Raw genomic sequence first — 57,671 nt, forward strand, 5'->3', positions numbered from 1 at the left:
AAATCCGAGTTGATCTCGCTGAAGTTTTCGCAAAGGGAAAGATAAACTTTATCCATAGTGCCGCCAAAAAAGTAAACCCTGAAAATAATCAGGTTGAATTGGATAACGGCGACACGCTTGATTATGACTACCTGGTCATCGCCACAGGTCCTGCACTGGCGTTTGATGCCGTTAAAGGCCTAGGTCCTGAGCATTTCACTCATTCAATCTGTAAGACCGACCATGCAGACAGCACGCGCGAACATTGGGACAAGTTTGTTGAAAACCCAGGTCCGATAGTGGTTGGTGCGGTGCAAGGTGCATCCTGTTTTGGCCCTGCGTATGAATACGCACTGATTCTCGATACTGACTTGCGTAAACGTAAAATCCGCGATCAGGTACCGATCACTTTTGTGACTTCTGAACCCTATATTGGACATCTAGGATTAGATGGCGTTGGCGATACCAAAAGTCTTTTAGAGTCAAAATTACGTGATGCCAATATTAACTGGATAACCAATGCCAATGTTGATGAAGTCACTGAAGATGAAATTCACGTCACCGAACACTTACGTGACGGGCAAACTATCAAGCATGATCCGTTAAAATTCAAACACTCAATGTTGCTACCCTCCTTCCGTGGCATTGATGCCGTGTTTGGTATTGAGGGTTTAACCAATCCGAAAGGTTTTATCCTGACCGATAAGTATCAACGTAACCCAACCTTCAAAAATGTCTTTGCGGTTGGTGTTTGCGTTGCTATTCCACCTATCGGTAAAACTCCAGTTCCCGTTGGCGTGCCAAAAACTGGCTATATGATTGAATCCATGGTTACCGCAACCGTTCACAACATTAAAGCACTGATTGAAGACAAAGAGCCGAGTACCGAACCAAGCTTAAATGCCATGTGCCTGGCAGACTTTGGTGATGGTGGTGTAGCATTTATCGCTAAACCACAAATACCGCCGCGCAACCTGAATTGGTCTGGTAGTGGTAAATGGGTACATTACGCCAAGGTAGTATTTGAGAAATACTTCTTACACAAAGTACGCCGAGGAACTTCCGAGCCTTTCTGGGAAAAGTTTATTATGGATATGATTGGTGTTAAGAAGTTGAAGAAGAAATAAATACAACAAAGGGCGACTAAACAGTCGCCCTTCTTTTATCAAGCAATAGTAAACTAAGCCGCTTTAATCTGTTTCGCTTTTAGCGCCTGCTCAAGATCGCCAATAATGTCATCCACATGCTCAAGCCCAACCGAGATACGAATTAGCGTTTCACTGATTCCTGCAGCTGCTCGCTCTTCTGGTGTATAAGGCGAATGCGTCATTGATGCTGGATGCTGAATCAAAGTTTCAGCGTCACCTAAGCTCACTGCTATACGACACATTTTAAGGCTGTTCATGAAGCGAACGGCATCATCGAATCCACCTTTCACTTCAAAGGCAATCACACCACCAGCACGCTTCATCTGCTTACCAATTAAATGGTGCGCCGGATGACTTTTAAGACCTGGGTAATACACTTGCTCAATCTGATCATTAGCTTCTAAAAATTCAGCTACTTTCTCTGCATTATCACAATGACGTTCAACTCGAACTGAAAGTGTTTTAAGACCACGAATAATTAGCCAGGCATCATTTGGACTCATCACCGCGCCCATATCTTTCAGCGTGGTCATTTTGATATTTTCAATCTGCTCGGCACTGCCGCAAGTAATACCGGCTACGACGTCACCATGACCATTTAAGTACTTGGTCGCACTGTGAATGATCAAGTCCATACCAAAATCGCTCGGCTGCTGTAGCACTGGCGACATAAAAGTATTATCAAGAATAGTTAACATGTCGTGTCTTTTTGCGATATCAGAAATGGCCTGCATATCAGCACAAACCAGATTGGGGTTAATCGGTGTTTCAAAATAAATCAGCTTGGTGTTTTCTTTGATGGCAGCTTCGACTTCAATAGGCTTTGTAATATCAACAAAGGTTGCTTCGATGCCTAAATCTTTAAACTTATGATTGATTAGAGCAAAAGTACAACCGTACAAAGCAGCAGATGCGACCAGGTGATCACCAGTTTTTAAGTTCGCCAATAAAGTTGCTGAAACCGCACCCATTCCCGAACCAAAAGCTGCTGCTTCTTCGGTGTTTTCCAAAGCCGCCATTTTTTGCTCTAGTTCACGTACTGTTGGATTACCTAATCGGCTGTAAATATAACCCTGCTCTTCTCCCGCGAAGCGGCTTGCGCCCTGCTCGACGTTATCAAAGACAAAGGTTGATGTTTGGTGGATAGGGGTTGATAGTGATCCAAAACTGGGATCGCCGATGCGACCGGAATGGATCGCTTTGGTTTCGATATTGCTGAACTTACCTGAACTCATACGACTCTCGCTCTTGATTCTCGCCAAAATTAATCATCAAGAATATTGATAGCCGTCGTGGCCTTCACCTCCTTCAATACCAGCGTGGTATGAACTTTGGCGACTCCTTCCAGTGGAATCATCTTCTTTGATATAAAGTGCTCCAAAGACTGAGTGTTTTTCACTGCGACTTTAAGCACATAATCATATTCGCCAGTGACATTGTGGCACTCTAAAACTTCTGGCCAGGACGTCACCCTATCTAAAATATTCTGAATCTGTTCAAAACGATGTAACTGCAAACTAAATTCAACAAAACATAAATTGTCGTAACCAATTTTCTGTCTATCAACCAAAGCAACGTAACGGGCAATAACACCCTTTTGCTCCAATCGCTTTACTCGGGCATGAACCGCCGGAGGCGACAGGTGAACCTGCTTAGCAAGTTCAGCATTGGTCAATCGACCATCTTTTTGCAAAATCTGCAGAATCTTCTGATCCACAGAATCCAGTTCTATTTCGTGTGAATATGTTACCATTATGACGACTCTCAACTGAATGATATTAAGAATATTATCAGAAATGACGAATATTTACAGATATAAAGATTTAATAACAAGGAATTATTCGTAAGGCTATGCTTTAAGCAAAGACAATATGAAGAATCTTCGGTCAAAAACTTCTGGTCAGACAAGAAACCAGCTACACTGGAGTCATTCACTCCATAAAACTGATAATAATGAAGCAGTTAGTTATCTTACTTCACGGCATGGGCCGCACCCGCTTTTCCATGTGGTCTTTAGAGAAGCACTTTAAGCAGCAAGGATATAAGGTACTCAATGAGTCCTATGACTCGCGGACAAAGCCGATTGAGGTTATTGCCGAAGAACACATTGGCAAGCTTCTACAGTCCGCCAATAGCGATGACTTTGAAGCGATTCACTTTGTCACCCACTCCCTTGGCGGCATCATGCTGCGCTATTACTTAAGTCATCATGCCATTGATAAGTTAGGTCGTATCGTCATGATCGCGCCCCCCAACCAAGGCAGCGAGGTGGCAGAACTCTACCGAGATAAGCTGTGGTATAAACTCGCTACCGGCAAACCCGGGCAGCAACTGTATATTCATAACAATCCGCTACTTGAGCAGCTGAAGCCAATACCAACCGATGTTGGAATCATGATCGGCACCAAATCCTCTGATCCCTGGTTTAATCATGCCTTCGCGGGACCACACGATGGCAAAGTCTCCGTTGAAAGCGCCCGACTGCCTGAAATGAAAGACTTCATCACCGTCGACCACGGCCACACCTTCATCATGAACAACAAAAAAGTACAGCAACACATAGAACGCTTTTTGCAACATGGAATTTTTGAGCATTAGCCTTCAAATAGATAAAAAAAGAAGATTAAATTAGTTTCAATGATATTTAATATTGAGCACTAAGCATCGGCTAGCACCAAATACCCCATTAAAAGTTAGCCTCAATGTTCAAAATCATAGTGTAAATTGGGCAGGACAGCCCAATTTAGCAAATTCGAAACATGGATGTTTCGTTTTGCGGCACGTTAAGTGATTTTTAATGTTGAGGGTAGCGCGAAGCGACTAACTTTTAGGGCGAGTTTTTTGGTTCGTTTTTTGCTCGTTCAAAAAATGAACATTAGAATTAAATATCTATCAATATATTTATCCCGACGCAGCTGATGCTTAACTTTGAATACTGAGATAAAGACACAAAAAAGCCCGCAAACTGCGGGCTTCTTCTTAGTTCAATTTCGAAATTCTGATATTAACTGTCAGAACTATCAGAACCATTTTCAAGTTTCTCTTCATGTTGAAGATCATAAGGAGGAGGATTACCGCCCTTACCTTTCAGGTAATGATCCATCCAACGCATTAAACGCATAGAGTAATCCAGCTGTGCAGCCGCTTTGCGATTACCATGACCTTCACCAGGATAGAGAACCAAACGAACAGGCGCATTACCTAATGTTTTCAGGTAACGGTACATCTCCATTGATTGCGATGGATGTACGCGAGTATCGGCTTCACCGTGCATAATCAACAAAGGCGTTTTACCTTTTGGTGCATGATAAATCGGGCTGGTTTCCAGCATCCACTGATAATCATCCCAAGGCCACGCACGAGCATGAACTGCCTGCATTTCGTTAGGAATATCAGTCGTACCAAACTTGGAAAGCTGGTTTGAAATGCCTACAAACATAACGCCTGCCGCATAGTGCTCTGACAATGCAGTTGAAGACCAGGCCGTTGCATAACCGCCATAAGATCCACCAGTAATACCTGCTTTATCGGTATCAACCATGCCATCTTTTACTAGTGCCAGCTTACCGTCAAGAATATCAGTAAACTCAGGGTCAGCGTATGCATGCTGATCCAAACGAGCGAATTCATCACCACGACCGGTACTGCCTCGGTAGTTAGGGAAAAGTGAGAAATAGCCTTGCGCAGAAGCATATTGTGCAGGGTCACCATAATTGGTATTCCAACCATTAGAATCGTGCGCTTCTGGGCCACCATGAACAAAAGCAATCATCGGGTAACGCTTGCCTTTTTTATAGTTCAATGGATATACCAGAACGCCTTGAATTTTTAGCCCATCGCGCGCTTCATATTCATAAGCGACCTGCTTACCAAGCGCTTTATCCGCTAACCAAGAGTTACTGTTGGTCAGGCGCTCAAAGCCTTCTGCATTAAAGGCATAGACTTCACGAGGATGCGAAGCTGTATCAGTCATGGCATAGATGTCACCATTGTTAGATACGCTCAAACGACGCTGAATGCCGTTACCATAATCAACCACTGGACGGTCAGCAATTTTGCGCTTGATAGCAGCTCTAACGATGCGGCTTTCTACACCCTGATGCTCGATGTAAATGACATCGTCACCCTGCCATGCAATATCCATCACATGGCTGCTCAAATTAGCAACACGCTTATAAACCGTCTCATCATCAACGTTAGCAATATATAAAGCGCCATTGGTTGGATCGTTGTAATCATTTGCGCCCAGGAAAGCAATCTGCTGGCCATCAGTTGACCACACTGCTTTGCCCTGCTTGCCTTCAGTTTTAAAGCTGGCAACAATATCGCCATCCAGATCAACAACCTTTAAAGACTTCTTCATATAGATGTCATCAATCAAAGATGTTGGTGACGTTTGAATCATTAACTGATCATTTACTGGAGAGAAAGCGACTGAGAGGACGTGGTCTTTAATATCCAGTTTTTCTGGTTTTTGAGAATCTTCCTGCGAAGCTAATTCATAAAGCCACGCATGAGTCATTTTAATATCTTCTTCATAAACCTTGGCTTTAAAACCTTTTTTATCAAGCTTCTCTAAATGCTTCGGATCCTTCTCTTTGGCAAGAAAAACCAGCTTAGAACCATCATGACTGATAGTGTATCCACCGATATCGGTTTCAAAGCTTAAAACTTGCTGAGACTCACCACCATCAACTGGGATTTTGTAAAGCGAATTATGCTTGTCTTCACCGCGCTTGGAGGTGTAATAGATTGCTGAGCTATCATGTGCCCACTGTACACCACCGATGCTAACCTTGCCGGTAATGAAAGGACGGGCTTCGCCACCTTTCTTCATTACAAACAATTGATTCCAGGCAGTGCCATCTTCATCGACATACGGCGTGCGTGGTTTAGATTGTGTAAATGCAATGTAGTCACCATTCGGTGAAACATCTAAAGAAGTAACAGACTGTAACTTCGAAATATCTTCCAAAGTCATGCCTGTATTTGCCATCAAGCCTGTAGAGGCAAGAAGCAAACTCATAGAAATCAATAACTTTTTCATTGGTCCCCTTACGAACGTATCAATTAAGCCAAAAAATAATGAAATCAAAATTAACAAAGTGGACAGCATATAAAAAATCCAACCTCAGTGCCAGCCCATAAACTTATTGGCTTTGTAAAGATAATCTATGCAGAAATGCTTTGTTACATTTGGAAAATTGCCAGAACTGGCGGCTTTGTTAAAGTGGGGGTGTGGAATTAGTATTAACTACCCCTTAGTGCTAAATCCCGCATCTCAAAATACCTCCTTCTCATTTTGAGACGCAACTTTTGCCCGCCTACTTTAGGCGGGCTTTTTTTTGTCCATCTGAATGCGCAAACTCGCTTTAAAGATCGGTTTGAAAATAACTTCGATTTCAGACTGACTAAATGTCGGTTTAAACTCCTGATATAAACTCTCAATAATGGCCTGCTCTCTTGTTGGGTCATAATCAGTCATACCCAGTTGTTTTTTCTCTTCACTGAGCCTTAGAACCAGTTGTGCCCGCTTTTCCACCAGCACCATCAACTCCCTATCCAGTTCATCAATGTCTGAGCGTAAGTTCTGTATAATCTCTGAGTTCACCGTGGATCCACCGTATTCATTAAAAACCATGGTTTAAGTATGGGTAAGTGCCGTCTATTATAGTAGAATTGCGACCAAAGTTGTTAAAAGCCTTTATCGGCTTGTTTAAACCATTATGACAGAGCGCAAAGACACCATTTTCGCAGAGCCGCAGGATATCAAGAAATTCGAATTTGACCAAAAGGTGGTCGAAGTCTTTCCGGACATGATTAAACGATCAGTGCCAGGCTATACCACAATCATTCAAGGTATTGCTGAAATAGCCCAACGCTTTGTTCAGCCGAATAGCACCATTTACGATTTGGGCTGCTCGCTTGGTGCTGCCTCTTTGGCGATTCGGCAAACTGTCGATCGCTCTGATTGCAAGATTATTGCCATTGATAACTCACCGGCCATGATTGAACGTTGCCAGATGATTCAGTCGAGCTATAACTTTGCCATGCCGATTGAAGTCATGGAAGCCGATATCAATGAGCTTGAAATGTCATCAGCCAGCATGGTTATTCTGAACTTCACGCTGCAGTTTCTACCTCGCGGTCATAGGCAGGAACTGGTTGACCGTATCTATGATGCCCTCCTTCCTGGTGGCTGTCTGGTGTTATCAGAGAAGATAACACTTCAACATAAAGCTCTCGATGAACACATTATCGATCTGCATCATGACTTCAAAAAGCAGAACGGCTACAGCGATATGGAAATAGCGCAAAAACGTGCAGCGCTAGAAAATGTGCTACTGCCAGATACTCGAGAAAAACATTACAAGCGCTTTGCCAATGCGGGCTTTAGCGAATACGACAGTTGGTTCCAGCAGTATAATTTCGCTTCTTTTATCGCCGTTAAATAAAATAGCACTATTTCAAAAATGATTAATTTCACTAACTCTTATAAAGCCATTGCCGATACTCGACTTTATCCGTGGCTTGATCAATTCAAGCAGGCCGTCAATGACCGCATGGCCGACTATACCCATGGAAATCTAAGCGACTGGATCAAATTGCTTAAGCAACTGCCTGACATCACGCCTGATCATATTGAGCTGGCCAGCAAAGTAGAAATTGGTAGTGCTTCTCAATTATCAGAAGCTGAGCAGCAAGAGCTCAAGCAGTTGTTAATGAAGTTTCATCCATGGCGTAAAGGCCCTTTTCACTTGTTCGGGCAACATATCGATACTGAGTGGCGCTCGGATTGGAAATGGGATCGACTTAAAGACCAAATTAGCTCACTCGAAGATCGTATTGTTTTAGATGTGGGTTGCGGCAACGGTTACCACTGTTGGCGTATGGCCGCACAAAATCCAAAGCTGGTGCTCGGCATTGACCCATCGCAATTATTCTTAATGCAGTTTGCAGTGATGCAAACCTATTTGGCCGACTATCCGGTTCACTACTTGCCGGTTGGTCTTGAGTACCTACCAGAAAACTTATCGAATCAAGGTTTCGACACCATTTTTTCCATGGGAGTTCTTTATCATCGCCGTTCACCCATTGACCACATATTGCACATGAAAAACCTGCTGCGTCCAGGTGGCGAACTGGTGCTTGAAACCCTTGTCATTGACGGTGAACCTGATCAGTGCCTGATTCCCAAAAACCGTTACGCACAGATGAATAATGTCTGGTTTATACCAACCACCGGCATGCTGAAAAACTGGCTGGCAAAGCTTGATTTTCAGGATATCAAAATCGCCAATGTCGCTAAGACTGGGCTTGATGAACAACGCGCAACCGATTGGATGACCTTTCAGTCACTTGAAGACTACCTAGATCCACAGAACAAAGATCTGACCATTGAAGGCTACCCCGCTCCAAAGCGGGCTGTGATGATTGCTACTAAACCGGGTAAGCGCGGCAAAGCAAAGGCTGGCAACTAATGGCTGATTATCATATTGTCCCTTTCTGCCCTGAGCCGGTTCGCATTCTACATCCTGACAAGCATTTCTTATTCGTCAATAAACCAGCCGGCTTATTGAGTATCCCCGGACGTCACGAAGAGAATAAGGACTGCGTGGTTACCCGTTTGCAAAACCACCCGAAATCAAAAACAGCTTCAATCGTGCACCGTTTAGATATGGCAACATCTGGCGTTATGATATTGGCTCAAACCAAGTTTGCTCATCGCGAAATCAGCAAGCAGTTTGAATTGCGTCAAACCGACAAATACTACATCGCTGTTGTAGACGCCATTGTTGAAAAGGACAGTGGTGTTATCGACCTGCCGATGATTGCCGACTGGCCGAATCGACCTAAACAAAAGATAGACTTTGAAGAAGGCAAAAAAGCTGTAACCGAATGGGAAGTGCTCGAGCGCGATTTGGAGAAACAAACGACTCGCTTAAAACTTAAACCCATAACCGGCCGTAGCCATCAGCTACGTTTGCACTGTTTCGAACTAGGCCACCCCATTCTTGGCTGCCACCTGTACCACAAAAACGGCTCAGAAACTAAAGCGAAACGACTACTACTCCACGCAGCAAGCCTGACCATTACTCATCCAAAATCCTGCAAAAACATCACAGTCGAATCACCCTGCCCGTTTTAGCTTGATAAACTCATGAATAATTGTGAAAATACGCCCGCTTTAGCACCTGTAGCTGGGACTACCCCTTCTTCGAAAGAAGATAGGGTACAACTGGATTAGAGCGAAGCTCTAAAGTAATCTCAGTGCATGAGAAGTTTAAAGAAACATTTGAGTATATAAATTATGGACCTGTAGCTGGGACTGCCCCTTCTTCGAAAGAAGATAGGGTACAGCTGGATTAGAGCGAAGCTCTAAAGTAATCTCAGTGCATGAGAAGTTTAAAGAAACATTTAAGTATATAAATTATGCACCTGTAGCTGGGACTGCCCCTTCTTCGAAAGAAGATAGGGTACAGCTGGATTAGAGCGAAGCTCTAAAGTAATCTCAGTGCATGAGAAGTTTAGAGAAACATTTAAGCATATAAATTATGCACCTGTAGCTCAGCTGGATAGAGCGTTGCCCTCCGGAGGCAAAGGTCAGAGGTTCGAATCCTCTCAGGTGCGCCATTTCCTTGACTAAGAAATACTCTGCTCCGAACTCTGAAAATGTAAAACAGCCTTATCAACGGACTGTTTTATTTCTGATTCATATTCAGACTCAATCTCCATCATCAGTTTTGTATGCATCATCTTTTCTTTAGTTTTTAGATCCTTCCAGCCTTCGTGCGTTGGAATATGCGCAGTTTTATCATAAATGGTATAGAAGACTGTAAAGTTGTCTCTTAGCTGCTCATCTAATCGCAGCTGATCAATAAGAACTTTCAGCCGAATGCAGCCTTCAATTGTTGGGCACTGCTCATGCTGCATAGCTTTAGCAATAGAGATGATACTTTCAATAATTGATTTAATCTGAGCATCATGCTTTTCAACTTGAGCTGCCTCTGATTGCTCAATAGCTTCCTTCTGCTTGTTAAGCTTATAAAGAAGAAACGTTGCATAACTGGCAAGAGCCAAGGTTATAAGTCCTGCGATGATGTAAAAAGTAGTCATAAGATTTAAGCTTTTAAAAGTATGTGGGCATTGTACTGGAAGTCATGATAATACAAAAATTCATAGATTACTTACCGATCATCTGTTCAATAATCGGAAACACCCGCTCAAACTCGGTGAAGCGATGTGAGCCAGTTTGGAATCTATGTATCGGGTAAATGCCTTCCAGCTCTTTAGCGGTCTTTTCGGAATCGAGCACTTCGTCATCCATGGCTAAAACTACTTCGCATTGCCCATAAGGTTCGCTGGTAACTTTATAGTGATTAAAATCTTGCAGATCTTTTGTGGTCACTTTGATAATTTCATCAAACTCGCCATAGACTTTGAACTCACCAGTTTCCAGTGTTCTATCGGGGTGCAACGATGGATTAATCATTAATGATTTGATGGGAAGTTCGGAAGCCAGCCATCTTGCCCAAAAGCCACCCAGCGAGGTTCCAACGACGATTAAATCATCATCTTTACCAATCAGTTTTTCATATTCATTAATGAGTATTTCTTCAGCTACCACCGGTGAGTGCGGTGTATAACTGATGCCCTGAACATTACAGTTTGGGAAGGCCTTTTGCATAGCATTGACTTTGGGGCTTTTGGCGGAACTTCGAAACCCATGTAGATACCAGATATTCATTATAAACCTTATATTCGATTAAGACTTTGGGCTATACAGTTCCATCATGCCGTGCACCGTCTTTTTCATAGCATCACGGAAAGCTTTTGGCCTGATGACTTCAACCTGATCGCCAAAGCCCAGTAACCACCACTTTACTGATTGAGTAATATTGATCGTTGCGGTAACGCGTACTCTCCCGTCTTTAAGCTGAGTCAATTGTTGATCTTTTGATAATGGAGTTTCATTCAGGTGTTGTGCGGTGTGATGACTAAAAATAAGCTCAAGGCTTTGCTCATCATATAAACTTATATCAAGCCCACCCTGCTCCAGATACTGCCGGATATCGAACCCAGCAATTCGCTTGGGCAGGCTGTCGAGAATCTCTATTTCGTTTATACGGTGTATCGCAAATTGAATTAAGCCCTCTGCCTTTTGCCCTTCATAGGTAGCGATCAGGTAACTGACCTGCTCCTGTTGTACGACACCTTGTGCGCTGACAATGTAGTCTTTAGTTTCACCGCCTTTTTTAGTGTAGTTCATCTTGAACTGTTTATTGAGCAATAATGCCTTATAAATATCCAACAGATGATTAGCATTGAATGTCGCTGGCTCAAGTGGATAGACTTTTGGGTAAATGGCGACCCGCTTTTCCCAGTCAGCATATTTGTATTTTTCACTCTTCAGTGCCAGCTTTGCTTCTTTGAAATAAGGAGCAAGTGCGTCGAGGCTGGCTTCAGGTAATAAACTATGAGTGTATTTTTCCATCAATAAAAAGCCCAAAGCCAAGTCAGGCCCCATTTTCTTCAGTGATATGTGTGAACCTTGGGGAAAATAGTAATAATTTTCACGCCCCATCGTTTTGACATGCACACCAAATACACGCTCAAGCATGGCCATATCGCGCTGGATACTACGCTTGCTTAAATTGCCAAGGTTATGACTCGCTTCTAGATATTCAATCAGGTCGTTAACGGTGACTTTTTGTGGCTCGGTGGGAATACGCCTGAGAATGGCAAGTTGTCGTTCAATTTGGCTAACTTCTTTTACCGCCATGAGTTTCCTTTTTTATTATTCAGAAAGTACGACACAATATGACGCACTACAGGGCTAATATCAAGCTTGAGAAAACGGGTTGTGAGTTATTTAGGCCATGGTCAGCTTTGAGTAGTTTTGCAGCCAGTTTTCTCGCCCCTTTTGACACTTCCACTTTTCGTCACAGGGCTAAAGCCATCAGTGTTTAAGGATGAACCTGAGGGCTTTTATTTTATTGGTCGGGACAATTCATGAACTTCCCCTTTACCAAGCAAGGGTCATTCCGACTCTTTAAGCACCAAACTTACCAGTTTATGAACTAAGGGTGATACCAGGAAAATCGCAGGGAAGGCAACAACGAAGGCGAAGGCCCAAGCTTTCAGCCATATCATGACAATGTTACTCACAAAACCAACGTTAAAAACGCTGATGATAAATGACATAATGCATGACATCAGCAATGACATGAAAAATGAAAAAACGATGCGGTGATGTTTTGGGTTAATCATGTGATAATCCGGCTGTTCTTAATTAAGCGGAAGGATATAGTGCTGTAGCCGCTGCTGCAATCCGCTTATTGTATAAGACTTATATAAATTAGCTATGAATAATCCTATCACTTAATTGACGTAAGGTTACTCACAAATAACTCGCCAACACTTCTTAAAATTGTTACTTTCGTGACAGTTACAAATAATTGAACAAACTATGCCTAATAGCATTTTCCTACTTGATGAAGCACCTCTCTTTCCTGATGCTCGATTAGCTCAAGATGAACCTAATGGCTTGTTGGCAGTTGGGGGTGATTTATCAGTTCCAAGACTGATTGAAGCCTATCGACATGGGATTTTCCCATGGTTCTGTGAGGATGAACCAATTTTGTGGTGGTCACCGGACCCTCGCTGCGTATTTATGCTTGATGAGATCCACGTATCTCGCTCACTTAGACGAGAGCTCAATAAAGCTCGCTACACAATAACCATTAATCGAGCCTTTGGCCAGGTTATGCAACAGTGCGCCGCACCGAGAGCCGATCAGCCCGAAACCTGGATTTTGCCTGAAATGCAGCAAGCCTATATCAAACTCCACCAGCAAGGATTAGCGCACTCTATCGAAGTCTGGGAAAACATAGACGGTGAGGAGCTTCTAGTTGGTGGCATGTACGGTGTCAGTATCGGGCGATTTTTCTTTGGTGAGTCCATGTTCAGCCGTCGCCCCAACACTTCCAAGATTGCCTTAGTCTATTTAGCACACACCCTAAAACAGGCCGGTTTTTCGATGATTGATGCCCAGGTGGGTAATCCGCACTTGTATCGAATGGGAGCGCGGGATATGGCTCGGGAGGAGTTTTTATGGCTGTTAAAGCAAGAAATTAACTGGCAACAGCCCCCAAACTTATGGCAAAGTAAGATTCTAAGGGAGTGGAAAGACTGAATGGTCAACAGGCCCTCTCAATATGCGAGGCTCTTGTTATGAGTAACAAAGAAAAAAGCACTCAACATATTAAGCTCTATGCAGGGCCAGAGCACGCCTGTGGCTATATAGACAACCAAACAGCTGTTTCGTTATTTGCTGACCCTTCGCTCCCGATGAATAACGCCCTGTACTCGGAGCTAAGCCGCCTTGGGTTTCGTCGCAGCGGTAATCATGTCTATCGGCCAAAGTGTCCTCATTGCTCTGCCTGTCAGCCCTTTCGCGTTCTAACCGAGCAATTTAAGCCAAGTCGCAGCCAAAGACGCATTTTAAAGGCCAACCAAGATTTAAGTGTCCATTTTGAGCCTGCCAAACCCAACCATGAAGATTACGAGCTTTATGAACACTATGTCACCGAACGACATAGAGATGGGGACATGTATCCACCTTCATTTGATCAGTATGCAGATTTCCTCTTTTCTGACTGGTGCAAGTCCGCGCAGATTAGAGTTAAGGACGGTGAACAAACAGTTGCCATCATGTGTCTGGATTTACTGGATGATGGTTTATCGGCAGTCTATTCTTTTTTTGATACTGACGAACGCTATAAAAGCCTAGGCGTCTTCCTGATTATCAAAACCATCGCATTAGCTCGTAAGCTCAATCTACCTTATGCTTATTTAGGTTATTACATTCAAGACTGCCATAAAATGAGCTACAAAAGTTCATACAAACCAGCCGAGGTTTTGCATAATAATCGCTGGAAACTGCTCTCAGAAACCATCCCAAGCTCTGACATCAGCTTACCCAGCTATTAACAATCCCACTCTATTGCTGACTTACTTATCGCTCAACTTTGCAAAATTAAGCCTAATTAACCTTTAATGACACAAAATCTTTGCGATTATTGTCTAAATAGTGCATTATACGCGCGCATTTTTTGAACATTTTGTTGAAAAGTCAAAGAGGAGAAACGGGCTTAACATGGCGAAAGAAGACGTAATTGAATTAGAAGGTAAAGTGTTAGAAACCTTGCCGAACACTATGTTTCGAGTAGAGCTCGAGAATGGTCATATTGTTACTGCACACATTTCAGGTAAGATGCGTAAAAACTATATTCGTATCTTAACCGGTGACACTGTTACTGTTGAAATCAGCCCTTATGACTTATCCAAGGGTCGCATTACTTTCCGTGCCCGTTAATTGGAAGCATTAGATGAAAAAAGGCGCTCAAAGCGCCTTTTTTTGTTTTTATATATATGTCAGGAAGTTCCCTGCGGGAGTTTCTCCATATGTGGCTCTATTCGAATATCCAGCTCATCATCCTTCATGCCGACATAGACATCTCCGCCTTGCATTAACTTGCCAAATAAAATCTCGTTCGCTAGTGGACGTCGAACTTTATCACTAATCAGACGAACCATTGGGCGTGCTCCCATGTTCTCGTCATAACCGTGTTTGGCGAACCACTCTCGCGCACTATCATCCACATGCAAGTTCACTTGCTTATCATCAAGCTGACCTTGAACTTCAGTTAAGAATTTATCAACAATCGACATAATGACTTTCTGTGGTAATGAATTAAACCAGACAATCGCATCCAGACGGTTTCTAAACTCGGGTGAGAAGGTGCGGTTAATGGCTTCTTCATTGTTGCGAGATCGATCCTGCTCTTTAAAGCCGATAGTACCTTTAATAATTTCCTGCGCACCGGCATTACTGGTCATTACCAGAACGATGTTTCGGAAATCTGCCTTACGGCCATTGTTATCGGTTAATGTGCCGTGATCCATCACCTGCAATAACAGGTTAAACACATCTGGGTGGGCTTTTTCAATTTCATCCAGCAAAACAACTGCATGCGGATTCTTATTGACCGCTTCGGTCAACAAACCACCTTGGTCGTAGCCCACATAGCCAGGAGGTGCACCAATCAGGCGTGACACCGTATGGCGCTCCATATATTCAGACATATCAATACGGATAAGCTCAACCCCCATTAAACGGGCTAGCTGCTTAGTGACTTCCGTTTTACCAACACCAGTTGGACCTGCAAACAGGAATGAACCCACAGGCTTATTCTCCTGACCTAAACCTGCGCGTGATAACTTAATCGACTCGGAAAGCGTTTCAATAGCCTTGTCTTGTCCGAACACAACCATCTTGAGATTACGCTCAAGGTTTTGTAGTAGCTTTTTATCCGTTGAGGAAACTGTTTTCTCAGGAATGCGAGCAATCTTGGCAATGACCTGCTCGATTTCATGGGGTGTAATGGTTCTTTTACGTTGATCTTCCGGCAAAATTCTTTGGCGAGCACCCGCTTCATCAATCACATCAATCGCTTTATCCGGCAGTTGACGGTCATTAATATATTTAGCAGACAGCTCTGCAGCAGCTTGAATCGCCTGCTTCGAATAAGTTACCCCATGATGTTTTTCATAACGATCTTTCAAGCCTTCTAAAATACCAATCGTGTCTTGTACTGTTGGCTCGTTTATATCAATTTTCTGGAAACGGCGTGCTAAGGCGTGATCCTTCTCAAAAATACCTCTATATTCCTGGAAAGTTGTTGAGCCCATACAGCGTAGCTCACCATTTGCTAAAACAGGTTTGATCAAGTTTGAGGCATCCATGGTGCCACCTGAGGCAGCTCCAGCACCAATTATGGTGTGAATTTCATCAATGAATAGTATCGCGTGTGTTTCTTTTTTGAGTTGTGCAAGAACGGCTTTTAAGCGCTTCTCAAAATCGCCGCGGTATTTGGTACCGGCTAACAACACGCCTAAATCTAACGCATAAACTACGGCATCTTTAATAACTTCAGGGACATCACCATCAACGATGCGTTTGGCCAAGCCTTCTGCAATAGCAGTTTTGCCAACACCTGCTTCGCCAACCAGTAATGGGTTGTTTTTGCGTCGGCGGCATAATACCTGGACTACACGTTCAATTTCATTAGCGCGACCAATCAAAGGATCAATTTTGCCCTGTTCGGCTAATTTATTGAGATTAACCGCATATTGATCGAGTGGACGCGGTTCTTGTGGCTCTTGCTCACCCTCTTCATGTTCAAGCTCAGGGAAATCATCATCTTCTTCTGAGCCAATACCATGTGAAATAAAGTTCACCACATCTAGGCGAGAAATATCTTGTTTAGACAGCAAGAATACCGCTTGCGACTCTGGCTCGCTAAACATGGCTACCAGTACATTAGCACCACTGACAGCCTCACGCCCCGATGACTGAACATGAAATACTGCACGTTGCAAAACACGCTGAAAACCAATAGTAGGTGAAATTTCAAACTCATCATCCTCGTCAGAGAATTGAGGTGTGGTTTGATTGATAAACTTCTCAAGATCAGATTTAAGAATCCCAACATCTGCACCGCAAGCACGCAGGACTTCCAAGGCATCCTTATTATCAAGCAAAGCTAGCATAAGGTGTTCGATGGTAATAAATTCATGACGTTTTTCACGAGCATCGTGAAAAGCATGGTTTAATGATTGTTCAAGTGCTTTATCCAGCATAATACCACCTACCTTTTGTAACGCTTAATTGAGTTACTCACCGTCTTCCGGCTCCATAACACATAACAAAGGGTGCTGATTTGCGCGAGCGAACTCATTGACCTGAACCACCTTGGTTTCAGCAATATCAGGCGTAAAAGTACCACACACACCTTGCCCTTCGTGGTGAACCTGCAACATAACCCGGGTTGCCTGCTCTGTATCCATTGTAAAAAACTTACGCAGTACATCCACCACAAAATCCATTGGTGTGTAATCATCATTAAGAATCAACACCTTATACATAGGCGGTTGTTTGAGCTTGGGTTTAGCATCGGCTACTGCTAGGCCGTGCTCATGCTCATGATCGTGGTTCTGATTGTGATTTTGGTCGTTACTCATAGCAACTTCTTTCGCTAAATGTCTCTATCATTATGGCATAAATGGGGCCATAGGTAAGCAAGTTCAACCTTTGCATTAAGTTACGAACAGTTTATAATCTCGGGCGTTTTTTGACAATTCAATATAAAAAGGAAAGGAAGAAAATGATATTTAATAAATTTGGCTTGGTTGCACTATTATCTTCTGGCTTAGCGCTAAGCTCTGTGTCACATGCAGAGGCAGATATCTCTGGTATTCTTGGCGGTGGCCTTGCCTTTGGTGGAGAAACGCTAGTCGATGATATTCGTTTCACTGACGGCTCCAGTGGCGACGTTAAAACAGGCGAAGGCTTTTGGTTGGATTTCGGTTTTAGAGCTGGCTTTGAAGGCTGGGCACTAAAAAATACCATTGGTTATAAAAGCGGCGGTGTTTTTGCATCCAATGGCGATGCAACTTTTTCGCGTATGCCGCTAACTGTGGTTGCTTCACTTGATAATAATGGTCATCTTTTTGGCGCGGGTTTTACTTATGAGCTAAACCCTGAGCTGGAACTTGATCTACCTGGTCTATACGGCACAGCAGAATTTGAGAATGCGCTAGGCTTAGTGCTTGAGTATGAAAACAACCATGATACTTGGGCCTGGGGCGTTCGTTACACTCACATCGAATATGATTATGATGCTACTGGCGAAACCTTCGATGGCAACAACATCGGTGCTTTTTTCAACTGGTATTTTTAAAATTGAGATAGAGTTACAAAAAGCGACTTCGGTCGCTTTTTTATTGCCTGATTTTTTAATCTTTTATTTAAACAGTGTCTTCGGTGTTAATAACCAATCCAGACGACCACTGTTTACTTTGATGTCCTGCCAATGGTTTGCCCGGAATGAGAGTCTGGCAATGGATGCTGTAGGGAATTTCACATTAGCCCCCATGGCTAACTCTGTAATTAGCGATGAGCACATGGGCTCGTGGGCGACCAGCATCAACTTATCAATAGCATCATCTTGCTTGTGTATAAGCTCGATAGCTTCTTCGGCACTGGCTAAATAAAGTTCACGACAAAACTGAACTTCACATTTCCAACTCCCTTTTTCTTTTGCAAGCGATAGCGTTTGTTTAGTTCTTACCGAAGTTGAGCACATGACCCTTTGTGGTGTCTGTTTAATCATAGCTAAATGCTTACCCATTTTTTCAGCAGCTATTTTGCCACGTTCAGCCAAAGGTCTTTCATGGTCACTTGAAAACCTGCCTTCCCAGTCCGACTTTCCATGCCTAAAAATATACAGCTTCTTACTTGAGGTTTCCTCACCTTCAAAATCAGCTTGGTTATGGTTCATAATGCTACATCCAACTAATGTGTTACGAGTATTATCATAGCGCTAGATAACAGCTTAATGACAGAAATTCTACAGCTTGAAGAAAGCTGCAATTATTTATGCAGATTAGTTTCGATTCTATTAGAATAGGGCCAAGAACTATTCACACAATAACAAAAGGGGCAACAGTGAAAAAAATAGAACACGGTTTTGAAAGAGCACTTTTCAGTAGTCGTTGGGTTTTGGCGCCATTTTTTGTCGGTTTAATTCTTTCGATTTTTATATTATTGGGTAGTTTTGCAAAAGAGCTTTGGCACCTGGTTACCCACTTTGGGGAACTTGGGGAAATTGCCACGATTCTCGGTATTCTGGCGCTTGTAGACATGACCTTGCTAGCCAACCTACTCATCATCATTATTTTTAGCGGCTATGAAAGCTTTGTCTCCAAAATTGACGTTTCAAACCATGAAGACCGTCCTGGCTGGATGGGTAAAGTAGGATTCTCAACATTAAAAGTAAAGCTTATCAGTTCAATCGTAGCGATATCGGGTATCGACCTATTACGAACTTACATGCAATTGGATAAGATGCCAGAGGCAATTGAAACCGATGTGGTCATGTGGAAACTGTTGATTCATGGGACCTTTGTTATTTCTGGATTGCTGTTTGCTGTTATGGATTACCTTACGACTAAGTCTGGTAATGACCATTAACTCTTGGCAAGCAATGAATTGCAAATACTCTTAACAAAAAAGCCCTCAATACGAGGGCTTTGTTTTATATCTTAAAGTAACACTAAGCTTCAGTTTCAACCTTGGCATCTTGAGCATTTTTAGCAACCGAAACAATACCATTGTTACGTCCACTTTCAGATTTATACATCTGGCTCTTACCAATTTGCTGCCCATTGGTAGCGTTCAGGGTAAAGTAAAAACGGCCATCTTTGGCTGTTTCCTTCGAGAAACGGTCACCATTTAAGGAGTTTTTGCGAACTGAATCGATGCCATTCTCACATGCAGACTGGGAACCATAGCCCTGACTTTGTAATATGGTTTCACCGTTACCGGCTTTAAGCACAAAATATAGCTTCCCATCTTTTCCTTTTGATATAACAAATTTTCCTGCCATAAGTTCCACCTTAAAATTATTTGATTAATGACAAAGCTGTTTACTTATTAATCAGCTAGTAACAATAATCCTCTTTTTGTAAGCCAACGGCAAGTAATAGCTCACAAATTTAACATCGCCGTAAAACTAACGAGTATGCTTTCCGCCAGTCCAGCCACCTTTGGTCAGAACTCTATCGCCCATTTGCTTTGGTGAATCTTCGAGATCAGTAGCCATAGAGTCATTCCAGCGATTTAAGAAACCATACAGACACACTGCCCCTAATATTTCTACGATTTGCTCTTCAGACCAATACTGCTTCATGCGAATCATTAACTCATCATCTACCGCATTGGGCACTGAACCTGCTGCTAGGGCATAATCAAGTGCAACCCGCTCTGCATCGCTGTATAAAGAACTGGTTTGATACTCCCAGATGGCATCCAGCTTTTCTTGTGAAATGCCATGAATGTTAGCCGCAATGAGTGAGTGAGCTTCACAATACTGACAACCTGCTGCACGGCTTGCAAAGTGTGCAATCAACCGTTTAAAACCTAAATCAACTTCACCTTCGGGATCCATCACCGCCTTGGTTAATACACCGAAAGCCTGCACCATTTTTGGTCTACGTTGCATGGTTAATAAGCTGTTTGGGATAAAGCCCAAAATTTCTTCGAAAATTTTAAAATCGCTGGCTAACTCTGGGTGACTATCAGCGGGTAAAGGTTTTAAATGTGCCACAAGTAACTCCTCAAATATTAAGATTAATTTTGAATAAAACAAACTCCAGTACCACCATGTCCGCAATAACCTGCTGGATTTTTTGAGAGATATTGTTGATGGTACTCTTCAGCTAAATAATAAGTTTTAAAAGCTTCTATCTCCGTAGTAATGCTCGGATAACCCTTAGCGCTCAAAAGTTTTTGATATTCTTCTCGACTGGTCTCCGCCAGTTCCTGCTGCGTTAGATCATGAGCTAATATTACAGAGCGATATTGAGTCCCAATATCATTACCCTGGCGCATGCCTTGAGTGGGGTCATGATTTTCCCAAAACAGTTGCAACAAGTCCTGATAAGAAATAACGCTGGGGTCATAGATAATTTGCACAGCTTCGGCATGCCCTGTAACACCAGCACAGACCTGCTCATAGGAAGGGTTCTCGAAGTCAGAACCAGCATAACCAACACTAGTCATAACGACGCCATCTTGTTGCCAAAATAGTTTTTCTGCCCCCCAGAAGCATCCCAGAGCAAAGGTCGCGATCTCCTGCCCTGCTTCAGGCTGGGTCATTATCGTCTTATGAAATACATGATGGTTCATGAAAGAACTCCAAGGGTTATCCAACTGTTAGAGTATCAGTTAATGGTAATGTTACAAAAAAGGCTTTCCGAAGAAAGCCTTTTTTGCGAAACGTTAGTAACAAATGGTTATTTGTTTACAATATCGTCAAGTGTTGCTTGCGCAAGAGGATGGTAGCCTGGACGAGCAACCTTATAAACGCGCTTGGCAAATTCGGCTCCCTGCTCTGTTTCCATAAGCTGCTTATAAAGTGGCACAATTAATTTACGTCGGCCAATGCTAATCAGGTAACTTTCAAGGCGCGGCATGACCACGTCATAGCCAGTTTTTAATGACAATAATAACCAGGCATGAGCGATTTCATTGTTAGTTGACTCAGTCAATTTGAACTCCATATCCATCGCCACCATGTCATCATTAGACATACCTGCCGGAAGGTTATTAATGAAATGCAACCACTCATGAACCGTCCATTTTTCAGTTCCAAGCTGGGCTAAGGTGATTTCACCGCTGAGAAGCTGCTTGGTTTTTTGATTAACAATGTTAAAAGCATCTGATGTTGGATTTGGCATCATCTCTGGCAACATGGGTTCATGAATCCAGATACGGATTTGCTCATCAGTTACAACACCTGGATGTTTATCTAAAAGGTTTTCTTTTAGGTAAGCTTCAAACTGTTGAGTAGTTATACTTTGGAAAGAAAAGTGATCGAAATAATTAACTAAGAACGCATCAAAAACTTCACGACCAAACTTCTCTTCCAGCCAAACCAGAAACATTTGACCTTTAGTGTATGGCACAGTTGAGAAAGCATCATCAGGGTCAGCACCTTTCAAATCCACATTTAAAACCGTATATTCTTTTGGTAAATCCTGAACTGCCTGGCGCAAATCCTGAACCGCTAAAGATTGCTCCATTAGAGCGCGTTCGCGGCCAAATAGCTCCTCCATAATGCGATTTTCAACGTAAGAAGTGAAGCCTTCATTGAGCCAAAAATCATGCCAGTTAGCATTAGTCACCAAATTGCCTGACCAGGAATGAGCCAACTCGTGAGCAATCAAACTAACGAGACTTTTGTCACCCGCAATAACGGTTGGCGTAATAAATGACAAACGAGGATTCTCCATACCACCATAAGGAAATGCAGGAGGTAAAATCAACAAATCATAACGCCCCCAGCGATATGGGCCATAAAGCTCCTCGGTAACTTTGACCATCTCTTCAGTGTCATCAAACTCAGCAACAGCTGCATCTAAGATTGCAGGTTCGGCATAAACACCGGTTCTATTGCTCATAGCCTTAAACTTCAGGTCACCGACGCCAATTGCAATAAGGTAGGTAGGGATAGCCTGTGGCATTTCGAAGCTGTACTCACCATCAAGCTCTGTGTCCGGCTCATTAAAGGCACTCATCACGGCCAATAATTCTTTTGGAGTGCGAATCGTTGCATTATAGGTAACACGCACCGCTGGGCTATCTTGAACTGGCACAAAACTACGTGCATGGATGGCTTGGGCCTGGCTGTACATAAATGGATGCTTTTTACCATCGGTTTGCTCAGGCGTTAGCCATTGCAGTCCGCTGGCTTGTGGTTGAGTTGCATAATGAACACGAACCTTATCAACACCCTCTTCTAAAGTTACTGTCAACTTTGAGCCCATGACATCATCTTTTTCAGCCAGCTCAAACTCACCAGCAACCCACTGATCATTTTGATAGAGCTCCACCTTCGAAACATCAATATCGCGTGTATCAAGCACTAACGCGCTGACATCATCTTTCAAACGATCAAAACTCAAGTCAACGTGCCCTTTAAGCGACTTCGCTGCAAAGTCTACAGTTAGATCTAGGTCTAGATGTTCAAGTTTTACTTCATGAAGGTTGCCATAAGTATGGTCATCGATTGGATTATGCGCTTTACGTTTTTCAACCGACTCCACTTTACTAACTTCGACTTCTTTGGTTTCAACTTGAGAAACGGCAGTTTCCTGTTTACTTTTCTCATCCGAACCATCTTGCTGACATCCTGCTAAGGCAGCCATCACCGCCAACGAGCAGAACAAGGTATGTTGTATTTTCATTCTAGTTACCGTGAAATTGAAAGTCTGTCATTTAAGCAACAAACAATTTATCTGTAAAGGCTTTACCACAATGGCCTATTGACGCTTGTTGAAAGGCAGTGCTAATGTAGCTTTTATCGAAGGCTTTGATATCAAAGAGTTACAAAGTCTCTGAATGAAGTTTGGCAGTTAAGTTTATGATTTTAATCAGGCTCTTTTATTTTATTACCATTAACTCTGCCACATTTTTTAACCCTGTTTAGTGCTATGCTCGGTCAAACATAAGAGGTTGTTAATCGACTTTTAGAGTCGTCAATAAAACCCAATGACATCTGTTTGACAAGAAGCCGTTAAGCACAACACCTTAAGGACTGACTTATGCCATCACAAGGTAGCGGCAATTTTGAACGTGGTTACATTATTCCGATTGGCGGATGTCTAAATTCAGTCAGTGACCGAGTTGCTGAGGAAATGCGCAGTATTTGTCTGACCTCTAAAGCAAATGCTTTAATCTTAAACATCAGCGAAGACCCGCAAGAAACTGAGCTTGAGCAAGTTTTAATCAATAACGGTTTCGCTCAATGTGAGACTCATGTTGTACGCAGTCGCCAGGATGCCTCAAGCCCAATCACCCTACAGCACCTCGTCGGAGTTGACCTGGTAGTTATTATTGGTGAGCGCCCATTGCAGATTTCTACGTTAATTGGTGGCACATCATTAGCCAAACAACTTCGTAAGCTCAACGCTGATGGTACTCATGTTGCTGGTTTGTATGGTGCGGCAGCTCTGCTTAGCGAGCACATGATTGCTGGAGGCAATGAAGCTAATATTCCAACCCAAGCTGGAGTAACTATGGCGCCGGGACTTGGACTGACCAATCGTTTTATGGTGGATTATCACTTTAAACAACAAGGAAGACTCGGCAGGCTTTTGACAGCTTTGTCTTATAACCCATTTACTATCGGGGTAGGAATTGATGATGGTACGGCTTTATTTATAAGTCCTAAGGACGAATTACAGGTCTACGGAGGTGGCGCAGCTACTTTGATTGATCCCTGTAATCTTCAATATTCGTCCATGGGGTCAGCGGGAAGTGGAGATCCAATTTCCTTGTTTGGCCTACAAATGCACATTTTGGCTGAAGGAGCTCGCTTTAGTGTCGGAGAACGTAATGCGTTTGATGAACACTGGGCCTAACGAGAATCCACAAGCCAAAGATTGAGTAACAAATTTAACTGACAATTGGGTAATTATCGATGACAAAACATCTAGCCAAAACTTTAACACTTGCGTTTTCTACACTACTCTTTGTTGCTTGTAAACCAGCAACCGTGGCTCAGACTGATGAAGCCCCAAGTAAACCAATCGCCCCCACTAAATCGGTAAACATTGGTGCCAGCAACTATATGACGGTTCCTAGTCATTGGAGCATAAAACCTTCCATCATGCCTAAAGGCTTTGTCAGCTATACGATTAAAGACAAAAGTTTACACATGGTGATAAGCGGTTATGCAGCCGAACGCTCGAGTTTTAATCATGATAAAAGCCGAAAAGACCTAAAAAATGTAACTCTACTTTATCGTGCCGGCGCTGCTAATAAAGAGCAAAAGTATTTATCGCTGGACGATAACCATAAAGTCGGTGGCTACACTAACTATACTTGCCGAACTGCTAAGAAATGTTATCAGGTATTTCCTCTTTCGCACTGGCAATCAGTGATCGCATCAGACTTCTATGTTGGAGGCATGAAGTACACTATTACTGCTGGTGTTGACGATTTGAACGGCGTTCATGCGCAGCAAATTTTAAATGCGATCAAAAGTATTGAGTCTAAATAATCCTGCAGTCAAAAAAATTTACCGACACAAAAAAGCCTGCTATTTGCAGGCTTTTTTGATTCTGGAGTTGTAACGTCCCGAGATAGGCAAATAATTAGGCTTGCGCTTCTCGCACAGCAATAAAAGCTAATGCCTTTTCGATGCGATTCAACACACGCTCTTTACCAATCCACTCAAGCGTAATACCAAGATCAGGAGACATACCAGCGCCAGTAACGGCTACTCTAAGTGGCATGCCAACTTTACCCATGCCAATCTCTAACTCTTCGGCTGTGGCGCTTACAAGACTATGCAGGGACTCTGCTGTCCAGTCGTTCGCTTGTACAAGTTTAGACTTAATCACTTCGAGAGGCTCTCTTGCAACAGGGCGCAAATGTTTTTTGGCTGCTCCAGCATCGAACTCTTCAAAGTCATGGTAAAAATATCGAACTGCTGACGCTAATTCTTTAAGCGTTTTAACGCGCTCGGCCATTTCTGGAATTAATAGCTTGATGTTAGGTCCATTACTGGTATCTACTGCCTGCTGATCCAGATGCCATTGCAAGTGCTTAATAACCTCTTCTGCTGGCAACTCTTTCATGTAATGTTGATTCAGCCAATTCAGCTTGTCGGTATTGAATGCAGAAGGTGCACGATTGACGTCTGTTAAATCAAAGTACTCTATCATTTCCTCCACCGAGAACACTTCCTGATCACCATGCGACCAACCTAAGCGGACCAGATAGTTCAGCAACGCCTGCGGCAAGTATCCATCATCGCGATACTGCATAACACTGACCGCACCGTGACGCTTCGATAAACGTTTACCATCATCACCTAAGATCATCGGAACATGTGCATACAAAGGTACATCACGGCCAAGAGCCTTAATCATGTTGATTTGGCGAGGTGTATTGTTCACATGATCATCACCACGAATGACATGTGTTATTTCCATGTCTAAATCATCTACAACCACAGTGAAATTATAAGTTGGTGTACCATCGGTGCGGGCAATAATCAAATCATCTATTTCGCTGTTATTAACTGAGATTTGTCCTTTTATGAGATCATCAAAAACAACAGTGCCCTCTTTTGGGTTTTTAAATCGAATCACGTGAGGTTTTGATAAATCCTGCTCTGCTTCACTTAAACCACGACAATGACCGTCATAACCGATGTTCTGCTTGTTGGCTTGTTGCTCTTCACGCAAGGCATCCAATCGCTCTTTCGAACAGTAACAGCGATAGGCCTGACCTTTATCCAGCATTTCACCAATTACTTCTTTGTATCGTTCGAAACGCCTAGTTTGATAATAAGGACCTTCGTCGTGCTCTAAATGCAACCACTGCATGCCGTCAAGAATAGCTTGTACTGATTCATCCGTTGAACGCTCACGATCAGTGTCTTCGATTCTCAATACGAAAGTACCTTGATGCTTTTTAGCATAGAGCCAACAATAAAGAGCTGTTCGAGCGCCACCAACGTGTAGATAACCGGTTGGGCTTGGAGCAAAGCGTGTTTTTACAGTCATATTAGGTCTGTTATTGGTTGTGAAGTAAAAGTGCCGCTATTCTAGCAAGAGGCCCTGCTTTACAAAACCTCTTTCAGCGATTTGTTATGGCTGATTTCGTTACCTGCTGATTAATTGTTAATCAAAACTATGTTTTTCTGAGGATTTACTCAAAAAGTTGTTGACCTAACCGATAACCACTTTATAATGCGCTCCGTTCTTAACGAACAGATGGAATTTGGGTGGTTAGCTCAGTTGGGAGAGCATCGCCCTTACAAGGCGAGGGTCACTGGTTCGAGCCCAGTACCACCCACCAAACTCCATCCCCTTACGATATATTTGATGTATATTGTATGATGTATTGATAAGAGTATTTTGAGCTTCTGAATTTCAGAAGCTTTTTTTTTGCTTGTCACTTTTTGCTCACAGATGCTCATAGTTCCCCACCCCCACTATTTTTTGCTCTCAAGAGCGCTCGTGCATTCCTTTTAGCGGCCAGCTCTGGCACAATATGCGCCTATTTAGCTTATTCCACCAGCCCTGTAAATTGCTCATGTCTTCAGATACTTATATCGCTCAGTTACGCACCCTACTTGATGATGACTGCTTGCTTACTGATAAAGATTCTCTTGACCACTATGGTAAAGACTGGACCAACATCAAACAGCCAGCCCCCCTAGCAATTGCATTGCCTAAAACCACCGAGCAAGTCCAGGCCCTAATTCTATGGGCTAACGACAATCAAATTGCAATCGTCCCCTCTGGCGGTCGAACTGGCTTGAGTGGTGGCGCTGTTGCCGCTAACGGCGAACTGGTCGTCGCATTGGACAAGATGAACAAAGTCATTGAGTTCAACCCAGGCAGTCAGCAAGTAAAATGCCAGGCAGGCGCTATTACCGAACAAATCCAGCAGTTTGCCGAAGACAATGATCTTTATTATCCGGTCGATTTTGCATCCAGTGGCTCAAGCCAAATCGGTGGCAATATTGCGACAAATGCTGGTGGTATTAAAGTTATCCGTTATGGGCTCACTCGTGACTGGGTACAAGGTTTAACTGTAGTAACAGGCAAAGGTGACATTCTGGAATTGAACAAGGGCTTGGTAAAAAATGCTACCGGCTATGATCTGCGTCACCTGTTCATTGGTAGTGAGGGTACCTTGGGAATCGTTACAGAAGCCACCCTTAAACTAACCCGCAAACCCGTCAATTTAACGGTATTGCTGTTAGCCATTCCCAACCTTGATAGCTTAATGCCGATTCTCCAGCAGTTCCAAAAAGCCGTTGACCTGACAGCCTTTGAGTTCTTCTCTGACGAAGCCTTAGAAAAGGTCATGGCTCATCACAACCTTGCCTGCCCTGTTCAGCAACGCGCGCCTTACTACTGCTTGCTAGAATTTGACGCCGCCAGTGAAGATATCCTCGAAGCAGCCTTGGCAGAGTTTGAAACAGGCCTTGGTAATGAACAGATTCTTGATGGAACTATGAGCCAAAGTCAGCAGCAGGTTGAAGATTTGTGGAAATATCGAGAGTTTATATCCGAAACCATTTCCGGTCGCAAACCTTATAAAAATGATATTTCAGTTACACCAGAAAAAATTACAAAATTTTTAACAGGCGTGAATGATATTGTCGCTAAAGACTACCCTGACTTTGAAGTCATTTGGTTTGGTCATATTGGAGATGGTAATTTACACCTCAACATTCTTGCGCCAGAGGATATGGACTACCAAGAGTTTACTGAGTCTTGTGAGCAGGTTAACCCTAAAATATTTACTTTGCTTCAGGAGCTCGGTGGTAGCATTTCAGCAGAGCACGGTGTTGGTCTTCTTAAGAAGCCTTACTTAAACTTCACACGAAGTGATACTGAAATTAGCTATTTAAAAGCTATCAAGCATGCTTTTGATCCGAAAGGAATAATGAATCCCGGTAAGGTTATTGATTAATGTTATTAGCTCTTAGCCTTGTTGCATTGCTTATTGGCCCCTTCTTAGTCGGCCTCTTCCCATATAATCGTAGACTCGATAACTTCCTGTTCGCTTTTGTTTTAGTGTCTGTTGGCGGACTACTATTGATTGATGTTCTGCCTGCAATTTGGCAACACATAGGTTATGCGCTAATCCCCGCAGTCTTGCTTGGCTTTTTTGGCCCCGGTTTAATCGAAGTAAGTTTTAGAAAAGCCGCAGATAAAGCACACAGCCTAGCGCTATTTTTAGGTATTACAGGGCTTATGATCCATTCTTTGCTGGATGGCGCAGCCATTGTCACGAACGATACAAACCCGATGCTGGCATACGCAGTGATTCTTCACCGAATAGTCGTGGGTTTAAGCATCTGGTGGATTGTTCAACCACAATGGGGGAACTTTAGAACCTGGCTGGTATTTGCCTTTATGTTCGTAACTACTGTGATTGGTTTCTACGCAGGGGAGCAACAGTTGACAGGGCTGCACAATAGCATTATAGATTATTTCCAGGCGTTTATATCAGGAACCTTGCTCCATGTGATTATTCACCGGCCTCATGTTGATGACCGTGGCCACATCCATCATCATGACCACTCTATTCCAGTTTCAGTCATTCATGAAGGTCAAGACAATAAGCATCAGGAACATCATGCAGCAAACGAAGCTCCCCACTCACATGGATTTGTCATAAAACATAAAGGGTATTTTGCTACCGGAGTGATAGTCGCAACTGTTCTACTATATGTGTTGCATTTAATCCACCAACACTAAATAACGGCCCAGAGCATTACATCCATAAAAGTTTTTTCGACTTAGGAATCGAGGACACATAGTCTAATTGGCCACTGACTATCAAGGCAGGCAAATCAGATGCCAACTTCGAATCAAGCTCAGCACCACGCGTAAATTGATTCGCATAAATACCAATCCAGGCGTTACGGCTATTCTTCTTGGCAACAGCGAGTGCTTTCTCTGTGATATAAATAATTTGCTCCCAAGTTAAAGGTCTCTCTATATTGTCGGTAAAAGGAAAACGGGTAAATCCGATACTACATGTCACATCGGTAGTACTACCATTCCCAAGATCAAATTTTCTCGAAGCCACTATATTACGAATCTTTTCTGCCAGTAGCATTTGCTCTCGTTTTTCTATACCACGACTCAAAATCACTAGCGTAGCACCTTGCCAGCGAACTAAAGTGTCCGTTCCGTAACAAATAGTTCTTAAGCAATCAGCAAGTTGCTTTATGATTTCATTGCCACAGATTTGACCGTACCGTTGATTAATAGTTGCCAGGTTATCGATGTCCACTGCAAAAACACCCAGATAAACGCCCTGAAGCTCTCTTTTGTCACGCCAGGTCGTTAAAATTGATTCTAATTCCTTTTGGATACTTCCTTTTAAATAACTACGGGTTCTAAACCCTGTAAGTTGATCATCCATTGATGATTGTTCGAGCTTTGAAGTTAATAGCTCAACTTGATAGCGTTGCTCTGATAAAGAGTATTGCAGGTCTTCAACTCGATATAATAAAGACTTTTTGTCCTTAAGTAACATTTGGCTTTTGGACTCAGATTCTTTTAATAAACGTTCTTTTAATTTAAGTGTCTTTTTGATCCCACGATAAATATAGAAGACGACGGCAATAACGAATAGGGAAAGTACAAAAAAGTAAACAGCAAAGCCTTTCGTGCTACGCCAAAAACCTTTATCAACGTTAATTCTTAACTGAGACTCTTTGCCACTCCAGTCACTATCTTCATATCTAACTTGAATACGAATATTCAACACTTCCTGCTCCACCGAATGCAGCCTGATCAGTCGTGAATTGCCAAGATTGATCCAGTCCGGCGTTAAGCCCTCAATCCTATAACGAAACTCAAGATTTTTTGCATTAACATAATTAAAGACAGTAAATTTTATATCTGTAATATCACCATATTGAATGGTTGAGCGGTATAGGTTATTAGACTCATTGCCATCTAATGGCTGGCGGATATTCTTTTGTATTACTTCGGTTATTTTTATCGGCTGGTGCTCTTTATCAATAATAATGTCTTCAGGGTTGAAGTAGCTAATACCATTCAAACCACCAAAATACAAATAACCATCGTTATCAGCAAAGTGTGCGTTAGTGAAAAACTCACTGTATTGCAATCCATCTGAGTAAGTATAGTTTATAGGTCGACCTTTATCGGGGTGGAATTTAACCAGTCCATTTGCAGTAGAAACCCACAAGTTTCCGGAGTCATCTGATAAAACTGAGCAGATGAAATCATTAATAAAACCATCATTGACAGTAATACGCTGAAAATAGACTTCTCCATTGATGTTATAACGTATGCGATTTAAACCGGTAACTGTTCCTACCCAAAGAACACCAAGCAAATCTTCGTAAATAACATTAATGTCTGAGCTGGAAAGTGTTTCAGGATCGTTAGGATCACTTAAGTAATATTGAATGTCGAAAGTTAGAGGACTAAATCTAATTAAGCCTCTTGAGCCGCCTAACCATATATAACCTTGTAAGTCTTCATACATGGTGTAAACGCCATACTTTGACTGCACGAAATTGATAGGAAGTCGCTCAGTGAGGTCTTCTATTACAATATGCTCCGTTGAGAGCTTCTCTCCAGGGGGAGTATTGATGGAAACCTTGAAAAAACCTTGCTTACCACCGAGCCAAATCTGACCATTTCGTCCTTCAATCACACTGCCTAGATCAGTCAATTTAACTACGTTCCCATCGACATCCACAAACTCCGTAAGGTAATAAAATGTTGCACTTTGATAAGGACGAATGAACATGCCCGTGCCAGTAAGCAACCAAAGATTACGATCAGTATCTTCCAGAATATCAGCGACGTAACCTGTAGTCATGGGCCCCTGTTCAGTGGGCAGCGATGAAAAGTGGTTTAACTTTGATAAGGTCTCATCATATTGATAAACTCCAGATGCTTCTGTACCAACCCAAAGTTTACCCAAATAATCCTTATATAAAGTCGTACTAATATTATCCCTTCCAAAAGGTGCCACTTCAGATTTCTGCAATAGATGTACAAACTGCTCTCGCGAGTCCCAATAATTAACACCTAAGCCCGTGCCTAACCATATTAAACCATCAAAGCCACGCATCAATGACATAGTGTAATCACTTGCAATAGAATGCTTATCACTAAAGTCTGCATGATATTCACGCGCAACTTTACCCTGGTTATTGTCCCAGAATTTAAGACCAACTGTCGTGGCCACCCAGATACCTTCACCATCGGGCAGCAAGGCTTCGACCTCAACTGGTGCCTCAACTTTAGAATCAATTACATCATAATGTTGGAACTCACCAGTGCTCAATTTGAATGTCGAAAACCCTGATGAATGCGATATAAATACTGTGTCAGGATACTCATCAAAGGAGAAAAAGTTATCAAACTTCTCAATGCTCCGACTCTGGCTGCAGAATTCTTTTCTTTGACCACCGCCAAAATCAACCTGAAGTACGCAGTTATTGTGAATAAAGAAAATGCGCTGGCCAATAATAGTCATGACTTGCAGCGATTTACCTTCAATGAAATCTGATAGTCGTTGATTTTGATTGACCGTTTTATTTGTCACATCAATCGTGGCAAAGTAGTCTGCCCCCAACACTGATAAGGTCTTATCCTGATTCAAAGAAATTGACCAAACCTCTTTTGCCTGCCCTTGTACGTTAGGACCGTCAACCTGAAGGTTTTGCAGCGAGTCAGTCCAATGCGTAACTTTTAGAGTATGTATATCAATACTGTCAAGCCCTTGGGGAGTCAGAATCCACAGGGTTCGTTGGTCATCAAAAATAAGATTACTGATAGTGGGAGAGTTTATCGTTTCGGAGTTAGTAGGCGAATGCCGAAAAATAGTATTTTCGACGCCATCAAATCGATTCAGACCATCCTGCGTACCAATCCAGGTATAGCCAAGACTGTCCTGAGCCAGACTTAGCACGGTACTTTGACTCAGGCCATCTTCAATATTGTAAGTATGGAATCTAATTCGTTGCAGATTAGTTTTTGCTGCAGCAATTTCAGTAAGCAAAAAAAGAAGTATTGTTAAAAAAGAAAAAAAACAGACAAGGGCTGCTCGCCATGCCTTGAGGCCGGAACTATTTTTAACGCTTTTCCTCAAATCGTATATCACTCGTTAACTCTGGTCTTATCCCTGCTTTATCTTTATAAAATGCTCTTATCACATCAAGATCTTGCTCTTGATTGCCGCTAGGACGTAACAAATCCCCAATGCCAATTTCTTTCGTTTTTGAATTAAGAAATGTCATTAAAATAGGAACTTCTGCTTTAAGGGCTATGTGATAAAAACCACTCTTCCAATAAGGTTTATAACTTCTTGTGCCTTCCGGAGCAAGAGCAAATTGGATTTCTTCTCTTTCTTTAATAATTGCTGCAACCTGGTCAACAACATTGTTAGCAGAACTGCGCTCTACTGGAATGCCACCAAACATTCTAAAGAACCATCCAAAAGGCGGCTTAAATAAGGTGTGTTTGCCCAGATATCCAATTTTCATTTTGAAGCAAAAGCGAACCATTAACATCAAAACAAAGTCCCAATTAGAAGTATGCGGTGCAAAAATAACCACATACTTTTTATCCTTGGGTAACTGCCCTACTAATCTCCAACCAAGAAGGCGCAGTAAGGCTTTCATTATATAACGCATAAATCCTCGCTATTGGTTATGTAAATCCATAACCATGGCAGCATCACCTATGTCATCAACGTCTTTATTTTCCTTGGCTGTATCATTGCGACGCTGCTGCAACTTATCCAAATAATCTGCATCAATATCACCCGTGATGTACTCGCCAGTAAATACTGACAAATCAAAACGCTTAATATTAAGGTTACCCTCTCGCACAGCATCAACCATGCCTTCAATATCCAGATAAATCATTTTATCAGCGCCAATTACCCGTCCCACTTCCTCTTCGGTACGACCGTGAGCAACCAGCTCAGTTGCCGCAGGCATATCAATACCATAAACATTAGGGAAACGGACAGGAGGCGCTGCTGATGCAAAGTAAACTTTTTTAGCACCTGCTTCTCGTGCCATTTCAATAATTTGTTCAGAAGTTGTTCCACGAACGATTGAGTCATCAACCAACAGAACATTTTTATCGCGAAACTCCAATTCAATTGCGTTCAGTTTTTGACGGACGCTTTTCTTGCGCATCTGTTGACCGGGCATAATAAATGTTCGACCAATATAACGATTCTTGATAAAGCCATGGCGCATTTTTACGTTAAGCTCATGTGCTAACTGCACTGCAGAAGTGAGCGAAGTATCCGGGATAGGGATAACCACATCAATATCATGATCAGGCCAGTCTCGTAGAATTTTCTCAGCAAGCTTTTCTCCCATACGCAAACGGGATTTGTAAACAGAAACGTTATCAATCATTGAGTCAGGGCGAGCAAGGTAGACATGCTCAAAAATACATGGTGTTAACTCACTGTCAGCATAGCACTGCTTTTCGTGCAAAGTACCGTCATCGGAAATGAACACTGCATGGCCAGCGCCAATATCATCAATAAGCTCGAAACCAAGAGCATCCAGAGCAACCGATTCAGAGGCAACCATGTATTCGGTGCCCTGCTCAGTTTCGCGCTTGCCGTAGACAGCAGGGCGAATACCGTGAGGATCTCTGAAGCACAATAGACCATGACCGTTAATCAACGCCACAGCAGCATAAGCACCTTTGCAGCGTTTAAAAACACTGCCAACTGCATCGAAGATATCATCTGGACTAAGCTGATTTTTGTCTTTAATCTGTAGTTCATGCGCGAGCACATTCAATAAGACCTCAGAATCAGAGTTAGTGTTAAGATGACGGCGATCAGCCGAGAATAGCTCTTCTTTAAGCTGATCGGAATTAGTTAAGTTTCCGTTATGAGCTAAAGTAACACCATAAGGTGAGTTAACATAGAGCGGTTGAGCTTCGGCGCTGGTCGAACTACCAGCTGTTGGGTAACGAACATGCCCAATACCCGTATTACCAGTCAATCGACGCATATGGCGAGTATGAAAAACATCTCGAACCAGACCATTGTCTTTACGCAGGTAAAGACGGCCATTATCGGTAGTCACAATACCTGCGGCATCTTGACCACGATGTTGCAACACAGTTAATGCATCATAGATGCTTTGATTGACAGGGTTCTTACCTACGATTCCAACAATACCACACATATCACTTTTGCTCGTCTATTTCAGTTGGTGGCTCAGAGCCCTCTTTTAACTGAGGGACAACTTCACCAAGTTGCTCATAAAACCATTCGGCGACCATCTCCATATTAGGGAGTAAACTTGACTGCCCCCACCATTCATCCTTAGGTACTGGGGTAAACTGCTTTAATCCCAATACAATTAATGCAACAACCAGCACGCCTCTCAAGGCCCCAAAAATCATTCCTAACAGTCGATCTGTTCCGCTCAACCCTGCTGCATCAACCATTCTGCCAATCAGATAGTTAATGATTCCTGCAATAACAAGAGTTACGACAAATAGAGAAACCCATGCCACACCTAAGCGTAGACTGTTGGTATCAATATGATTAACAAGAAGTTCTGCAAATGGTTCGTAAAAACCTTTAGCGACAAAGAAAGCGACAATCCAGCCAGCTAGCGATAACGCTTCGCGCACGAATCCACGAAGCAAGCTAATTAAAGCTGAAATGCCAATAATGGCGAGAATAACCCAATCGACCCAAATCATTAAGGAGGCTACTGTGTTGTGTTGATGGCTATTTTAACAGAGGTAACAGTCAGGTGAAATGGTTAATGTTGTTTTGGGTCGAACTCAATCACCTTAACTTTTGAACCGACCACCTTTTCCAAATCGCCCGTTCGTTTCTCGGCCTCTCCTTTTACTGGATAAGGACCTACATAAACTCGTGCATAGGAATCACCTACTCTCTGATAAGCTCGGTAACCTTTGTCTCTTAAACTGTTAACCAGTTTCGTTGCATTGTCTTTATTAGAAAAAGAGCCGATTTGGATAAGCCAGGCACTATCAGAGAAAGCTAATTCGCTCTCAGTATTTTCTTTGGGTAGTGACTCAACTTGAGGTTGAGTTTTTGATTCGAGACTCGCCTGAGACTTGGGTGTCGTTTCAACATTTGATTGAGTTTCGACCTGAGCGGTCTCCTTTGGCTCCTGCTTTTCAACAGGCTTTGCAGTAACTTCGTTCTCTTGTACATTCTCAGCTTTTTCTTCGGGCTGCTGAGATGCAACTTGATTCTCTTCTTGCTTTGGCTGACTTTTAGAGTCTGTAGTGGTTACTGTGTTGACGGTTTCTTGCTTTGCTTGCTCTGTACCATCATCATCGAGGTTAATCACCAAGGGGCCCTTTTCGACTGGACCACTCGCTTGAAATGCAGGAATTTTGTCTGGCTGCTGAGATTGGCTTTCGCTGGGAATTTCAGGAATTTGTGACTGAATCTGAGAGCGATATTTTTCACTGTCCAGAATCATCGGCAGAAAGAAAACCGCTAATGCCAAAATTACTGAAGCACCCACTAAACGATATTTTAATTTCTCATCCACAGCTAAAGCCTCTTTATCACTTATTTAGTCGTTCTAGTATTGTGTTGCTAAATCGGGGCCACGTTTCGAGCATCATGGCGACGGTAACAAAAGAACCAAAGACAACCAAAGCTTGATTCTGATGTTGATGTTGCCAATATTCATCTAAAGCATCAACCAGTAAATGGTAAGTTTTTGCGTCTTTTTGGGACTTTTCAGGCAATTTATTCAGTAATTCTTCGCCTTTAGAACCCCTTTGACCAGGAAGGTCTATACAGTTCCACTGATCAATAGCCGTACAATAAGCTAGGGAACCCGCAATATCTTTATCTTTTAACATACCGCAAATAGCCGTAATGTGTTCGACACCACGCTCTTTGAGCTGTTCTAACTTTTGATTCAAAATCTTTGCTGAGTCTGGGTTGTGAGCTACATCTACAATCACTATAGGCGCTTTAGAAAGATACTGAAAGCGCCCAATAAACTGTAAGTGCTCATAAGCTCGTTTAATCGACTCAGGATTAACTTTTGCCGGAAAGACCAACAAAAATGCTTGAAGTGCAGAAGCTAGATTGCTCACTAATAAATCATTATTTGCCAGGCCATTAATGGATAACTCCTGACCTTCATTAACACTGGAAAATGCCCACTCAGAGCCGCGATCTTCATATTGATAATCGAGTTGAGCAACAACTCCTTTAGCCTGCCTTGCGCTAATTTCTGGCAACAGTAAAGATTGAGTTTGAGAGTCAGCAATAATTACTGGCTTATCTGAACGCATAATCCCCGCTTTCTCATGAGCCACTTTTTCAAGGGTATCGCCAAGCCAGTCCACGTGATCAAGACCAATTGAGGTAATCACAGCGATATCAGGGTTAATAATGTTAACCGCATCCATTCGACCGCCCAGCCCCACTTCTAAAACAATTAAATCCAATTCTTGTTGCTTAAATATCCAGAAAGCAACTAAGGTCGTGAATTCAAAATAGGTCAAAGGGATATCGCTTTGGTGTTGAGCAATATGGCGAAAAGCTGTGATTAATAAGTCATCAGAAACGGGGTACCCGTTATGCTTGACGCGTTCGTTAAACGCTAACAAATGAGGAGATGTGTAGCTGGCGACAGACAAGTCATGCTCAACGGCTAAAGATTCCAGAGTGGCAACGACTGTGCCTTTTCCATTAGTGCCGGCGACCGTAATTACTGGAGCATTAAGCTCAAGCAGTCCTAAACTATTGGCAACTTTTTGTATCCGAGACAGCCCCAGTTCTATTTCATGAATAGGATGAGCCTGTTCAAGCCAGGCTATCCATTCATTTAAAGTATTAAAATCTGGGGAGGCGATCACTGCACAATCTTTGAAAAGTATCAGGCAGCAGGTTTAGAGAGGTTTAGTAATTTTGCAACAAGATGAGACACGGTATCACGCATTTCACGGCGATCAACAATCATATCGATAGCTCCATGCTCTAACCAGAACTCACTTAAACGGAAACCTTCAGGAAGCTTTTCACGAATAGTTTGTTCAATCACTCGTTGGCCAGCAAAGCCGATCAAGGCTTTTGGCTCGGCTATCTGCACATCTCCCAACATAGCCAGACTTGCCGTAACCCCACCCATAGTTGGGTCAGTTAAGACAGACACATAAGGGAGCTTAGCCTCTGACAGTTTTGCTAATGCTGCACTGGTTTTAGCCATTTGCATTAGAGACACTAAAGCCTCTTGCATACGTGCCCCACCGCTGGCAGAAAAACACACTAATGCTGAGCGCGTTTCAATCGCCGCATTGACGGCACGCACAAACTTCTCACCGACAACAGAACCCATTGAGCCGCCCATGAATTCAAAGTTAAAGGCACAAGCCACGACTGGAACATCGTTGACCGTACCTTTAAATGCGATTAGAGCATCGTTTTCATGAGTTTTCTTTTGGGCCGCTGAAATACGATCTTTGTATTTCTTTGAATCACGGAATTTGAGCATATCAACCGGTTTCATATTAGCACCGATTTCTTTGCGGTTGGCCTCATCCATAAACTGCTCTAATCGAGTACGCGCCTTGATACGCATATGATTGTTGCACTTAGGGCAGACATGCTGGCTACGCTCCAATTCAGCGTAATACAGAACGCCTTCACAAGCCGTACATTTACTCCATACCCCTTCAGGAATGGACTTCTTTTTTTGCGACCCTTCAGGGTTGCGTTTTGGTAATAATCGTTCTAACCAACTCATAATTTCAGTCTTTTATTCGTCGCTTAACAAATTGCACGCATTGTAACAGGTTTAGTAGCAAACGGAATAAACCTCTGGTTTAACCACTTTAAAAATTCAGTAACCAGTCACATCCTTGATGGCAAAAATAACGGCCCTGGAGAAACTTTGGGCAATCTAAACTGCTCAGGGTACTCTACGTCAACCAAGTATAAGCCATTAGGACTGGCAGTTGATGCAGCCTGAGTACGATCCTTTCCATCCAATAACTGCTTTGCCCATTCAGGTTTTTGATTATACCGGCCAATCTCAATCAAGCTGCCTGCAATGTTACGAACCATATGATGTAAAAAAGCATTAGCTTTTATATCTATGACCACATACTCACCCAAACGCTCAACAAATAAGTGGTGGATATTCCTGAAAGATGTTTTTGACTGACAACTTGCAGCCTGAAAAGCTGCGAAATCCTGCTCGCCAGGAAAATAAGCACAGGCTTGATTCATAACATCAATGTCAAGCGGTGCACGACACCAGGTCAAACCTGAACGGGATATAGCTGGTCGTGTAGGAGTGTTAGCGATGATATACCGGTAACGTCTAGCTTTAGCACTGAATCTGGCATGAAAGTCATCAGAGACTGAATGTGCCCAACGTACAGCAATATCATCGGGAAGCTGTGTATTGGCACCCATGGTCCAAGCTTTTAATGGCCGCTCATTGCTCAACTCAAAATGAATGATCTGTCCTGTTGCGTGGACTCCTGTATCGGTGCGTCCGGCACAAGATACTTCAATCGGCTCATCTGCAATAGTGGAAAGCACCTTTTCAAGCGTTTGCTGTACCGAACTTGCATGAGATTGACGCTGCCAACCATGATATCGGTGCCCATCGTACTCAATGCAGAGCGCGACTTTTGTCATAACTCTAGTCTCAATATAAAGCTGTTTAAATGCACAACACCGGGCATAACCCGGTGCTGTTCTTACCTTCTCGTTCCAAACAGTTGATTAGTGTTTTGCTAAAAGTTTACCAGCTTCTTCACTCTGCTTGGCGTTACCCTCTTTTTGAACTTCCTGCAAAATATCCTTTGCGGATTCTTCATCACCCATTTCTATGTAAGCTTTTGCTAGCTCCAGCTTAGTTTGGACTTCATCTTCACTAACACCTGACTCTTCAGCAACTGAAGTCGCAGATGATTCAGAAGGCTCTTGGGTCACTAAATTCTCGTCATCCGAATCTAATGAAAACTCCAAGCCACTATCGCTCGCTTCGGCGGTGTCAACGACAGAATCAGCTTTGACTTTGTCTTCTTGTGCCGTCGCTTCAACCTCTTTCTCGAAGTCGCTCAAATCAAAGTCTAATGAGTCACTTGAAGATGTTGTTTCTACTTCAGGTTCTTCCGTTGCCTCAAGCTCAGCGCTTAAATCGACATTGACCTCTTTACCCTTATTTTCATCATCATATCCAAATACATCGTCTTCATCAGGCAATGACTTTTGCTTTACTACCGGCTCAGCGGGTTTAGGAGGCTCAACAAGCGACGTTAAACTGGCAACTTTAAGGCCAAGTTTAGAGTCATGGTCAAAATCTTTAGAAAGCCCTTTTTTAAGTTCGTGGAACTTTTGAGCATTCTTCTGGCTTGCCAATATTTCCATATACTTCACTCGAATCTCATCATTTTTGGGAGTTTTAGATAAAGCTTTCTCAAGTACATTCTTGGCTTCAGTCATTTTACCACGAGCAATTAAAATATCCGCTTCTCCAACTGGATCAGAAGATGACTCCTCAAGTGTCATTTTATCTTTACTCAAGAAAGAGTCTCTTGGAGAAGCAGGCTCTTTTTTGCGGCCAGAGTCACCAAATGAAGGTATTAATCCTGACTCACCATCTTCTGGCGGTTGGCGGTTACGCCAATAAACAGCGCCGCCAGCGAGTACTAGCAGAGCTAATAGCCCACCGCCCGCCCAATACCAAAAGCCTTCGGCCTGATAAAATGACTCTTTGTTAGATTTATCATTCTGAGTTAGCTGAGGTTCTGGTTTCTTTTCTTCTTCAACAACAGGCTCTTGAGCATTGTCAGCCACTTCTGTTACTGACGGCTCTTCGGGAGTTTCTATTGGCAAAGTATCTTCAGCTACATCAGCTGAGCCAGACAATACGGCTAAAGTATCGTCCTCGACCTGTACTCCTGTGTCGGCAAGATCATCCTTAACCTGTAACTCTTCTTTAAGCTGCTGATTTTGTAATTTCAAAGTTTCCACAGCTTCACGTAAGGTGTTTACCTCACTTTGCAATTCCGAAACAGATTCCGCATCAGTTTCGGAGCCACCTGCTTGATTAAGCGAGCTATCTTCAACGCTGGCAATGCTTAAGCGACCACCTTGCGACGACGAGTCATCACGAGCTTGCGTTTCGGAAACAGTTTTTCGAACATCAAGAGGTGCCTGATTAGCTCCCAATGAAGCTCGGTAGGCTCTCAATGCTTCAGCATGTGAAATACTATCTATGTAAGACTGCTCTGGAACTTTTAACTGGTAACCGGCTTTTAGACGATTAACATCATTATTAATAAATGCATCAGGGTTATTACGATAAAGAGCAATCAGGGTTTGTTGGACTGTGGCATTATTCGGTCTAACTTGACTGGCGATACTCCACAGTGTCTGTCCGCGGCCCACACTCCAGCTGTTGCCGTCAAACACTGGTGCAGCACGGCGTTGTGTGGTTGCTTCAGTTCTGGTGGTAGTTTCTGTTGGAGACTGCTGAGGTTTGTCTGGCTCTTCTTGTGGCTGGCTTTGCGTTTGACTGGTTGTTGTAGGAGTACGTGCGACCTCCTCAGTAACGGTAGCTGGCCGCTGGGTCGGAGTGACTTGTGTTTGACTTGGTTCAGTGCTGACAACTGGTGTAGTCTTATTAAATACAGGAGGATCCAACAATAAGGTATACTCACGCATTAACTTACCTTGCGGCCAATCTAGTTCAATGATGATATTTACATAGGGTTCTTTAATTGGGGAGTCGCTAGAAACACGAACTGCTTTAGAGCCATCTGCTTTAGAATACACTTCAAATCTTAACAGACTATGGAATGGCTCCCTAGTGACACCATAACGTTCGTACGCTTCAAACGAGGCAATTTTTGCACGCAGATCAGATTCTTGAAGTTCCTTAGAAGAAAGAAGAACGATTTCTGCGTTTAGTGGTTGGTTTAGACCTGATTCAGTTTTAAGTTCACCAAGTCCGAGCGACCAGGCCTGAGAAGTCATTAGTGCCGTCGATACAGCGACAGTCGCAGCTAATTTACGAAACATAAGTTCTCCCTCTTAAATACCCATAGTAAAAATTCGACTCAAAAGCCGCTGTTCCCACGGCTTTTTGATGTCAGAACTTAAGATTATACTTTAAGTTAGCTATTGTTAAGTGCTAATTTTGCGGCTATAAGTAATTTTTTACAAGTATTTCAGCTATTTGAACTGTGTTCAATGCCGCACCTTTACGAACATTATCGGAAACTACCCACATAGCGAGTCCATTTTCCATTCCCACATCCTGACGAATACGGCTGACAAACACGTCATCTTTACCACCAGCATGAGTCACAGGAGTCGCATAATCAAGCTTGCTCATGTCGTCAACCACCGTTACTCCTTCGGCATTCTTCAACAAGAACCTGGCCTGTTCAGCGTCAAGCGGCACACGAGTCTTGATATGAACTGCTTCGGAGTGCCCGTAAAATACCGGAACCCTTACTGCAGTTGGGCTAACACCAATCGAAGGGTCTTCAAAGATTTTATGAGTTTCCCACACCATCTTCATTTCTTCTTTGGTATAACCATTGTCCTGAATTGCATCGATATTCGGTAAGACATTAAAAGCAATTTGTTTATCGTAGACTTTACTGGTTGCTTGGCGGCCATTAAGCAGTTCGGCGGTTTGGCTAGCCAGCTCTTCGACTGCTTTGTGGCCAGAACCTGAAACAGCTTGGTAAGTACAGACATTGATATGTTCAATACCCACGTCATCCTGAATGGGTTTTAAAGCAACCAATAACTGCATCGTAGAACAGTTTGGGTTAGCTATAATGCCACGGTTTTTATAGTCAGCGATTCGCTCAGGATTAACTTCGGCTATAACTAGAGGAATATCGTCGTCGTAACGAAAGTGGGAGGTGTTATCGACCACCACACAGCCGGCCTCCGCAGCTTTGGGTGCATACTCGGCAGAGATGTCACCACCTGCAGAAAACAAACCGATATCAGCTTTCGAAAAGTCAAAGTCCGCAAGATTTTCAACACGAACTGACTTACCCTTAAACATCACGCGCTCACCAGCGGAACGCTCGCTAGCGAGCAAGTACAAATTCTCAACTGGAAAATCACGCTCTTCCAGAATCTCACGAATAGTAACACCGACGGCACCTGTAGCGCCGACGATGACCACATTAACTTTTTTCAATTTAGCTCTCCGAAAACATTAAAACAGGGATTAATATTAATTCTAGAAATGAGTTATAACTATTTCTTTTTTAAGAACATTAGCCAAACACGTAAAGCAATATAACCTACGAATCCGGCGGCGATCATATAATATGAAACGGTTACCCACATTGCTCCATTTTCTTTTGGGTGGACAAAATTCAATAAAAAACCGGCAGCGACAAGCAAAATGGCCAGGAAGGAAAAGCTCTGTATACGACGACTTCGTTTAATCTTCTGAATATGAATGGCCCGCTCTAACTGCTCTTCACTTGTGCCTTTTAGCACAGCACCACAATGCATACAAACTTCCGATTTGCTCGAAATTCGCTTACCACACACAATACAACTGATAATTGACATAACTAACCTTTACTCTTATCGATTAAATTGAATCAACCCAAAGCCTTGCTTGCTATTTCATAGACATCTTTGGACAGATCAGGCAGTTGCAAAATACCCTGTAATTGTTCACACATCAAGCGCTGACGCTCATCATCAAACTTTTTCCAGCGGTTAAAAGCGCCGGTCAAACGGGCAGCAGTTTGTGGGTTCACGCTATACAGTCTTTTGATCTGCTCGGCCAGGAAAACATAACCCTGCCCATCTTTACGGTGAAACTGCGCTAAGTTTGCTCCCGCAAATGCTCCAACGACAGCTCTGACTTTATTTGGATTTTTTAGATCAAATGCGGGATGTTCAATTAAAGTCTCTACCCGCTCAATGGTTGGGTCACTTGGATCAGTCGCTTGCGACATAAACCATTTATTAACCACCAAGTCTTCATTTTGCCACTTCTGATAAAAATCGTCAGCTAGTTGCTGTTTATCCTCATAATTGGAATGCATAAGCAACTTTAAACCAGTTTCAGCATCCGTCATATTATTACTGTTAAGTAACTGGCTAACCGCTAACTCATAGGCCTTTGGCTTTTCCAAAGCCACCAGATAACTCAAGCACACACCAGCAAAGGCTCGTTGTGCAATTGACGTTTTATCCTGCTGGAACTTACCCACATGATGATTGGCCTGATAATGCACCAACCAATCCATCTCCAGTTGACAGGCTAATTCTTTTTTCAGAAAGTTATGTGCGACAATCAAGTGATCAAGATTAACCCGCTCAACCTCTTCAATCAGTGCTTTAATATCAGGTAAAGTGAGTGCCAAGGCTTTAAAGCGGCCGTCAAGCGATTCACTTGATAATAGGTTCTGCACCGCGTTAACCAGGTGTAGAGGGAACTGCATGACCTCGCCCGCCTCCTGCTCAGCACATAACTGCCAAATCACTCGAGCAAATAAACGCTGTCCCGCCTCCCATTGGTTGAAAGGGTCACTATCGTGTGCGAACAGGAAAGCCAGCTCATGATCGTTATAATCATAATGCAGTCGAACCGGTGCTGAAAAATTGCGTAGCAATGACAACACAGGCTGCTGTGCGATTTCAGTAAACTCAAACGACTGTTCTAATTGAGTTATATGCAAAATGTCGCCAGTCAATTGCTCAGGATTGGCTGCTAATTGAAGTGGTAAATCTTTACCCTCTTTATCAAGCAGGCCAAGTTTTAAAGGGATATGGAAAGGCTGTTTGTTTGATTGCCCAGGTGTATCTGGACACGTTTGCTTAACATGCAGGGTCAGTTTTCTATGTAACTCATCATATTCGCTGGTTACTGTTAGCTCTGGAGTGCCCGCTTGCGAATACCAACGTCTAAACTGTTTTAAATCATATTCATTGGCATCTTCCATTGCGCAAACAAAATCTTCACACGTGACTGCCTGCCCATCATGGCGTTCGAAATATAAGTCCATTCCATGTCGGAATCCGCCAGCACCTAGCAAGGTGTGATACATGCGGATGATTTCTGCACCTTTATTGTAAACCGTCACAGTATAAAAGTTATTCATCTCAATATAGCTGTCGGGACGGATCGGATGTGCCATCGGTCCAGCATCTTCAGCAAATTGATGCGAACGGATAACTTTAACATCTTCAATACGCTTAACGGCATGATCCGTTTGGTCTGCAGTAAACTGCTGGTCACGAAAAACTGTTAAACCTTCTTTTAGACTCAATTGAAACCAGTCACGGCATGTAACACGATTACCAGTCCAATTGTGGAAGTATTCATGGGCAATAACAGCTTCGACGTCTTCAAAATCTTGGTCGGTAGCAGTATCTGAGTGTGCCAAAACATACTTGGTGTTAAATATGTTGAGCCCTTTGTTCTCCATAGCGCCCATATTGAAGTCACCAACTGCTACGACCATGTATATATCAAGATCATATTCAAGTCCGAAGACCTCTTCATCCCAAGCCATGGCTTTTTTAAGTGATGCCATAGCATGATGGCATTGCTCAAGCTTGCCCTTGTCTACATAAATTTCGAGTTTGATCTTACGCCCTGACTGAGTCTTAAAGTGATCTTCTAATAAGTCGTAATTGCCGGCACATAAGGCGAACAGATAGCTCGGCTTGCGGAATGGGTCGTGCCAAATAGCATAATGGCGTCCATTAGCTAGCTTTCCATGCTCGGTCTGATTACCATTGGAAAGCAAGTGAGGGTATTTCTGCTGTGCAGCCTCAATACGAACGGTAAAAATGCTCATCACATCAGGACGGTCAGAATAATAGGTTATCTTGCGGAATCCTTCAGCCTCACACTGTGTACAAAATTTACCATTCGACAGATACAAACCTTCGAGGCTGGTATTAGTGTTAGGGTAAATTCTAACCTTAGTCATTAGCTCAAAGGAATTTTGCTGATAGTTAAGGTTATGCACCTTATCCAACCAGACCGTTAACTGCTCAGAGTCCGTTTCATATTGAGCCGATTCTAACTTTTGACCATTAATAAAGATTTCCAGTAGCTTCAACTCTTCACCATCTAGAACCAGACTGTCGGAAGGATCCGCATTGGGATTAGCCTGCAACTTTAAACGGGCAGTTACAATAGAGTGGTCATCAAATAAATCAAAGTCCAACTTCGTTTCATGAATCAAATATGCTGATGGTTTATAATCTTTGCGGTATTTTACAGGGATGCTATCGCTAGTTTTCATAAAAGCTCTTAGTTACGGCCTGTCTGTTAATCTTTACAGCCCAATAATTTGTCAAAAGTAAATTGGCGCTATTGTAGCAATCATGCCAACTATTCGATATAAAAGAGTTCGCCAAAACCAAACTTACTAATAGAAACTTATTATGTGTCAATGTCCTGAGTTAGCCGAGATCCTGTTAGGGGATGATGAAATCATCAGCAGTAGTCCACAACACCCCCTTCGCGGTTTTGATGAAGTGGACTGGAATCCTTCGCAATGGGCTTGTTTGAACCAATGTCCGGAGTGCGGTCAGCTCTGGCACATTGATATTGCTAAAGGCAATCAGATCGGCATTTGCGTAAAAGTGGTAGACCAAGCAGCTTGGCAAAAATTGGATACCACTTATGCTAGAGTTGACTTGATGGTGCAAAAGCATGGCGGTTTAACCTTCGAAACCTGTAAGTGGAGGCAGTGCAATAAGAACTGCGTCAAAGGCTTAGCTTTCTGCCCGGAACATGCTTATTTTGAGATGGATATTAAGGCCTGATTTTGGATACTTATTCTAGCTATGATGACTCGCTATAATCGACTAACTCTTTGAATTTTAGTAAATTACCTATATCCATAGATAAGTTTTACTAATCGTTCCACGGGTTGCCAACAACAAAACTGATGCTTCACGGGTCAGAACTGCCATTTACTATACAAAAGGCTTAAAAATCCGTACAATCGCCTCCGAAAACAGCTGTTTTTAACCATGGGAAAGCTCAAATTAACGGTCGAAAAAATACTCTAACTTATTAATAAATAAGTTTATTTTATAAAGTGGCTGATTAAAAACCACTCTTCATAAACCGTTAACGAAAACACTAGAAAGTTCACGTATAATCGGACTATTTCTGATCAAAGAGTAAAAAGATTACGTGAAAACAGTCGTTGAAGCTCAATGAGCTTTGATACGAACAGAATTTTTTTCCCAGTAACCTTAGGAGAATGTAGCCTTGACGACTACAACTGTTGCTTCTTTTGAAATCAAGTACCACCAGTATCTTGATCCTCAGGGTAAACCAACCCAGAAACTACCCGCATTTGCCAAAGATATGGACACAATGCGTAAACTTTACCGTGAAATGGCTTTGCTACGTGCTTTTGATGCAAAAGCATATGCTTTGCAACGTACTGGTAAAATGGGTACCTACCCTGCTTCATTAGGTCAGGAAGCTATCGGCATTGGGTATGGCGATGCAATGACCGCTGATGATGTTCTTATTCCTTATTACCGCTCTACTGGCGCCATGCTAAAGCACGGTATCACCATGAGAGAAATCCTTCTTTACTGGGGTGGCGATGAAGAAGGCTCTAACTATTCTGTAGCCAAAGATGATTTTCCAATTTGTGTACCAATTGCTAACCAGATTGTTCATGCATCAGGCGTAGCCAAAGCTATTCAAATGCGCGGGCAAAAACGTGCGGTTGCCACTGAAATTGGTGAAGGCGGTACTTCAGAAGGTGACTTCTACGAAGGTATTAACGTTGCCGGCATCTGGAATCTTGGCGTTGTTTTCATGATCAACAACAACCAATGGGCAATCTCGGTACCCACTGAAATCCAAACTGCCTGCGAAACTTATGCACAGAAAGCAATTGCTGCAGGTATCGAGGGAGTTCAGGTTGACGGTAACGATATTATTGCGGTCAAGCAAGTCGCTGATTACGCCTTTGAAAAAGCGCGTAATGGTGGCGGCCCTACTCTGATTGAAGCTATCACATATCGCTTATGTGACCACACTACAGCAGATGATGCTTCTCGTTACGACGATCCTAAAGTTAAAGAAGAAGCTTGGAAAAATGAACCCATGGTTCGTTTGCGTAAATACTTAGAAGCCAACAAAGCCTGGTCTGATAAGGACGAGGAAGCTATGAAGGCTGAAATTGCTAAAGAAGTTGATGCCGCAGTTAAAGAATACGAAGAGGCTCCAAAGCCAGGTCCAGAATTGATGTTTGATCATCTATACGCTGAGCTACCTGAAAATACCAAACCACAACGTGAAGCAGCTATTAAGCTGGCCGAAAAAGCGCGAGGTGCAAAATAATGGCAGCGATTACTTTAATTGAAGCAGTCAATGCAGCGATGGCTTATGAGCTTGAGCACGATAAAGATGTTGTATTGTTTGGTGAAGACGTCGGTAAAAATGGCGGTGTTTTCCGTGCAACCGACGGCCTACAAAAGAAATTTGGTACTGAACGCGTTATCGACTCACCTCTTGCAGAATCAATGATTGCCGGTTTAGCCATTGGTATGGCTGCACAAGGTATGAAGCCCATTGCTGAAATGCAATTCATGGGCTTTATCTTCCCGGCGGTTGATCAGATTTTCTGTCACGCAGCTCGTATGCGTCACCGTACTCGTGGCCGCTTAACCTTACCGATGGTAATTCGTGCTCCTTATGGCGGCGGTATCCATGCTCCTGAGCACCACTCAGAATCTACTGAGGCATTATTTGCTCACATTCCAGGTCTTAAAGTGGTCATTCCTTCTAACCCAAGCCGCGCTTATGGCTTGATGTTAGCAGCAATACGCGATCCAGATCCGGTGATTTTCCTTGAGCCAAAACGCGTTTACCGTATCGTTAAACATGAAGTTGAAGATACTGGTGAAGAATATCCTTTAGAAGCTTGCTTTGTTGATCGTGAAGGCTCTGACATCACCTTGATCTCTTGGGGCGCTATGATGCATGAAACCTTGCAAGCTGCTGAAAAGTTAGCGGCTGAAGGTATTGATGCCGAAGTGATTGATGTAGCAACAATCAGTCCTATTGATATGGATACAATCCTTGAGTCTGTCCAGAAAACGGGGCGCGTTTGTATCGTTCAAGAAGCACCAAAATCCGGCTCAATCGGTTCTGAAATTGCTGCTGAAATTGCTGAAAAAGCGATTTTAAGTTTACTGGCGCCAATTGGCCGCGTATCAGGTTATGATACGGTGATGCCTTATTACCGCTTAGAAAAACAATATATGCCGACCGTGGATCGTATCCTCGATGAAGCGCGCAAAATCATGGAGTACAAATGAAACAGTTTAACTTACCCGATTTAGGTGAAGGCTTGCCAGATGCGGAAATCGTACGCTGGTTAGTTAAAGAAGGTGATGAAGTAACTGTCGACCAGCCAATGGTCGAGATGGAAACTGCTAAAGCCGTGGTTGAAGTGCCTTCTCCATTCGCAGGTCGTATTGGAAAATTACATGGCAAAGAAGGAGACGTGATTGATGTGGGCGCCGTTCTGGTCACATTTGGTGAAGTCGGCGAAGTGGCTGAAGAAGCTCCTGAACCAGCACCTGTGACAGCGAAAGCAACAGAAAACGCAGTACCGCAAGCATCAGCTCCTGCGGGTGGTAGCGACACTTTCTTACTTCCTGACTTGGGCGAAGGCTTACCTGACGCCGAAATCGTACGCTGGTTAGTTAAAGAAGGCGAAACCGTTTCTGTCGATCAACCAATGGTTGAAATGGAAACTGCTAAAGCCGTAGTTGAAGTCCCCTCTCCCTTTGCCGGAAAAGTGTCTAAGCTTTATGGCCAGGCCGGTGACGTTATCGAAGTCGGTGCGCCTTTAGTAGAGTTTGGTGGTACTGGCGATGGCACTGCTAGCGAAAGCAAACCTGCCGCTCCTGCTAAAGAAGAAGCTGGCGAAGAAAAACGCGCAGACAGTGGCACCGTAGTTGGTGCTGTTGAAGTCGGCAACAATGTTGTTGCGGAAACAGCCAATGCGGTTGTTAAAGCATTAGCCAAGAAGCTGAAAGTCGATTTAACGCAAGTTAAAGGCACAGGCAAAGATGGCGCCATTACGCAGAAAGACGTGCGTGAAGCAGCCAAATCTGGTGCAACAGCTTCAACAACTCAGGCCCAGCAACCTCAGCAAGCAGCCGGTGTCGACACTTCAAACCCTCTTGCTTATAAAGCCTCTCCTGCTGTCCGTGCTCTCGCACGTAAACTTGGTGTTGATTTAGGCGATTGCCAACCAACAGGACGCAAAGGTTCGATTACCCGTGATGACGTTGAGCAAGCTAGCAAAGGCGGCTCATCAGCTCCACGTCAATCGCAGCCAGCTATGTCAGCTCAGCAAGCCAAAGGTTTGCCAGCAGTTAACCTTGAAGTTCAACCTGAAAAGGTTCGTGGCGTACGTCGTGCTATGGCGATGGGTATGGCAAACTCAGCGGCAACGGTTGTTCCAACCAGCCTGGTTGAAGATGTCGACATTACTGCATGGCCCAAAGGCACTGACTCATTAGCTCGTTATGTTCGTGCGCTTGTCACTGCGGCGAAACAGGTACCAGCCATGAATGCATGGTTTGATGGTGAAAACTTCGAGCGCCTATTGCACCCGAATGTAAACGTCGGAATAGCCGTAGACTCTCCTGATGGTTTATACGTTCCTGTTATTCACAACGCAGATCGTATGGATATGGCAGGCGTTCGCGCAAGAGTGCAGGAACTTCGTGAGAAGATTGAGACTAAATCTTTGAAACAGGATGATCAGCAAAACGCAACTATCACTCTTTCAAACTTTGGCTCAATTGCAGGTCGCTACGGCACACCAGTAGTATCGCCACCGCAAGTCGCGATTCTAGGTACTGGTCGCTTCCGTAACGAATTAAAGCTAACCGATAAAGGCATCACCAACGCAAAAATGTTGCCGCTATCCTTAACTTTCGATCACCGCGCCTGTACTGGCGGAGAAGCAGCTCGCTTCTTAGCAGCTGTGATGGAAGATTTACAGTTAGCTCGTTAGTTCAGGTTAAGAGCTAAATAAAAAAGCGTAGCGTTAGTTTCTAACCTACGCTTTTTTATTACCCTTCTTCCTTCTCTATTTCTCTTATCATTGCAAACTTTCCAGACATTAGCTGTCCACGGTGCTTTTCGCACCACCAACGGTAAATTGGATACATTAACAAGCTACCCAAAATTGCAAAAATAAAATATAAAAATATTGTAGGAAGAAAACTTATCAGCATACTCCCTACTGAAACAGCAGTCTCTTCAAATGGTGATACGGTTAATAAAAACAAAGCAAACATCAGTGCAAAACCTATACATACAAATAAAGCTATTTTTATATAGCTTATAAAATCTAACTGTATTCTCGCTTTTGTATCATAGTGTTCTTCTATAATTGTTCTTTGATGCGTCAAACCACTTTCCTTCTGTAATATTTCAACACATTTGTATCCTAGCGGAGCTTTTAGCGCTTTGCTATGCTCTTTGGTGATTTTATATTTGGAAAGTTAATTTTAAACATTAGGATCTTTTGATCCGAAAATGTGATTTTGTGGAGGCTCGTGTGGAAAGAACAATGAAAAAACTATTACTGACCGGCTTGCTGAGTGGTTTACTAGCTACCACGGTTTCAGCTAAAGAAGCCAGTGATCCTTATATCTGGCTTGAAGACGTAGAAGGCAAGAAAGCCCTCGAGTGGGTCGAAGAAAACAATAAAGTTTCTTTGAGCTATTTGCAGTCGCAGCCTCTTTACAAAGAATTATACGAAACCAATCTTGAAATTCTCAACTCTGATGAGCGCATCCCTTACGTCAATGAAATGGATGGTTATTTTTATAATTTTTGGCGTGATGAGGACAATGTGCGTGGCGTGTGGCGTCGAACAACGTTAGAAGAGTACAAAAAAGAAGACCCAAAGTGGGAAGTGATTCTTGACGTTGATGCACTCGCTGAAAAAGAAGACGAAAACTGGGTCTATAAAGGCTCTAACTGCCTATATCCGGATTACCAGCGTTGCCTTGTGAGTCTTTCACGTGGTGGTGCTGATGCCACTGTCGTTCGTGAATTTAACGTTGAAAGCAAAAGCTTCGTTAAAGGAGGCTTCCAACTACCTGAAGCAAAGAGTAATTTAAGCTGGATTGATAAAAATACAGTCTTTGTCGGTACAGACTTTGGCGCAGACAGCCTGACCGACTCCGGTTATCCACGAGTTGTGAAACTGTGGAAGCGCGGCCAAAAACACGAAGACGCAACGGCTGTTTTCGCAGGCAACCAAAGCGATGTTGCAGTACAAGCCTTTGTCACTCGCGATAAAGAAGAATCCTATAAGCTTATTTACCAGGGGCTCGATTTCTACAACTCTGAGATGTACCTGCTCTTAGATGAAGGCTTGGTTAAACTTGACCGCCCTAAAGATAGCACCGTACGAGGAATCAATAATGGCCAACTTCTAATTGAACTGAAGTCTGACTGGACCATTGGGGATAAAACTTATCAGCAGGCATCGCTGCTTTCGATTGATATTAATGATTATCTTGGCGGTAAAAAGAACTTTACTGAAGTGATAGTGCCTGATGAGCGTACTGCTATCAGCGGTATATCGTCTACCAAAGACTACTTACTGGTTAACCTGTTGAAAGATGTTAGCAGTGAGTTGCATCGCTACTGGTATGCTGATGGTAAGTGGCAAAGCAAGAAGGTTGATTTGCCCGAGTTTGGTACATTGTCAGTCGCCTCAACCAGTGACAAGCATAATAACTTTTTTGTTAACTATGCCAGTTTCTTAACCCCGAGTACTCTTTCATACTTCGATGAGAAAACTAAGAAGTTCAGCGAGCTAAAAAGCTTACCAGCTTTTTTTGATGCTGAACCTTACAAAGTTGAGCAACATTTTGTTGAAGCAAAAGATGGCGTGAAAGTGCCCTACTTTATCGTGATGCCCAAGGATCTTGAGTACAACGGTAAAAACCCAACATTGCTTTATGGCTATGGTGGCTTTGAGGTCTCTCTGAACCCTAGCTATTCCGCCCTCACCGGTAAGAACTGGTTAGAGCAAGGCGGTGTTTACGTTCTAGCTAACATCCGTGGCGGTGGTGAGTATGGTCCTGATTGGCATCAAGCGGCTTTAAAAGAAAATCGTCATGTGGCCTTTAATGATTTCATCAGCGTTGCCGAAGATTTGATTGAGCGAAAAATCACTTCCGAAGAGCATTTGGGAATACGCGGCGGTAGTAATGGTGGTCTATTAGTGGGCACCGTTGCGACCATGCGCCCTGACCTCTTTGGCGCCGTTGTATGTCAGGTTCCACTACTCGATATGAAGCGATTCAACAAACTACTGGCCGGTGCAAGTTGGATGGGTGAGTATGGTAATCCTGATAATGAAGATGAGTGGAACTACATCAAAACCTACTCGCCTTATCATAATGTTCACGAAGATGAAGATTACCCAAGAATTTTCTTCACAACATCAACTCGTGATGACCGCGTCCACCCTGGGCATGCACGCAAGATGGTCGCCAAGATGCAAGCTATGGGACACGATGTTTTGTATTACGAAAACACTGAAGGTGGTCATGGCGGTGCAGCTAATAATGAACAGTCGGCCAAACTTTATGCATTGATTCATACCTATCTTGCCGATCAACTTAAGTAAGAATATCCATTTCGTACGTTAAAAAAGGGACCTCCTCGGTCCCTTTTTATATTGCGTATCATTTCCTCTGATGTATCGACTACAACACTGTATAACCAAAAGTTAATTGACTGATAGCCAGTTTCCAGCGATTATCAACGTCATGAACAAATTCCTTCACATAGCACAGCCTCTTATGGCTCAACCCACAAGTCTTCCCGCTCCCGGAAAGTCTCGGCTTGCGCTGTGTGATTATTTTTTAATGAGTTATTGTAGATAGTACTCAATAAGAAAGACGATAAACCACAGAAACCCGCAAGCCAAAAGCTTCGCGGGTTTTTTAATGCCTGAGAGAAACGCAAATGAACACAATAGACTTTAGTCGCTATCAAAAAATTGTTATCAAAGTAGGCTCCGCCTTGATAGCTCCTAACTCGCGCGCCTGTTCCGCTGAGTACTGTTTGCCTATCGCTAACTTTATAAAAAAATGCCATGCAGCTTCAAAACAGATCATTCTGGTGTCATCTGGCGCAGTAGCAGCCGGATTTAATCAATTACAACTACCTGCGGACCAAACGATTAACTTGGAACAAAAACAAGCACTGGCGGCTATCGGACAATCCATTGTCATACGGCATTGGCAGCGCTTCTTTGATCAGGATGTTGCACAGGTTTTATTGACCTCTGATGATATAAGCAATCCAAAACGAGCCAGCAATGCTAAAAAAACATTTGCTCAACTTGAACATTATGGCGCAGTGCCGATTGTTAATGAAAACGATACGGTGGTCACTGAGGAGCTCAAGTTTGGTGACAACGACATTTTAGCGGCCCAGGTCGCACTACTTACGGAAGCGGATCTATTGATCATTTGTAGCGATGTTGACGGTGTTTTTGATGATAATCCACATGCAAATCCAGGTGCTCAGCTGATTAAAACTATCAGTTACGGGTGCCGACAAGCTATCAATTATGCCAAAACTAAGCATAACCCTCGCTCCAGTGGCGGTATGCTGAGTAAACTTCAATCAGCATTTTTGGCTAATTCTCATGGTATTGCTGTGACCATTTGCAATGGAAAGAAGGAGGCCTATAACCAATTATGGATAAACCAGAACCCAGGAACCTGGCTTTACCCAGGTCAGGCAAAAGTTATGAATAACGAGCCTTCAGATAAGCACACCTTATCCGAGGCATAAGATACTGTTATTTCAAATAATTTTAGCTAAACCCGAAAATCGCTGAGAGATGGCCTCGTGGGTAGTTAGCAATACTTAAACTAATGCTACTACCCTACCAGTTAAATCAATATAACAGCTCTAAGAGGCGCTTAGGGACGCTCTCAGATTTTATCGGGGTAGAATTTGACATTAGGATCTGTATGGTGACAATGCGAACCGTGCTTACTATTAATTCAACAGCGAAAAAGACAGCAACGGCGGGCTTTTTAAGCCAGCCCAACGCTATTTCTGTTGCTACTGCATCAGTTACAACTGACCGCAGTCCTGTCTTCAAGCACGCCCTTCGATATTTCCATTCACTCATCCTTTACATGAAATAAAAGGTTTTCCATGCTCGAACACATCGATTTTAGTCAATACAAAAATATAGTCATTAAAGTTGGATCGGCACTGATTGCTCCTGACGGTCGCTCCTGCTCTTCAGAATATTGTTTGCCAATTGCACACTTTATTCGTAAGTGCCACAAAGCTGGCAAGAATGTCACCTTAGTTTCATCTGGTGCCGTGGCCGCTGGTTTTAATCTGGTCAAGCCGGATAACGACGTATTAACCCGTAAAGAAAAGCAACCACTGGCTGCGATTGGCCAATCTATGGTGGTTCGACACTGGCAACGCTTCTTTGATGATGTGGTGGCACAGGTTCTATTAACCTCCGCCGATATCAAAAACCCAGAGCGTTCTGAAAATGCTCGTAATACATTCCAGACCTTATTTGAGTTAGGTGCCATGCCGATCGTGAATGAGAATGACACGGTGGCCACAGAGGAACTGACAATTGGTGATAACGATAACTTGGTGGCTCAGGTTGCCGCATTAACAGATGCTGACCTACTTATCATCTGCAGTGACATTAACGGTGTCTATGATGACAACCCAAAGGTCAATCCAGAAGCCGAGTTAGTCACTCAGTTTAAAGGTGTTAACGACGAAACCATGGCGGTTGGCAAAGATACCAACAATCCTCGCGGTACTGGCGGTATGCAAACCAAGCTACAAGCTGCGCGCTTTGCATCCGAGAACGGTATCGACACCATTATCTGTAATGGTAAGAACGAAAGCTATATGAGGTTGTTCAGCAACCAGAACCCAGGGACATTGATCCACCGTACTTGTAAAGAAGTATCGGTAGCCTAGGAGGAATTTATGACGATGAAAGAAAACTCATTTGAAAGTAAAGAACAGCAAGAGCTGTATGAACTAACCGTGCGCGCCAAGCAGGCCGCGCAAACGCTGGGCAACTTAACCAGCAGCCAGAAGAATGATGTTTTAGCGGCGATGGCTAAAAAACTAAAAGCCAACCAGGACCAGATCCTGGAAGCCAACAAAAAAGACATTCAGTACGCCAAAGACAACGACCTGTCCGATGCGATGGTTGACCGCTTGCTACTTGATGAAGCGCGCGTTGATGGCATGGTTGACGCTTTACATAATGTCATGAGCCTGACCGACCCGGTCGGTGAAATGGGCCCAAGCACCCTGCGTCCGAATGGTATTCGTGTTGGAAAAATGCGCATTCCGCTAGGTGTCATCCTGATGATTTATGAAGCTCGTCCAAACGTCGCGGTGGAAGCTGCTGCCCTGACGCTCAAATCAGGTAACGTGGTTATCCTGCGCGGCGGTAAAGAGGCATGGCACTCTAACCAAGCGCTGATTCAGTGCTGGCATGATGCGCTGGCCGATTGTGGACACAGCAAAGAAATGGTCTGCATTGTTCCATCGCAAAGCCACGAAGCAGTTAATCACCTGCTCCAGTTCCGCGACACCATTGATCTGGTCATCCCACGTGGTGGCGAGCGTTTAATTCGCGCAGTAACCGACAACAGTAAAATTCCAGTGATTCAACACTTTAAAGGTGTGTGTCATTTGTATGTCGACAAGTTTGCAGACTTGGATAAAGCAGAAAAGCTATTGAAAGACGGCAAGGTATCGCGTCCTGGTGTCTGTAACTCACTGGAAAGCCTGGTTATCCATAAAGACATTGCTAACGAGTTTCTAAAGCGTGTCAAAAAACTAGGTAACGAATTTGGTATCCAGTTTAAAGCTGATAAAGACTCAGTTGCACAACTGGACAATGCCACTGAAGCAAGCGCAGAAGATTATCATAACGAATACCTGAGCCTTGCTATGAGCGTAAAGCAGGTTGCATCCTATGATGACGCCGTTGCTCATATTCTAGAACACAGCTCAAGCCACACTGAAGTGATTGTCACTGAAAACATTGACCGTGGTAATGAGTTTATACGTCGCATCAACTCATCAGTAGTGATGGTTAACGCATCATCGCGCTTCTCCGATGGTGGCGAATTAGGCCTTGGCGCAGAGATTGGTATCTCAACCAGTAAACTGCACGCCTACGGCCCAATGGGACTGGTACAGCTAACTACTGAAAAATATGTAGTTACCGGCCAAGGCCAAGCCAAGCACTACTAAACCAGTGCTAACAAAAGCGTTCGAGCAATAGGGTCGACTAGCCCTATGCCAAAGCCGCGGGTGTCCTCTTTCTAAGAGCCCTGCGGCTTTTTTAATTCTGCAGATAATCACTTAAAATAAAAGCCACTGCCAATAGAGGCGCTCTACCCCATTTAAATTCTAAAATATTCCTGTATATTCCTAGTTATTCCAATCAATTCATCTGGTTATTCTTAAGGCTTTTGAAAACAATAATAAGGGCAATTAACCATTCGAGGAAACAACAATGACACTAGGTGAAAAGTTACGTTCTTTACGCTCAACCAGCAGCTGGACCCAACCAGAATTCGCACGAAAACTGGGTATTGAGCAGTCTTACTTATCCAAGATGGAAAATGATAAAAGCATTCCATCAACCGAAATGTTCGACAAGTTATGCACCGCGTACGAGGTCACTCCTGATGAGATGCTCAAGGATCTAGACAGAGAGTATATTCGGCAAAACCTGATGCACATCCCTATCATTGCTAACAACAGCAATAGCAAACATAAAATCGCCAAGGGAAAACGAAAAGCAGCTGTTATTGTGTGCTCAACATTTATCTTAGTTGCTGTGCTGTTTTTCTTTATTGCTAACTTAGAGCTTCTCTCAAGTAACAAGCAGTACGAGTACCGATCTTTAGGTGTAGATTTCAAACATGAAATCAATGAGTGTTTGAAAACAAACGAAGACAGGTATTGCTATATCAAGTTTACTGGCGAGTACATGCCACAAATATACGAGAAAACCACACATAATTGGGTCTCGGACAGCATCATCACCCGCGAATATAAAGGAGAATCTTTTATGGTGAAACTTGATGAGGGTTTTCGGAGTTACTATGTTAAGTCGCTCAAGGATAAGCGAAGTACTGCCAACAATATCTTCTTAATCCTGGCGGTGTTTTTAATGACGTTAGGTGTATTGGGACTAATAGTCGAAGCCAGGTTCTATAGCATTGATAAAAATACATGAATAGAATGGCTATATGTTTATGAT

The 57,671-nt window shown here is 43.1% G+C and carries 52 protein-coding genes and 2 tRNA genes (1 of these 54 cut by a window edge); 25 read left to right on the top strand and 29 right to left on the bottom strand.

Annotated elements, in window-relative coordinates; translation table 11 throughout:
- Positions 1-1,106, top strand: the 3' portion of a protein-coding gene (locus KKOR_RS07235) for an NAD(P)/FAD-dependent oxidoreductase (RefSeq protein ID WP_012801374.1). 169 nt of this gene lie to the left of the window's left edge; the window shows 1,106 of its 1,275 coding nt (coding positions 170-1,275); its start codon lies off the left edge, out of view; the stop codon is at positions 1,104-1,106.
- A gap of 53 nt (positions 1,107-1,159) precedes the next feature.
- On the opposite strand, the gene megL is transcribed toward KKOR_RS07235, so the two are convergent.
- Both megL and KKOR_RS07245 read right to left on the bottom strand, forming a co-directional pair.
- Positions 1,160-2,362: a methionine gamma-lyase gene (megL, locus tag KKOR_RS07240; protein ID WP_012801375.1), complete on the bottom strand. Its 1,203-nt coding sequence runs from the start codon at positions 2,360-2,362 to the stop codon at positions 1,160-1,162.
- 29 nt (positions 2,363-2,391) lie between these two features.
- A complete protein-coding gene (locus tag KKOR_RS07245) occupies positions 2,392-2,880 on the bottom strand; it encodes an Lrp/AsnC family transcriptional regulator (protein ID WP_012801376.1) in 489 nt (162 codons plus the stop codon).
- Positions 2,881-3,080: 200 nt separating this feature from the next.
- Between KKOR_RS07245 and KKOR_RS07250 the strand changes: the two genes are divergently transcribed.
- Positions 3,081-3,725 (top strand): alpha/beta hydrolase, encoded by a 645-nt coding sequence (locus KKOR_RS07250; RefSeq protein WP_012801377.1) that lies wholly within the window; start codon positions 3,081-3,083, stop codon positions 3,723-3,725.
- A gap of 406 nt (positions 3,726-4,131) precedes the next feature.
- Here KKOR_RS07250 and KKOR_RS07255 read toward each other — a convergent pair whose 3' ends face one another.
- Both KKOR_RS07255 and KKOR_RS07260 read right to left on the bottom strand, forming a co-directional pair.
- On the bottom strand, positions 4,132-6,174 hold the full coding sequence (locus KKOR_RS07255; RefSeq protein WP_041296028.1) for a S9 family peptidase: 2,043 nt from the start codon (positions 6,172-6,174) through the stop codon (positions 4,132-4,134).
- A 282-nt stretch (positions 6,175-6,456) separates the two neighbouring features.
- On the bottom strand, positions 6,457-6,738 hold the full coding sequence (locus KKOR_RS07260; RefSeq protein WP_143715053.1) for a chorismate mutase: 282 nt from the start codon (positions 6,736-6,738) through the stop codon (positions 6,457-6,459).
- Positions 6,739-6,853: 115 nt separating this feature from the next.
- Here KKOR_RS07260 and cmoA point away from each other — a divergent pair, with 115 nt between their 5' ends.
- From cmoA to KKOR_RS07280, 4 genes are all read left to right on the top strand, one after another.
- Complete coding sequence (gene cmoA, locus KKOR_RS07265) at positions 6,854-7,582, top strand: carboxy-S-adenosyl-L-methionine synthase CmoA (RefSeq protein WP_012801380.1); 729 nt, start codon at positions 6,854-6,856, stop codon at positions 7,580-7,582.
- An 18-nt stretch (positions 7,583-7,600) separates the two neighbouring features.
- Entirely contained in the window at positions 7,601-8,608 is a 1,008-nt protein-coding gene (cmoB, locus tag KKOR_RS07270; RefSeq protein ID WP_012801381.1) for a tRNA 5-methoxyuridine(34)/uridine 5-oxyacetic acid(34) synthase CmoB, read from the top strand.
- A complete protein-coding gene (locus KKOR_RS07275; RefSeq protein ID WP_012801382.1) occupies positions 8,608-9,276 on the top strand; it encodes a pseudouridine synthase in 669 nt (222 codons plus the stop codon). Before cmoB ends, KKOR_RS07275 begins: the two co-directional genes overlap by 1 nt.
- 408 nt (positions 9,277-9,684) lie before the next feature.
- A tRNA-Arg gene (locus KKOR_RS07280) sits at positions 9,685-9,761 on the top strand.
- A 9-nt stretch (positions 9,762-9,770) separates the two neighbouring features.
- On the opposite strand, the gene KKOR_RS07285 is transcribed toward KKOR_RS07280, so the two are convergent.
- The 4 genes from KKOR_RS07285 to KKOR_RS07300 form a co-directional block, all read right to left on the bottom strand.
- Positions 9,771-10,244 (bottom strand): DUF2489 domain-containing protein, encoded by a 474-nt coding sequence (locus KKOR_RS07285; protein WP_012801383.1) that lies wholly within the window; start codon positions 10,242-10,244, stop codon positions 9,771-9,773.
- A gap of 67 nt (positions 10,245-10,311) precedes the next feature.
- Positions 10,312-10,875, bottom strand: a complete 564-nt coding sequence (locus tag KKOR_RS07290; RefSeq protein ID WP_012801384.1) for a YqiA/YcfP family alpha/beta fold hydrolase — start codon at positions 10,873-10,875, stop codon at positions 10,312-10,314.
- 18 nt (positions 10,876-10,893) lie between these two features.
- A complete protein-coding gene (locus tag KKOR_RS07295; protein WP_012801385.1) occupies positions 10,894-11,910 on the bottom strand; it encodes a helix-turn-helix transcriptional regulator in 1,017 nt (338 codons plus the stop codon).
- A gap of 257 nt (positions 11,911-12,167) precedes the next feature.
- Positions 12,168-12,398, bottom strand: a complete 231-nt coding sequence (locus KKOR_RS07300) for a DUF2798 domain-containing protein (RefSeq protein WP_012801386.1) — start codon at positions 12,396-12,398, stop codon at positions 12,168-12,170.
- 199 nt (positions 12,399-12,597) lie between these two features.
- On the opposite strand from KKOR_RS07300, the gene aat reads away from it, so the two are divergent.
- The 3 genes from aat (at position 12,598) to infA (ending at position 14,505) form a co-directional block, all read left to right on the top strand.
- On the top strand, positions 12,598-13,323 hold the full coding sequence (gene aat, locus KKOR_RS07305) for a leucyl/phenylalanyl-tRNA--protein transferase (protein WP_012801387.1): 726 nt from the start codon (positions 12,598-12,600) through the stop codon (positions 13,321-13,323).
- Positions 13,324-13,361: 38 nt separating this feature from the next.
- Entirely contained in the window at positions 13,362-14,120 is a 759-nt protein-coding gene (locus KKOR_RS07310) for an arginyltransferase (RefSeq protein ID WP_012801388.1), read from the top strand.
- 166 nt (positions 14,121-14,286) lie between these two features.
- Positions 14,287-14,505, top strand: coding sequence for a translation initiation factor IF-1 (gene infA, locus KKOR_RS07315; RefSeq protein WP_012801389.1), 219 nt, complete (start codon positions 14,287-14,289; stop codon positions 14,503-14,505).
- Positions 14,506-14,564: 59 nt separating this feature from the next.
- Here the strand turns inward: infA and clpA are convergent, their stop codons facing one another.
- A complete protein-coding gene (gene clpA / locus KKOR_RS07320) occupies positions 14,565-16,832 on the bottom strand; it encodes an ATP-dependent Clp protease ATP-binding subunit ClpA (protein WP_012801390.1) in 2,268 nt (755 codons plus the stop codon).
- Between the two features lie 33 nt (positions 16,833-16,865).
- The gene (clpS, locus tag KKOR_RS07325; protein ID WP_012801391.1) at positions 16,866-17,213 is read right to left on the bottom strand and encodes an ATP-dependent Clp protease adapter ClpS; all 348 of its coding nucleotides are present in this window, start codon (positions 17,211-17,213) and stop codon (positions 16,866-16,868) included.
- 143 nt (positions 17,214-17,356) lie between these two features.
- On the opposite strand from clpS, the gene KKOR_RS07330 reads away from it, so the two are divergent.
- Positions 17,357-17,932 carry a hypothetical protein gene (locus KKOR_RS07330; RefSeq protein ID WP_012801392.1) on the top strand — a complete coding sequence of 192 codons (576 nt, stop codon included), beginning with the start codon at positions 17,357-17,359 and terminating at the stop codon, positions 17,930-17,932.
- A 63-nt stretch (positions 17,933-17,995) separates the two neighbouring features.
- Here the strand turns inward: KKOR_RS07330 and KKOR_RS07335 are convergent, their stop codons facing one another.
- Positions 17,996-18,532 carry a SixA phosphatase family protein gene (locus KKOR_RS07335; protein ID WP_012801393.1) on the bottom strand — a complete coding sequence of 179 codons (537 nt, stop codon included), beginning with the start codon at positions 18,530-18,532 and terminating at the stop codon, positions 17,996-17,998.
- A gap of 167 nt (positions 18,533-18,699) precedes the next feature.
- Between KKOR_RS07335 and KKOR_RS07340 the strand changes: the two genes are divergently transcribed.
- A complete protein-coding gene (locus KKOR_RS07340; RefSeq protein WP_012801394.1) occupies positions 18,700-19,224 on the top strand; it encodes a TIGR00645 family protein in 525 nt (174 codons plus the stop codon).
- 82 nt (positions 19,225-19,306) lie between these two features.
- Here KKOR_RS07340 and KKOR_RS07345 read toward each other — a convergent pair whose 3' ends face one another.
- The 4 genes from KKOR_RS07345 to KKOR_RS07360 all read right to left on the bottom strand — a co-directional run bounded on the left by KKOR_RS07345 (position 19,307) and on the right by KKOR_RS07360 (position 23,000).
- Positions 19,307-19,639, bottom strand: coding sequence for a YegP family protein (locus KKOR_RS07345; RefSeq protein WP_012801395.1), 333 nt, complete (start codon positions 19,637-19,639; stop codon positions 19,307-19,309).
- Positions 19,640-19,765: 126 nt separating this feature from the next.
- Positions 19,766-20,359 (bottom strand): carboxymuconolactone decarboxylase family protein, encoded by a 594-nt coding sequence (locus KKOR_RS07350; RefSeq protein ID WP_012801396.1) that lies wholly within the window; start codon positions 20,357-20,359, stop codon positions 19,766-19,768.
- Positions 20,360-20,382: 23 nt separating this feature from the next.
- On the bottom strand, positions 20,383-20,940 hold the full coding sequence (gene msrA, locus KKOR_RS07355) for a peptide-methionine (S)-S-oxide reductase MsrA (protein WP_012801397.1): 558 nt from the start codon (positions 20,938-20,940) through the stop codon (positions 20,383-20,385).
- Between the two features lie 107 nt (positions 20,941-21,047).
- Positions 21,048-23,000 carry a M1 family metallopeptidase gene (locus KKOR_RS07360; protein WP_083777359.1) on the bottom strand — a complete coding sequence of 651 codons (1,953 nt, stop codon included), beginning with the start codon at positions 22,998-23,000 and terminating at the stop codon, positions 21,048-21,050.
- A 357-nt stretch (positions 23,001-23,357) separates the two neighbouring features.
- Between KKOR_RS07360 and KKOR_RS07365 the strand changes: the two genes are divergently transcribed.
- Both KKOR_RS07365 and KKOR_RS07370 read left to right on the top strand, forming a co-directional pair.
- Entirely contained in the window at positions 23,358-24,176 is an 819-nt protein-coding gene (locus tag KKOR_RS07365; protein ID WP_012801399.1) for a cyanophycinase, read from the top strand.
- A 59-nt stretch (positions 24,177-24,235) separates the two neighbouring features.
- Positions 24,236-24,817 (top strand): hypothetical protein, encoded by a 582-nt coding sequence (locus KKOR_RS07370; protein ID WP_012801400.1) that lies wholly within the window; start codon positions 24,236-24,238, stop codon positions 24,815-24,817.
- A 94-nt stretch (positions 24,818-24,911) separates the two neighbouring features.
- On the opposite strand, the gene gltX is transcribed toward KKOR_RS07370, so the two are convergent.
- Positions 24,912-26,330, bottom strand: a complete 1,419-nt coding sequence (gene gltX / locus KKOR_RS07375) for a glutamate--tRNA ligase (RefSeq protein ID WP_012801401.1) — start codon at positions 26,328-26,330, stop codon at positions 24,912-24,914.
- 219 nt (positions 26,331-26,549) lie between these two features.
- Here gltX and KKOR_RS07380 point away from each other — a divergent pair.
- From KKOR_RS07380 to KKOR_RS07390, 3 genes are all read left to right on the top strand, one after another.
- Positions 26,550-26,625 (top strand) — tRNA-Val (locus KKOR_RS07380).
- A gap of 237 nt (positions 26,626-26,862) precedes the next feature.
- Positions 26,863-28,254, top strand: coding sequence for an FAD-binding oxidoreductase (locus KKOR_RS07385; protein ID WP_012801402.1), 1,392 nt, complete (start codon positions 26,863-26,865; stop codon positions 28,252-28,254).
- Positions 28,254-29,045 (top strand): hypothetical protein, encoded by a 792-nt coding sequence (locus KKOR_RS07390; RefSeq protein ID WP_012801403.1) that lies wholly within the window; start codon positions 28,254-28,256, stop codon positions 29,043-29,045. Before KKOR_RS07385 ends, KKOR_RS07390 begins: the two co-directional genes overlap by 1 nt.
- A 16-nt stretch (positions 29,046-29,061) precedes the next feature.
- Here the strand turns inward: KKOR_RS07390 and KKOR_RS07395 are convergent, their stop codons facing one another.
- From KKOR_RS07395 to pepN, 12 genes are all read right to left on the bottom strand, one after another.
- On the bottom strand, positions 29,062-32,343 hold the full coding sequence (locus KKOR_RS07395; protein ID WP_143715055.1) for a ligand-binding sensor domain-containing diguanylate cyclase: 3,282 nt from the start codon (positions 32,341-32,343) through the stop codon (positions 29,062-29,064).
- 73 nt (positions 32,344-32,416) lie between these two features.
- The gene (locus KKOR_RS07400) at positions 32,417-32,965 is read right to left on the bottom strand and encodes a lysophospholipid acyltransferase family protein (RefSeq protein ID WP_228638543.1); all 549 of its coding nucleotides are present in this window, start codon (positions 32,963-32,965) and stop codon (positions 32,417-32,419) included.
- A 21-nt stretch (positions 32,966-32,986) separates the two neighbouring features.
- Positions 32,987-34,507, bottom strand: coding sequence for an amidophosphoribosyltransferase (gene purF / locus KKOR_RS07405; RefSeq protein WP_012801406.1), 1,521 nt, complete (start codon positions 34,505-34,507; stop codon positions 32,987-32,989).
- Between the two features lies 1 nt (position 34,508).
- Positions 34,509-35,033, bottom strand: coding sequence for a CvpA family protein (locus KKOR_RS07410; RefSeq protein WP_012801407.1), 525 nt, complete (start codon positions 35,031-35,033; stop codon positions 34,509-34,511).
- Between the two features lie 62 nt (positions 35,034-35,095).
- Positions 35,096-35,863, bottom strand: coding sequence for an SPOR domain-containing protein (locus KKOR_RS07415; RefSeq protein WP_012801408.1), 768 nt, complete (start codon positions 35,861-35,863; stop codon positions 35,096-35,098).
- Positions 35,864-35,879: 16 nt separating this feature from the next.
- On the bottom strand, positions 35,880-37,190 hold the full coding sequence (locus KKOR_RS07420) for a bifunctional folylpolyglutamate synthase/dihydrofolate synthase (RefSeq protein ID WP_012801409.1): 1,311 nt from the start codon (positions 37,188-37,190) through the stop codon (positions 35,880-35,882).
- Between the two features lie 20 nt (positions 37,191-37,210).
- Entirely contained in the window at positions 37,211-38,077 is an 867-nt protein-coding gene (accD, locus tag KKOR_RS07425) for an acetyl-CoA carboxylase, carboxyltransferase subunit beta (protein WP_012801410.1), read from the bottom strand.
- Between the two features lie 107 nt (positions 38,078-38,184).
- Positions 38,185-38,979, bottom strand: coding sequence for a tRNA pseudouridine(38-40) synthase TruA (truA, locus tag KKOR_RS07430; protein ID WP_012801411.1), 795 nt, complete (start codon positions 38,977-38,979; stop codon positions 38,185-38,187).
- A gap of 87 nt (positions 38,980-39,066) precedes the next feature.
- The gene (locus KKOR_RS07435) at positions 39,067-41,370 is read right to left on the bottom strand and encodes a FimV/HubP family polar landmark protein (protein WP_012801412.1); all 2,304 of its coding nucleotides are present in this window, start codon (positions 41,368-41,370) and stop codon (positions 39,067-39,069) included.
- 124 nt (positions 41,371-41,494) lie between these two features.
- Positions 41,495-42,514, bottom strand: a complete 1,020-nt coding sequence (locus KKOR_RS07440) for an aspartate-semialdehyde dehydrogenase (protein WP_012801413.1) — start codon at positions 42,512-42,514, stop codon at positions 41,495-41,497.
- A gap of 59 nt (positions 42,515-42,573) precedes the next feature.
- Positions 42,574-42,897: a hypothetical protein gene (locus tag KKOR_RS07445; protein ID WP_012801414.1), complete on the bottom strand. Its 324-nt coding sequence runs from the start codon at positions 42,895-42,897 to the stop codon at positions 42,574-42,576.
- Between the two features lie 32 nt (positions 42,898-42,929).
- Positions 42,930-45,596 (bottom strand): aminopeptidase N, encoded by a 2,667-nt coding sequence (pepN, locus tag KKOR_RS07450; RefSeq protein ID WP_012801415.1) that lies wholly within the window; start codon positions 45,594-45,596, stop codon positions 42,930-42,932.
- Positions 45,597-45,738: 142 nt separating this feature from the next.
- Between pepN and KKOR_RS07455 the strand changes: the two genes are divergently transcribed.
- The 4 genes from KKOR_RS07455 to KKOR_RS07470 all read left to right on the top strand — a co-directional run bounded on the left by KKOR_RS07455 (position 45,739) and on the right by KKOR_RS07470 (position 50,363).
- Complete coding sequence (locus KKOR_RS07455; protein WP_012801416.1) at positions 45,739-46,122, top strand: hypothetical protein; 384 nt, start codon at positions 45,739-45,741, stop codon at positions 46,120-46,122.
- A 454-nt stretch (positions 46,123-46,576) separates the two neighbouring features.
- On the top strand, positions 46,577-47,668 hold the full coding sequence (pdhA, locus tag KKOR_RS07460) for a pyruvate dehydrogenase (acetyl-transferring) E1 component subunit alpha (protein ID WP_012801417.1): 1,092 nt from the start codon (positions 46,577-46,579) through the stop codon (positions 47,666-47,668).
- Entirely contained in the window at positions 47,668-48,648 is a 981-nt protein-coding gene (locus KKOR_RS07465; RefSeq protein ID WP_012801418.1) for an alpha-ketoacid dehydrogenase subunit beta, read from the top strand. Before pdhA ends, KKOR_RS07465 begins: the two co-directional genes overlap by 1 nt.
- A complete protein-coding gene (locus KKOR_RS07470) occupies positions 48,645-50,363 on the top strand; it encodes a 2-oxo acid dehydrogenase subunit E2 (RefSeq protein ID WP_012801419.1) in 1,719 nt (572 codons plus the stop codon). The genes KKOR_RS07465 and KKOR_RS07470 overlap by 4 nt, the downstream gene beginning before the upstream one ends.
- Before the next feature lie 58 nt (positions 50,364-50,421).
- Here KKOR_RS07470 and KKOR_RS07475 read toward each other — a convergent pair whose 3' ends face one another.
- A complete protein-coding gene (locus tag KKOR_RS07475) occupies positions 50,422-50,763 on the bottom strand; it encodes a hypothetical protein (RefSeq protein WP_041296029.1) in 342 nt (113 codons plus the stop codon).
- A gap of 161 nt (positions 50,764-50,924) precedes the next feature.
- On the opposite strand from KKOR_RS07475, the gene KKOR_RS07480 reads away from it, so the two are divergent.
- The 5 genes from KKOR_RS07480 (at position 50,925) to KKOR_RS07505 (ending at position 57,647) form a co-directional block, all read left to right on the top strand.
- Entirely contained in the window at positions 50,925-53,003 is a 2,079-nt protein-coding gene (locus KKOR_RS07480) for a prolyl oligopeptidase family serine peptidase (RefSeq protein WP_012801421.1), read from the top strand.
- Between the two features lie 341 nt (positions 53,004-53,344).
- Positions 53,345-54,181: a glutamate 5-kinase gene (proB, locus tag KKOR_RS07485; RefSeq protein ID WP_012801422.1), complete on the top strand. Its 837-nt coding sequence runs from the start codon at positions 53,345-53,347 to the stop codon at positions 54,179-54,181.
- 372 nt (positions 54,182-54,553) lie between these two features.
- Entirely contained in the window at positions 54,554-55,357 is an 804-nt protein-coding gene (gene proB, locus KKOR_RS07495; RefSeq protein ID WP_012801423.1) for a glutamate 5-kinase, read from the top strand.
- 9 nt (positions 55,358-55,366) lie between these two features.
- Complete coding sequence (locus tag KKOR_RS07500) at positions 55,367-56,653, top strand: glutamate-5-semialdehyde dehydrogenase (RefSeq protein WP_012801424.1); 1,287 nt, start codon at positions 55,367-55,369, stop codon at positions 56,651-56,653.
- Positions 56,654-56,918: 265 nt separating this feature from the next.
- Positions 56,919-57,647 (top strand): helix-turn-helix domain-containing protein, encoded by a 729-nt coding sequence (locus KKOR_RS07505; protein ID WP_012801425.1) that lies wholly within the window; start codon positions 56,919-56,921, stop codon positions 57,645-57,647.
- The last annotated feature ends 24 nt before the right edge of the window (positions 57,648-57,671 follow it).

The sequence above is a fragment of the Kangiella koreensis DSM 16069 genome, assembly GCF_000024085.1.
GTDB lineage: Bacteria > Pseudomonadota > Gammaproteobacteria > Enterobacterales > Kangiellaceae > Kangiella > Kangiella koreensis.

Coding starts and splice junctions, on each gene's coding strand:
- clpS (WP_012801391.1), bottom strand. CDS start 17,213: ATGAGTAACGACCAAAATCACAATCAGAACCACGATCATGAGCATGAG.
- KKOR_RS07385 (WP_012801402.1), top strand. CDS start 26,863: ATGTCTTCAGATACTTATATCGCTCAGTTACGCACCCTACTTGATGAT.
- KKOR_RS07330 (WP_012801392.1), top strand. CDS start 17,357: ATGATATTTAATAAATTTGGCTTGGTTGCACTATTATCTTCTGGCTTA.
- KKOR_RS07500 (WP_012801424.1), top strand. CDS start 55,367: ATGACGATGAAAGAAAACTCATTTGAAAGTAAAGAACAGCAAGAGCTG.
- aat (WP_012801387.1), top strand. CDS start 12,598: ATGCCTAATAGCATTTTCCTACTTGATGAAGCACCTCTCTTTCCTGAT.
- purF (WP_012801406.1), bottom strand. CDS start 34,507: ATGTGTGGTATTGTTGGAATCGTAGGTAAGAACCCTGTCAATCAAAGC.
- pepN (WP_012801415.1), bottom strand. CDS start 45,596: ATGAAAACTAGCGATAGCATCCCTGTAAAATACCGCAAAGATTATAAA.
- KKOR_RS07285 (WP_012801383.1), bottom strand. CDS start 10,244: ATGACTACTTTTTACATCATCGCAGGACTTATAACCTTGGCTCTTGCC.
- KKOR_RS07345 (WP_012801395.1), bottom strand. CDS start 19,639: ATGGCAGGAAAATTTGTTATATCAAAAGGAAAAGATGGGAAGCTATAT.
- KKOR_RS07290 (WP_012801384.1), bottom strand. CDS start 10,875: ATGAATATCTGGTATCTACATGGGTTTCGAAGTTCCGCCAAAAGCCCC.
- KKOR_RS07505 (WP_012801425.1), top strand. CDS start 56,919: ATGACACTAGGTGAAAAGTTACGTTCTTTACGCTCAACCAGCAGCTGG.
- KKOR_RS07365 (WP_012801399.1), top strand. CDS start 23,358: ATGCCATCACAAGGTAGCGGCAATTTTGAACGTGGTTACATTATTCCG.
- KKOR_RS07245 (WP_012801376.1), bottom strand. CDS start 2,880: ATGGTAACATATTCACACGAAATAGAACTGGATTCTGTGGATCAGAAG.
- infA (WP_012801389.1), top strand. CDS start 14,287: ATGGCGAAAGAAGACGTAATTGAATTAGAAGGTAAAGTGTTAGAAACC.
- clpA (WP_012801390.1), bottom strand. CDS start 16,832: ATGCTGGATAAAGCACTTGAACAATCATTAAACCATGCTTTTCACGAT.
- megL (WP_012801375.1), bottom strand. CDS start 2,362: ATGAGTTCAGGTAAGTTCAGCAATATCGAAACCAAAGCGATCCATTCC.
- KKOR_RS07250 (WP_012801377.1), top strand. CDS start 3,081: ATGAAGCAGTTAGTTATCTTACTTCACGGCATGGGCCGCACCCGCTTT.
- KKOR_RS07295 (WP_012801385.1), bottom strand. CDS start 11,910: ATGGCGGTAAAAGAAGTTAGCCAAATTGAACGACAACTTGCCATTCTC.
- KKOR_RS07480 (WP_012801421.1), top strand. CDS start 50,925: ATGAAAAAACTATTACTGACCGGCTTGCTGAGTGGTTTACTAGCTACC.
- KKOR_RS07360 (WP_083777359.1), bottom strand. CDS start 23,000: ATGAAAATACAACATACCTTGTTCTGCTCGTTGGCGGTGATGGCTGCC.
- KKOR_RS07255 (WP_041296028.1), bottom strand. CDS start 6,174: ATGAAAAAGTTATTGATTTCTATGAGTTTGCTTCTTGCCTCTACAGGC.
- KKOR_RS07435 (WP_012801412.1), bottom strand. CDS start 41,370: ATGTTTCGTAAATTAGCTGCGACTGTCGCTGTATCGACGGCACTAATG.
- gltX (WP_012801401.1), bottom strand. CDS start 26,330: ATGACTGTAAAAACACGCTTTGCTCCAAGCCCAACCGGTTATCTACAC.
- KKOR_RS07400 (WP_228638543.1), bottom strand. CDS start 32,965: ATGAAAGCCTTACTGCGCCTTCTTGGTTGGAGATTAGTAGGGCAGTTA.
- KKOR_RS07370 (WP_012801400.1), top strand. CDS start 24,236: ATGACAAAACATCTAGCCAAAACTTTAACACTTGCGTTTTCTACACTA.
- KKOR_RS07275 (WP_012801382.1), top strand. CDS start 8,608: ATGGCTGATTATCATATTGTCCCTTTCTGCCCTGAGCCGGTTCGCATT.
- accD (WP_012801410.1), bottom strand. CDS start 38,077: ATGAGTTGGTTAGAACGATTATTACCAAAACGCAACCCTGAAGGGTCG.
- KKOR_RS07445 (WP_012801414.1), bottom strand. CDS start 42,897: ATGTCAATTATCAGTTGTATTGTGTGTGGTAAGCGAATTTCGAGCAAA.
- cmoA (WP_012801380.1), top strand. CDS start 6,854: ATGACAGAGCGCAAAGACACCATTTTCGCAGAGCCGCAGGATATCAAG.
- KKOR_RS07470 (WP_012801419.1), top strand. CDS start 48,645: ATGAAACAGTTTAACTTACCCGATTTAGGTGAAGGCTTGCCAGATGCG.
- KKOR_RS07455 (WP_012801416.1), top strand. CDS start 45,739: ATGTGTCAATGTCCTGAGTTAGCCGAGATCCTGTTAGGGGATGATGAA.
- KKOR_RS07310 (WP_012801388.1), top strand. CDS start 13,362: ATGAGTAACAAAGAAAAAAGCACTCAACATATTAAGCTCTATGCAGGG.
- KKOR_RS07410 (WP_012801407.1), bottom strand. CDS start 35,033: ATGATTTGGGTCGATTGGGTTATTCTCGCCATTATTGGCATTTCAGCT.
- KKOR_RS07390 (WP_012801403.1), top strand. CDS start 28,254: ATGTTATTAGCTCTTAGCCTTGTTGCATTGCTTATTGGCCCCTTCTTA.
- cmoB (WP_012801381.1), top strand. CDS start 7,601: ATGATTAATTTCACTAACTCTTATAAAGCCATTGCCGATACTCGACTT.
- proB (WP_012801422.1), top strand. CDS start 53,345: ATGAACACAATAGACTTTAGTCGCTATCAAAAAATTGTTATCAAAGTA.
- KKOR_RS07300 (WP_012801386.1), bottom strand. CDS start 12,398: ATGATTAACCCAAAACATCACCGCATCGTTTTTTCATTTTTCATGTCA.
- msrA (WP_012801397.1), bottom strand. CDS start 20,940: ATGAACCATCATGTATTTCATAAGACGATAATGACCCAGCCTGAAGCA.
- KKOR_RS07335 (WP_012801393.1), bottom strand. CDS start 18,532: ATGAACCATAACCAAGCTGATTTTGAAGGTGAGGAAACCTCAAGTAAG.
- proB (WP_012801423.1), top strand. CDS start 54,554: ATGCTCGAACACATCGATTTTAGTCAATACAAAAATATAGTCATTAAA.
- truA (WP_012801411.1), bottom strand. CDS start 38,979: ATGACAAAAGTCGCGCTCTGCATTGAGTACGATGGGCACCGATATCAT.
- KKOR_RS07465 (WP_012801418.1), top strand. CDS start 47,668: ATGGCAGCGATTACTTTAATTGAAGCAGTCAATGCAGCGATGGCTTAT.